Raw genomic sequence first — 55,859 nt, 5'->3', positions numbered from 1 at the left:
ACGTGATCGCCCTGAAGCGCGGTCCCGGCGGTGCTGTCGAAGGGCTGGTGATCGCGGTCGAAGGCAGCGTGCCCGAGCAGCATGTCTATCTCCCCCTCGATGGTCTCGCGCCCCTGCGCGAGGGCGATGACTGGACGATCGTCACGAGCCTTACCCCTACGCAGATCGCCGCCCTGCCCAAGGCCAATCCTGACCCGCCGACCGGCCAGCCCGCAGCTGCCACCGCCGGTTCGGCGCCGTCTCACCGAGCAGCCAACGCCCGGTGAGGGCAAGCGCCGGCCACGTCTGGCACCCACGACAATCCACCTAATATTAACGCCGGGCTGATAGGACGCCCCTGTCCGATCCCGGTGCGGCTGCCATGGTTGCCGCTTGTTCACGCTCCAGCGGCGAGTTAATAGGTGGCCACAAAGTACGACGAGCCGATCCATGTTGCTCGACAAGATGAGAAGGATGTTTAGGCAGCCGATGGCCGGGCATATACTGGCCGCAATCTTCCCGCCGCACATGTAATGATTTGTAGGCATCTTGCCTCGCCCACTGCTTTCTAGGATGACAGGCTCGATCGGGGGATCGCCGGGCCTTCAACCGAGAACCGATTTTTACCACTTCACGCTTGTTCTGGAGACTATGGATGTCACTGCTGAGGAACGTCTCGCTCGTTGCGCTCGCTTCCCTTTCCCTCACGATCGCCGGCTGCGAGAAAAAAGCCGAAGGTCAGGTCGTGGCCGTGGTCAATGGTGAGGAAATCACCCTGACCGAACTGAACGCCGAGATCGCCGATCTCAACGTGCCTGCCAGCGCCGACAAGGACATGGTGCGCAGCCGCGTGCTGCAGCGCATGGTCGACCGCCGGCTGCTGGTTCAGGCCGCCAAGGAAGCCGGGCTGGACCGCGACCCGGAATATCTGACGCAGGAGCGCCGGATGCGCGAGCAGCTGCTCGTCAATCTGTACGGCCGCAAGACGATGGACACGGTGAAGGTGCCGGATAACGCCGCCATCGACAAATATATCAGCGAGCGCCCCAACGCCTTCGCGCAGCGCAAGCGCTTCGCCCTCGAGCAGCTGCAGATGGACCCGCCCTCCAAGCCGGACAGCCTCAAGGAGCTGGAAACCGCCAAGACGATCGACGAAGTCGCATCCCGCCTGACCGCCATGGGCATCGCCTTCGAGCGTGGCCGTGGCTCGCTCGACACCGCCGTGATCGATCCGCAGATGCTCGCCCGCATCGAGGCGCTGCCCCCGGGCGAGCCGTTCATCGTGCCGGCCAATGGCAAGCTGGTCGTAAGCGTGATCACCGGCAGCGAAGCGACCCCGGTTCCGCAGGAGCAGGCCCGCCAGATCGCCGCGCAGGCCATGCGCAACGAGGAGCTGAACAAGATCGGCGAATCGCGCCTGAAGGAAGCCAAGGCCAAGGCCAAGATCGAGTATCAGCCGGGCTATGCACCCAAGGACGATGCCAAGGCCGCCGGCGCCCTGCCGGCAGCGGGCAACGCCGCGGCGCCGGCGGCCAAGTAACGGCCCCGCGTTTTTCGCATGATATGAGGGGAGGAGGCACCGGCCTCCTCTCCGCCCCCTCGAAGCGTCGACGCGCCAGTCGCCGGACGCGGGAATGAAGGCATGATGATCCTCGACTCTCTGGCTTGGCTCATCATTGCCATACCCGTGCTCCTGCTGGCCGTGCTGGCCGTGGAGCTGGCCCTCGGCCTGATCGCCGTTAGCCCGGCAAGACCGCGCACCGCCGCCCCCCATAGCGCCGCCATCTTGATGCCCGCCCATAATGAGGCTTCCGGCATTGCCCGCACCATCGCTCTCCTGCAGCCGGCGCTGGATGCGCACATCCGCCTCCTCGTTATTGCCGACAATTGCACGGACGACACCGCCGCCGCCGCGCGCGCGGCTGGGGCACAGGTTATCGAGCGCAATGACCCCAGCCAACGCGGCAAGGGCCATGCGCTGGCCTTCGGGCGGGACTGGATCAAGGCCGCGACCGACGCCCCGCCGCCGGCTTGTATTGTGGTGCTGGACGCGGACTGCGAAATCGACGGTGCGTCTCTGCGCGCGCTGATCGACACGACCTGCGCCAGCCAGCGCCCGGTGCAGAGCTGCTACCTGCTCCGCTCAGCCGCCGATGACGGGGCGATGACGCAGATTTCCAACTTTGCGATGCTCATCAAGAACCGCGTCCGCCAGCGCGGCGCCTCGATTATGGGATCGCCCGCCATTCTCGGCGGCACCGGCATGGCCTTCCCATGGGCATTGATCGAGTCGGCGCCGCTGGCGACGAGCCACCTGGTCGAAGACCTTGTGCTCGGCCTCCATTTCGCGCGCGCAGGCGCAGCGCCCCGCTATCTGGAGGCCGCGACGACCTGGAGCGACCCAGCGAGCCAGAGCGACACGCTTACGCAGCGGGCGCGCTGGGAGCATGGCTATATCCAGACCGCCCTGCAGCAAGGCGCACCGGTCGTGCTTGAGGGTATCGCCAAGGCCAAGCCGAGCCTCGCCTGGTTTGGCCTGAGCCTGCTCGTGCCGCCGCTGGCCCTGTTGATGAGCCTGAGCCTGATCGCGCTTGTGGTGAGCGCCGGGCTCGCGCTGCTGGGCGCCACCGCTGCCGCGCCTGCTACGCTGGCGGGGTTGCTCGCACTGGTCGCGCTGCTGTTGGCCTTCGCCTGGATGCGCGATGGGCGGGACACGGTCTCGGCCGCAACGCTGGCGCGCATCCCGCTCTACATTCTATGGAAAATCCCCGTCTATCTACGACTGGTCAAGAAGCGCGAGACCGAATGGGTGCGCACGCGCCGCAAGGGCGAGTAATGAAGCGAGGCGCCAAACCGGTCCCCTGAACCGCTCAACAGCCTCGCATTGATGATCTTTCAACTTGCATTGGCCGCCGCAAAGCGCGCTATGATGGCGCAACGCCAGCAGGTGAAGGAGAGGGCATGACGGGGACGAGCGAAGCGACGAGCGCGCGCGGCTGGGGCGGGTTCGTGCTGATCCTCATCGCGCTGATGGTCGAAGGCTTCGACCTGCAGGCCGCCAATTTCGCCGCGCCCTCCATCCTGGAGGACTTTGGCGTCAGCCGCGCCGAGATCGGCCCGCTGCTCTCCGCCAGCCTGTTCGGCGTCCTGATCGGCGCCGTGTTCATCGGTCCGCAGGGCGACAGGCTGGGTCGCCGGACGATCCTGATCAGTTGCTGCATCGGCTATGGCATCATGTCGCTGGTCGGCGCGCTGGCGACCAACCTGACGCAACTCATCGTGCTGCGCTTCCTCATCGGCATTGGCCTCGGCGCCGTGCTGCCCAATGCGCTGGCGCTGGCCGGCGAACTGGCGCCGCGCAAATATCTCGCGCGGGCGACGGCGCTGGTCGGCATCGGCATCACCTTTGGCGGGGTTCTCGCCGGGATCGCCGCCGCCAAGCTGCTTGCGCCTTATGGCTGGCAGAGCTTGTTCATCCTCGGCGGTCTCCTGCCCATCGCGATTGCAGCGCTGCTGTGGATCGGCCTGCCGGAAAGCCCGGTCCTCAACCGCGCACAGACCCATGCGCCGGGCGAGCGCGGCCTTTCGGCCATCCTTTCCCCCGCCCAGCGCGCCCGCACGATCGCGATCTGGATCATCTTCGCGCTAGTGCTGATGGTCGTCTATCTGGTGAGCGGCTGGGTGCCCCTGCTGGTCAAGGATCAGGGCTATTCGACGACCACCGCCTCATGGATCGCCACCGGCACCCATGCCGGCGGCGTGGTCGGCGGTGTGGTCGCCAGCCTGTTGCTGGTGCGCCGCAACTGGTCGGTCGTGGCGCTGTTCGCAGGGCTTGGCGCGCTTACCTTGGCGATCATCACCGTGCATGATTGGGGCATTGTCGGCCTCACCGTGTTGCTCGTGCTGGTCGGCCTGTTCAGCACCGGCACGCAGAATGGCCTCAATGGCTCGTGCGGCGCCACCTACCCCGCGACCATGCGCGCCTCCGGCCTTGGCTGGGCGCTCGGCATGGGGCGCGTTGGCTCGATCGCCGGGCCGCTGGTCGGCTCGCTTGCGGTGCTGCTCGGCCTTTCGGCGCCACGCACCTTCTTCATCCTGCCGGTCATCCCGCTGGTGATCGCTGCCGCGCTGGCGCTCTGGCTCGCCCGCCGGACCGGGCCTGCCGCCCCCGAGACCAGCGCTCAGGACAGCCCGGCTCCCCTTTCCGCCCCCATCATGGAGACTGCCCGATGACGAAGATGCGCAAGATCGCCACCGAAGAAGCCTGGTCGATCCCCGAGGTCGCTCATGCCCTGCGGGATGTGACGCGCGGGCCATCGCAAAGCCTCGACAAGCTGCTCGTCGGTGGCATCTACGATCCGCCAGAAAATGCGACCGGCTATGCCGCGATGAACTTCCTCGATGGCCTGCTCGATATCGAGGAAAAGCGCCTGCCGGAGATGGACGCGCTGGGCGTGGACATGCACCTGCTCTCGCTCACCGCGCCGGGCGTGCAGATGTTCGATGCCGACACGGCGACCGATCTGGCCGCGCTCGCCAATGACCGGCTGGCCGAGATCTGCCGCAAGCGTCCCGATCGCTTCGCCGGCCTCGCCAGCTTCGCCCCCCACAGCCCCAAGCGCGCGGCAAAGGAAATGGAGCGGGCGATCAATGATCTGAAGCTGAACGGCTTCATCCTCAACAGCCACACCCATGGCGAATATCTGGACGATCCCAAATATTGGCCCTGCCTCGAAGCCGCCGAAGCGCTCGATGCCTGCATCTACATCCACCCGCGCGCCGCCTCCGACACGCTGAAGGGGCCTTTGCAGGATTACGGCATGGACAGCGCCATGTGGGGCTATGGCGTCGAGGTCGGCACGCATGTCGTGCGGATGATGGCCAGCGGCGTGTTCGATGCCTTCCCCAAGCTCAAGATCTGCATCGGCCATATGGGCGAGGCGATTCCCTTCTGGATCTGGCGCATCAATTTCATGAACAGCCGCGCCCAGAAGATCAGCCGCGCGCCGAAGACGAAACTGAGCATCGCGGAATATTTCCAGCGTAACTTTGTGGTGACGACGAGCGGCGTCGAAGACCCGCTGGCGCTGCGCTACACCATCGACAAGCTCGGCATCGATAATGTGCTCTGGGCAATTGATTACCCCTATCAACCGCAGCAGCCGGCAGTGGATTTCATGGATGCGGCGCCGGTGACCGACGCAGAGCGCCACGCGCTGTACCACGGCAATGCCGAGCGCATCTTCCACATCGCGCCGCTCAGCGACTGACGGCGACTGACTAAACCTAGCAAAAGGGGCCGGGCGTCATCGACGTCCGGCCCCTTTTTGTGGTGACAGTCCGGTCAGAAATCGACGGACAGAGACGCCTTGTAAGTGCGCGGCGCGCCCTGCAGGAGTTGGGGGCTGAACGCATCGAAGGCGGAAGCCCAGTACCGTTCATTAGCGACATTATCGACGTTGAAGCGGAAGGTGACCGGCTGCGAGCCCAGTACCGCGACATAGCGCGCGCCAAGATCGACGCGCGTCCACTCGGGCAGGCGCAGGGTGTTGGCATTGTCTGCCATCTGTTTGCCGGTGTGGACGACGCGCCCGGTCAGCGTGAGGCCGGGGACGAACGCGGTGTCCCACTCGAGTCCGGCGTTCACGAGATAGTCCGGAATGCCCGGCACACTGTTGCCTTCATTGACGCCATTCAGCGTCTCGCGGAACTTGGCTTCATTCACCGAGGCACCGGCGATGAGGTACAGGCCCTTCGTCAGTTCGCCATCCAGTGAGACCTCGATGCCCCGATTGCGCTGCTTGCCATAGGCGCCGTAGCGCAGCAGGCCCGACCCTTCCGGATCGGGAATCGCATAAGCGCTGGGCTTATCGGTCTGGTAGAAGGCGAGTGAAGCCGCGATGCCGCCGATGTTGAGCTTGCCGCCAAACTCATATTGGGTGGACTTGAACGGCGCCAGCACCTCACCACGATTGATGACGGCCGCCTCGTTCGGCGCGGTGGCGCCGCGCTGCAGGCCCTCGATGCGATTGGCGAAGAGCGATAGGCCCTCCACCGGTTTGATGACGAGACCAGCGACCGGGGTCAGCTCGCTTTCGTCATAGGTGGAGGTGAGAGCGCCGCCGAACGCAGAATAGCTCCTGCTCTTGATCGCCTGAATGCGAACGCCGCCGGTGAGCAAAACGCGGTCATCCAAGAAGCCAAGCGTGTTGGATGCGAACACGCTCGCCAGACGACTGCGCTCGATCGGATAGGGATCATTGATATCGCCGCCGGCAAACGTCACCGCCGAGGACCGGGGAAGCACGACCGGATTGTAGATGTTGGTCATGCCGCTCGACGTATAAAACTCGTAAGCATTGCGATTGGTGAGCCAGTTCACCGAGCCGCCGATATTGGCCTGACTGCTCATAACATCATTGCCGAACTTGGCGCGCAGGCCGGCCTGAACACTCTCATTGTTATCGGTGCGGGGGATGTACGAACTCGAGTAATCCGCAGCGCCGGTGACGGCGTCCGCCAAGACGATGCTGCCGTAGATGCCATGCTCGCTGCTGTCGCGCGCGCCGGCCGAGGCATAAAACAGCACGTCGTCGGCGAGGTCATATTCCAACTTGGCGATGCCGAAAATGTCGCGCGCCGTGGTGTAGGTCCATGGCTGGGCATAGTTGGTGTCGGGCGCGGGTACGGCCGGAATGGCGCCAGCGAAACGCAGCTTGGGCCGCAGGCTGCGCACATGCATCCGCTGATAGGCCACATCCAACGACATGCGCAGCGGCCCGGAATTATAGTCGAACGCGCCGCCGACCAGATAGGTGCTGCGGAACTCGTCGTCGATAGCGACATCGCCGCGACGGGCCACGGCATTCAGCCGCACGCCGAACGCACCGTCGCCAAAGCGCTGGCCGACATCAAGGCTGCCGCCGAAATGCTCGCTGGAGGTATAATTCAGCGTCGCGCGCTTCAGGCCGTCCGCCGTTGCCCGCTTGGGGACGAGGTTGACGCTGCCGCCAAGGCCGCCGCCACCGGGCGCAGCGCCATTGAGGAAGGCGCTCGCGCCGTTCAGCACCTGTACCGACTCGTAAAGCTCCGGCGCGACGAGCTGGCGGGGGACGATGCCATAGAGGCCGTCAAAGCCGACATCGTCGCTGGCCAGCGTGAAGCCGCGAATGACAAACACTTCCTGCGCGTTGCCAAAGCCGTAGGTCGTGCGGACGGAGGGATCGTTCTCCAGCACCTGTCCCAGCGTCTGCGGCTGCTGGTTGAGGATGAGCGCCGCGTTATAGCTCTTCACGCTGAACGGCACATTCTCGGCGGACTGGTTGCCGAGCACGCCGACGCTTCCCTCGCGGCTCACCTGCGTGCGATTCTCGCGCTGCGCCGTGACGATGATCTCGCTGGCCTCCTGCGCCGCAGCAGGCATGGCCACCGCGGCGACCGAGGCGATCAGCGCAGCTTTCAACATTTGGCTGGAACGATCGAAATTCATGCGTCTTTTCCCTTTGAAACGCGCTTGCATGCGCGGCTTGTTCTCATGATCGGTGATATCGGAAAGCCCAGAGGGTGGCGGCGAGCGGCGCGGCCAGCGCGATCCAGGACAAAGCGTCGGCCCAGCCATCGCCGGTCAGCGCGCTGACCAGACCGACGATGCTGAGCAGGGCGAGGGCGAGCGGCATCGCGAAGATGCGGCCGAGCGGCGTGCGGCGGCTCATTCGGCTGGCGCCACAAGGCCGCCACTCTCGACCTCCCGCACACGGGCGGCCAGCGACGCGCGGCGCTTGCCGAGCCAGAGATAGAGACCGGAGCCCAGCACGACGATCGTGAAGAGCGTCAACGCCGCCCAGAGCAGCTTGAGCGGCAGCCCGCCATAATCGCCAAAGTGCAGCGGCTGCGAATAGAGCAAGGCCAGCGTGTACCAGGGCATCGGCCGCACGTCCGTCAGAACGCCGGTCTCGGCATCGATGAGCGCCGGGGTGAGCGCGCGCTGGGTGAGCGGCGTGTTGCCCTGGAAGAACACCGCATAATGGTGCTTGCTGCTGTACGAGCCGCCGGGAAAGGCGATGAATTGGGGATTGTTGCCGGGCAACGCCTGTCGGGCGGCGGCCATGGCCTTGTCCAGCGAACCATAGCGCGCGGGCGGCAAGGCCGGGCGACCGGCATAAGCGCCGGTCATCTCGGCCAGTTCGCTCATCTGCCACACCTTGATGATGGGCGTCGCGAGCGCGTTGATGACCCCGGTCAGGCCCACGACACTCATCCAGGCCAGCGCCACGATGCCGAGCAGATTGTGGTAATCCAGCCATTTGAGCCGGCGGCTGCGGCTGACCCGGATCGTCCCGAACTCCAGCTTGCGCATGAAGGGCGCATAGAGAACCACGCCGGAGACGATGGCGGCGAAGAACAGCACGCCCATCGCGCCGAGGAACAGCATGCCCGGCAGGCCCAGGAACATGTCGGTATGGAGCTGCAGGAGGAAGTGCATCACGCCTTCCTCGACCACTTGCCCCGCCGGCTCCCCGGTCACGCGGTTGAAGAGCTGGATGGTCATGGCACGGCCCGGCGAATCCGGTGCCGGGGCAGTGGTGACCGTGAGGATCGGCGTCTCATTGTCGAAGGCCATGAACACCGGCACCTCGCCCGGCCGCGCGGCCAACGCCTTGCCGAGCATGACGTCCAGCGGCTGCAGGTCCGGCCCGTCGCCGGACGAGCCCGCCCCCTGCATCGCCGGTGCCTCCCCGGTCATGACCTCGATTTCGTCATGGAAAATCAGCGGCAAGCCGGTCAGGCAGAGCATCAGCAGGAACGCCGTGCAAATCAGGCTCGTCCATTTATGGACGAGATACCAGATGCGGAGACTGCGCGTTCTCAACGAGACACAAACCTTGATATTGCGAGCGATTTGCATGGCCGCTTAATAGGAAGCCCTCGCAATTGCAACATGAGCCGGCGGCAATTCGGCGCATAAGCCCTGCGTCTATTGGCGCGGACGGGTTGTCCCGCGAACAGCACAGCCAACCAGCCCTTGCCCCCACGCCGTCCATGGCTATGACGGCGCGGTGACCTCTTCAATCGTGATCGGGACGGATGCGCATGGCGCGCCGGTGCCCATGGACATGGAAGAACTGCTGGCCACCCGGCTGCTCGTTCAGGGCAATAGCGGGTCCGGAAAGTCGCATCTTCTGCGCCGGATGCTGGAAGAAAGCGCCGGGCTGCTGCAGCAGGTGGTGATCGACCCGGAAGGGGATTTCGTCACGCTGGCCGAGCCGTTCGGCCACATCGTCATCAACGGCGCGGCGCATAATCCCGGCGAGATCGAGACGCTGGCGGCCAAGGTCCGGGCGCGCCGCGCCTCCGTGGTGCTGGCGCTGGACGAGCTGGAGCTTGAAGCGCAGATGCGCTGCGCCGCCCAGTTCATCGCTGCCTTGTTCGATGCGCCCCGCGAGCATTGGTATCCGGCTTTGGTGGTGGTCGACGAGGCCCAGATGTTCGCCCCGGCCGCCGCCGGCGAAGTGGCTGACGACATTCGCCGCATGTCGCTCGCGGCGATGACCAACCTGATGTGCCGGGGCCGCAAGCGCGGCCTTGCTGGCGTGATCGCCACGCAGCGCCTCGCCAAGCTGGCGAAGAATGTGGCGGCGGAAGCCTCCAACTTCCTGATGGGCCGCACCTTCCTCGATATCGACATGGCGCGCGCGGCCGATCTGCTCGGCATGGAGCGACGGCAGGCCGAGCAGATCCGCGATCTGGAGCGCGGCCGCTTCCTCGCGCTCGGCCCGGCGATCAGCCGCCGCCCCGTTTCCGTGAGGATCGGCGCGGTGAAGACGAGCGCGCGCACCTCGTCCCATTCCCTCATTCCCTTGCCCGGTGAGCCGACCAGCGATCTTGAGGATCTGCTGGCGCCGCAGCCGGGCGAGGAACAGCCCGAACTCTTCGCCGCGCTGATCGCGCCGCCCCCGGCCGTCGACAACAGCGCCCGGCTGGAGCGCGAAGACCCGCCCGAAGCCGCCAACATTGCATCATTCGATGAAAAGGCCGGCATCGAGACAGCCAGTCCTGCCGCCAGCGAGACGCCGGACCGCCCTGCCCGCGAGCCGGTGATCCGCGCGGTTTTGGCCGACATGGCTGCGGAAGAAGACTGCACCTATCGCTCGACCGCCGCGCTGTTCCAGGATTTCGCGGTGCGCTGCCGGATGCAGCGGATCGGCAATCCCAGCATCGATCTGCTCAGCTTCCGCCGGCGCTTCGCGGTCGCCGTGGCGGGTGGCGAGGAGGATGAAGACCCGCGCTGGCAGGCCGCGCTCGCGCTCTCCAGCCGCGTCCAGGACGATGTGCTCGCGCCGTTCCTGCTCATCGCCCGCGCCGCGATCAAGGGGCAGCCCTGCCCCGACGACGAGGCGCTGGCCCGCGCTTATGGGACGCGCTCGGTGGGGCGAATCCGGCGATTGCTGGATTATCTGGAAAAGGGCGACCTCATCGTCGTGCGGACCGACTTCGGTGGGCGGCGTTCGGTTGGCATTCCCGAACTCGGACTGGCCACCGCCCCGGCTGAAGGCTGACCGCCGCCAGGATGCGCTAAGCGGTGGCTGGCGGAGACTTCTGCATCGCCTCATAGGCCCGGCGCAGCAGTTGCTGCAGCGTTTTCACCTCTTCCTCAGACAAGGCATCATGAATCGGCTGCTCGACATCCTGGGCGCGGGCGATCATCTGCGCGGCAAGGCGCTGGCCTTCCGGCGTGAGCGATAGCGTGTTGCGCCGCCGGTCCCGCGTCGAGCGCATCCGGCGGGCAAGACCGCGGGCTTCCAGATCGTCGATGATCGCCACCATCGCCGAGTCGTCCATCGCGACTTCCCGCGCGATTTCGGATTGGGAGCAATCGGGATTTGCCTCGATCAGCGCCATGGTCGAGAGGGCGCCGTGGCGCAGACCGAATGACGAATAGACGTCCACGATCCGCACCGACAGCTCATTCCGTAACAGCCGAACGACTGTGCCTACTGCCTGATCGAGCGCACCCCAGTTCAGGCCGGTCTCCTCCGGCCGCTTCCCGTCTTTCATAACACTCCCCTTCGACCCGGTGCCTTATTTGGCTTGCCGGTGTGTAACTTATAGCAATGATTGTGGTGCCCGACTATTTGGATCGGCGATTACCGGGGGCTACTCAAAAAAGGCGATGCTGCGGCATTCGATGCTCTCGCGCGGCACCGCGTTGGGCAGACTGTCATCCCAGAATGCCGTATGCGGCACCCGCCAGGCACCGCTGCGGTCGCTATCGTGGAATTTGAACAGCAGGGCTTCATCCCTCACCATGTTGGAGAAATACCACCAGCGGTGAGCGGGATTGTGCCGGAAGATGTGCGCAGCCGGTTGGCGATCATCGTCCATCGGCGCGAACATGGCGTCGCCTTCGGGGATCTTGTCGACGATCCACAATATATTGGTGGTCCCTTCCTCATCCCCGACACTGCGCGCATCGCACAGGGCCAGCGGACAATCCTGTGGCGGCGGCGAATAGCTGCGCCAGAAGCTGGAGACGATGAACCGGCGGAACCCCGGCCCGTCCGGACGGGCCTTGCGATAGGCGACCTCGGCGGCGCGCTGCTGCCGGGCGGGGTCGGTATCGACATGCACCTCGCCAGCAGGCGGCTGTACGCCCTCGGCATGGCGATAGGGCGCATCCAGCTTCTTCTGCCGGCTGGCAAGATCGCCGGACGTGCGGATCATCCAGCCACCGACGACGACGAGATCGGCGCCGGTTGCCTGTTGGACATAGCGGGAGACCTCGCCCGGGTAGACGCGATTGACCTCGTCCCGGTCGGTGAAATCGGCGACGTCACTCGGCGCATCGAGCAGCACGAAGCCCTGCCGGTCGAGCGTGAAATGTGGGCGGATGACGCGTGCGTCGCGGATCGTGACGGGGAATGGCCCGTAGCGGCCGGTGTTCACCTCCACCCCGGCGGAGACGAACCGCCGATTGATCGCGGGGCCGGGCAGCAGATATTGAAGCTGCGCCTCGACGCTGCGCACCGTGGCTTCGGGATCCATGACCTCATTACTCATTATCTGCTCTCCTAAGCGACGCCCGACTCTTTTGCCGCACCATGGCAGGCTATCGCGCTCCCCCGCAAGCGCCTGCATAGGCAACTATTCTTCTGCGCCTCTTGGCGAACGCGCGCGCGCCTGTCATGGCTGGCGCGGGATGAGTTTGACTAACAATCCATCGGAGGGGGAAGCCAGCATAGCGTCGGACGACGCCGCGGCCTTGCGTCGCTCGCGACTGGCCGCCATCGTTCTGGCCGCGACGTCCTTCATGGTCGCCATTGATTTGATGGTGCTGCTCACTGCCCTGCCGCGCATGGCGCAGGACTTCGCAGTGCCGCTGACCCTGCTGAGCGCGACGATCACCATCTACATTCTCGTCACCGTGCTGGTGCTGCCGATCAGCGACTGGGTGGGCAAGCGCTTCGGCACGCGCCGTGTGTGTACGCTCGCGATTCTGGGATTCGTGCTGGCCTCGCTGGGGGCTGGCCTGTCGCCCAATCTTCCGGTCTTTCTGGCGATGCGGATGTGTCAGGCGGCCTTTGGCACCCTGATCGTGCCGGTCGGCAGCATCGCCCTGCTCAGCATCACGCCCAAGCGCTATCTTGTGACGGCGATGACGATCAGTTCCACCCCGGCCCTGATCGCGCCGGTGATCGGCCCGCCCATCGGCGGCCTCATCACCACCTTTCTGGACTGGCGCTGGGTGTTCTTCCTGAACGTGCCCACAGGCCTCCTCGCCTTTGTCCTCACCCTGCGCTTCATCCCCAATATCCATGCTGTGGAGCGAAGGCCCTTTGACGGGCGCGGCTTTGCGCTGGTCGGCGGGTTCCTGGCCTGTATCATTGCCGGGTTCGAGCGGCTGGGCGCCAAGGGCGGGGGCTGGCAGCAAGGGCTGCCGCTGATCGCGCTCGGGATTTTCCTGGGCTGGCTGTGCTGGCGACACATCCGCCGCGTGCCCCACCCAGTCGTTCCGCTCGATGCGCTGCGCCACCGCAGTTTCTTCGTTTCCACGATCGGCGCGGGAATGCCGGCGCGCACGGCCTTCATGGCGACAGCGTTCATCATCCCCCTGATGATGCAGGTCGGCCTCGGCCTCACCGCTTTTCAAGCCGGGCTGCTGCTGCTCGCTCAGAATGCCGGCGACCTGGCGCTCAAGGCGATCGCCACGCCCTCGGTGAGGTGGCTCGGTATCCGGATGGCGCTGACCAGCGGCGTGGTGACCATGGCGCTCTCCTTTGCCGCCTGCGCGCTCCTGACCCCAACCATGCCTTTCTGGCTGCTGGTGGCGATCATGGTCTTCGTCGGCATGGCCCGCTCGGTGCACATGACCGCGATCATGGCGCTGCGCTTTGCCGACGTGCCGCAAAGCGAAGTCGGCGGCGCAACGGTGCTTGGCAATATCGCCAACCAGATTTCGCAGGCGCTGGCGATCTCCGCCGCGGCCGCCCTGCTCAACCTGCTCTCGCTCGGTGTCGCGGAACCGACCCTCGCCGATTTCCAGATCGCCATGCTCGTCTTCGCCGGCCTCGCGCTGGCCGCTGCGCCTTTCTATGCGCGCCTTGCGAAGGATACCGGCGCCGCCGTGACCGGCCGCGAGACACGCGGCCTGCGCGCGATTCGCAGCGAGGAGGTTTAGATGAGTGCTACGGCCTGCGCGCGCCCCCGCTGCTTTTCCGTCTGCGTCAAAGCGTGGCTCTATCTCAGTCAAAGCCTCGCTTCGGGCAAAAGGATAGTGAGCTTCCTAGCCAACGGACGGACGGGGCGCTCTATGAGAGCCTTGCGCCGCATCGTCTGGCTGCCGGTCATTGCGTCCCAATGGCGAAAGCCGCCCGACCTTTCCGCCTGTTAGAGGCGGGCAGGCGGCTCACGCGGGGACGAAGAAACGACCGGCAAAGCGAAGAGGAGGGGAGATTCACCAATGAACAAAGTTCGTCATAACCGCGCACGCACCGTGTCGCGCATGGCGCTGAGCGCCGGGACCATGTTGTCCGGCGCGCTGATGCTCGCAATGCCCGCAACCGCCCAGACCGCCGCGCCGCAGGGCGCCGCCGAGGGCAATGTCGATGACATCATCGTCACCGCGCAGATGCGTGCGCAGAATGTGCAGGACATTCCACTCGCAATCACGGCGATCAGCGGCGACCAGCTCGAAGCGCGCAGCCAGACGCGCCTGACCGACATTACCGCGCAGGCACCGAACGTCATCCTGCAGCAGAACCCCTCGGGCTCGGGCAACTCGATGCGCGCCTATATCCGTGGCGTCGGCCAGGGCGATGCCAGCCCCTCGGTGGAGCCGGGCGTCGGCATCTATGTCGACGATATCTATTTCGGCACCGTCACGGCCTCGGCCTTCGACTTGACCGACCTCGAGCGCGTCGAAGTGCTGCGCGGCCCCCAGGGCACGCTGGCCGGCATGAACTCGCTGGGCGGCGCGGTGAAGCTCTACTCGCGCAAGCCCGAAGGCCGAGGCGGATATGTCGAACTGACCGCCGGCTCGCTCAACCGCCGCGACATCAAGGCGAGCGCCGACTTCACCGTGGTGCCCGATGCCGTGTTCGCCCGCATCACCGGCGTGTCACGCAACCGCGATGGCCATGTCACGCGCTACGATTATGCCTGCCTCAACCCCAATGATCCTTATGTGCAGCCGGGCACCAGCGTGGTGCAGCCGGGCGGCGCGGCGATCCCCAGCCTGGCGTCGGGCGGCAATTGCAAGCTCGGCACGCTGGGCGGCCAGAGCATGTACGCCGTGCGCGGATCCTTGCGCATTGCGCCGGTCGGCAGCCCGCTGGAAATCAACCTGTCGGGCGACTACACCCACGACACCTCCACGACGCAGGCCTCCGTGCTCATCGCCAGCGCCGAGCTGACCGGGCGGCAGAATAACAGCATTCCCTACCAGGGCGCGCCGTTCGACAACCGCTTCGTGACCTACGGCCAGTATCGTCGCGCCGGCGCAGTGCTGAACGATCCCTATGCGACCTACGCCAACTTCTACGATCCGGGTGTGACCTATCGCGCGGCGACGACGGCGTCTGCGGGTGGCCCCGGCACGGCCGGCGCACCCAATGGCCCGACCTATGCCGAGCCCCTGAGCGGCGTGAAAGGCTGGGGCGTGTCCGCCGAGATCAACTACACGCTGGGCGACAATCTCGCGCTCAAGTCGATCACCGGCTACCGCAAATATGATTCGCGTAGCTCGGACGACAATGACAACTCGCCGATCGCTTTCATCGGCGGCGTATACAGCGACTTCTCGCACAAGCAGTTCAGCCAGGAACTGCGCCTCTCGGGCAAGGTGCTGGACGATGCGATCTCCTTCACCATCGGCGGTTTCTATTATGATGCGGACACGCGCTATAACGCCCGCATCCACACGCCGTTCTCGGGCTTCGGCGAATATGCCGTTTCCCCCTGCGGTGGCGCGCTCCCGGCGTGCGTGATCGCCAAGCCGACCTTCTCGTTCATCAATGACGATACCGCCAGCCTGCGCACCTATGCCGGCTTCGGTAACGTTGCTTGGAACATCACGCCCGCGCTGACCCTGGAAGCCGGCATCCGCGTGAGCCATGAGAAGAAGGACTATCTCTACAACCGCCTCAACCCCAATGGGGTCGGCGACTACCTGCCGCTCAGCAACGCCACCAATCCGCTCACTGGCCAGGTGGGTACCTACAAGGAAACGCTGACCGACTATCGTGCGGCGCTCTCCTACAAGATCACGCCCGACATCATGGCCTATGCCCAGTTCGCGACCGGCTTCAAGGGTGGCGGCGTGGCACCCCGTCCGTACAGCTTCCAGCAGATCCGCCCGTTCGGCGCGGAAAAGCTGAAGTCGTATGAAATCGGTATCAAGGCGGACCTGTTCGACCGGCTGCTGCGGATCAACGCCAGCGGCTTCCGCATGGATTATACCGACTATCAGGGTATTCCGCAGGTCTGCCTCGACTCCAACAACAATCCGCTCCCGGTCAACCAGGGCGGCGTACCCGGCCTGTGCGGCCAGTATCTGAATATCGGCGATGCCCGCGTGAACGGCTTCGAGCTGGAAACCACGCTGCGTCCGGTCGAGGGTTTCACCATCGACGGTTCGCTCAGCCTTACCGACTTCAAGTTCACCTCCATCAACTATCCCACGACCTCCATCGTCGTCGGCGCGAGCCGGCCCGGCGTGGGCAAGTGGAAGTGGAGCCTGGGCGCGCAGTATCAGGCCGACCTGGGTAATGTTGGCACGCTGACGCCGCGCATCGACGTCTCTTATACGGACGGCTATTGCGGCGACTTCCTCTGCACGCCGATCGCCATCGTGGACAGCTACACCCTGGCCAATGCCCGCTTGACCTATGAGACGGTGGACAAGGACTGGTCGGTCGCGCTGGAAGTGACCAACCTGTTCGACAAGCTGGTCTATCTCAACAAGTTCACGAACGCCTGGTACGCGACGGCTCAGCCCGGCCTGCCGCGCCAGTGGGCCGTGACCGTGCGCCGCAAGTTCTGATCAGGCGGTGCGCAACACAGATTGATTCGATAAAAAGAGGAGGAGAGGGGCAACCCTCTCCTCTTTGTCGCTGGGGCGACGGCAGAATGATAAGTTGGGAGAGTGGCATGACATATTGGCGGACCGGTTCGAGCGCATTCCTTCTGTCCCTGCTGGCGATGACCGTCCCGGCGGCCCTCCAGGCCCAGCCGAGTTCCGCGCCGCCGCCGGGAGTTGGCGCCGATCTCGCCGCACAGGCCGCCGTCCAGATGATGGAAGAAAGCCGGGCGCCAGACAGCACAGGCACCGGGCCATACAAGGCCATCAAGCGGCAATATGAGAATTTCCCCGGCTTCGTGGTCTATCAGCCCGCCGATCTGAGTGCACTCGGCGCTCGCAAGATGCCGGTCTATGTGTTCGGCAACGGCGCCTGCACCGAAGACGGTGCCTCATCCCGCCAGCATTTGCTGGAGGTCGCCTCCCATGGCTATCTCGTCATCGCGCCGGGCGGCATTTACAGCGGCCCGGGCGTGACCGTCACGCCGCAGAGCTGGGAGCAGCATCGCGACAAGACGCGCTACCAGCAGCTGGGGCAGGCCATCGACTGGGCCGCAGCCGAAAATGGTCGCGCGGGCAGCCCGTTCAAGGGCAAGATCGACACTGCGCATGTCGCGGCCTCCGGCTATTCCTGTGGCGGCATTCAGGCGCTCAAATATGCCGGCGACAAGCGCGTCAGCACCTTCGTCATCATGAACAGCGGCATCATGAACGGGCCGGTCCCGGGCGGCTCGGGCGAGATGTCTGCGCAGAAGAGCCTGCTCCAGAAGATCGACAAGCCGACCCTCTATGTGCTCGGCGGCAAGACGGACATCGCCTACCCCAATGGCATGGACGATTATGCGCGGCTGACCCACGTCCCCTCCGCCGTGATCAACACCGACGTGACGCATGCTGGCACCTATGCCGAGCCGAATGGCGGACGCGCGGCGCAAGCAGTGGTGGCGTGGCTCGACTGGCAATTGCGCGGCGACAAGGCGGGACGAGCGTGGTTCGTCGGGGATGATTGCAAGCTGTGCAGCGATCCTGCGTGGACGATCGAGAGCCGCAAGCTGGACACGCTGCCATGAGCCGGTTGTTGCGGGCAGCGCTGGCGCTGGCGCTGATCGCGCCCGGGGCGGCGTCGGCGCAGCAGGGTGATGCTCCTGACAGAGCGCTCGCCCAGCGCGTGCAGGTGCTGGAAGACCGCGAGGCGATCCGCCGCGTGATCATCGCTTATGGCGAATATCTCGATGCGCGCGATTATGCCGGCTATGCCGGGCTTTTCGCCAGCGACGGGACTTGGTCCGGCGGGCTGGGCAGCGCCACCGGGCCGGCGGCGATCCAGAAGCTGCTTGAGGAGAAGCTGGGCAAGCCGGAAGCGGGCTTCGTCAACAAGCGCAGCTTCCACCTCGTCACCACCGAGGTGATCGACGTGATCGGCGACACCGCTATCGCCCGCTCCCGCTACATGTTCTACACCGCCGACGGCGAGGGCCGCCCCGCGACCACGCTGGCAGGGCGCTATGTCGACCATTTCGTGCGCGAGAACGGCGCATGGAAGATCAAGACGCGGACCAGCCACGGCGTGATCCCATGGCGCGATGGCGACAATCCAGAGCGCCCGCCGCTGCCGCCGCAATTGCAGGGCGCGGTGAAGAACTGAGGGGCAGGACGACGTCGCCGGCTCGCCCTCACCCTTCGTCATTCCCGCGAACGCAGGAATCCAGTTCGGCCTCGCGTTGACGAGCAGCGTTGCAGCTGGATTCCCGCGTTCGCGGGAATGACGGGAGTGGGGTGCCGGAGCGTCGTTTCCATACCTTCCTCTGCGCCAATCACCGGTGCAATACGACGCCCCCGGGACGCCTCATTCCTCGCGATGAATGCGCAGCTCATCGCCGCGAATGGTCGCGACATGGAGCACATTGGTAGAACCCGGCGTGCCGAAGGGGACACCGGCGAGCACGATGATCTTGTCGCCCGCCCCCGCAAAGCCGTGGCGCATGGCCATGCGCTTGGCCTTGCCGATCATTTCCTCAAAGCTGCCGATATCCTTAGTACGCACGGCGTGGACACCCCACATGAGGCCCATGCGCCGTGCGGTATCCATGCGCGGGGTGAGCGCGAGGATCGGTGCGCCCGGCCGCTCGCGCGCGATACGCCGCACAGTGCTGCCCGAGGTGGTGAAGCACACGATGACCTTGGCCGAGACCGTGTTGGTGATGTGCTGGCTGGCGCCGGCCAGTGCGTCCGACGTTGTCGGGTCCGGCATGGTCTTGGTGAAGTGCAGCCGGTCCAGATAGCCCGGATCATGCTCGACGCTGTGGGCGATGCTGTCCATCATCGCCACGGCTTCCTCCGGCCAGTCGCCCGCCGCCGTCTCCGCCGAGAGCATCACTGCATCCGCGCCGTCATAGACCGCCGTGGCGACGTCCGACACCTCGGCGCGGGTCGGCGTGGGCGCCTTGATCATCGATTCCAGCATCTGCGTGGCGACGACGACCGGCTTGCCCAAGCGCCGGGCGCTTTCCACGATCTGCTTCTGCAGCGGCGGCACGGCATAAGGCGGCAGTTCGACGCCGAGATCGCCACGGGCGACCATCACCGCGTCGGACATCTCGACGATTTCCTCTAGCCGCCCGAGCGCGGCGGGCTTTTCGATCTTGGCGAGCAGATAGCCATAACCGCCCATCAGCTTGCGCGCCTCGGCAAGGTCATCGGGCCGCTGGACGAAGCTAAGCGCGATCCAGTCCACGCCGGCCTCGATGGCGAAGGAAAGATCGCGCCGGTCCTTCTCGGTCATCGCGGCCATCGGCAGCACGACGTCCGGCACGTTGACGCCCTTGCGCTCGGACAGCGAGCCGCCGACCTCGACCAGCGTATCGATGACATCGTCACGCACCGCCCGCACGCGCAGGACAAGCTTGCCGTCATCGATGAGCAGGCGCATCCCTTCCTGTGCGGCGGCGAAAATCTCCGGATGCGGCAAAGTGACGCGGCTGCTGTCGCCGGGCGCGGGGTCGCGATCCAGCCGAAAGGCGGCGCCCTTTTCCAGAAAGACCGCGCCCTGCGCGAAGGTGCCGATCCGCAGCTTCGGTCCCTGCAGGTCGGCGAGAATGGTGGTCGGGCGGCCGAATTCCTTTTCGAGTCCCCGGATGATCGCGACATTGGCGGCGTGAACGTCGTGCGTGCCGTGGCTCATGTTCAGCCGGAAGGCATCGGCGCCAGCCAGGAACAGCTTGCGGATCATCACCTCGCTGCTGCTCGAAGGGCCGAGAGTCGCCAGAATGCGGACCTTGCGGGTGCGGGGAGTGAGCTTCTTCATTTGGCCTCTTGCTTCGGTGCGTTCTCTGCCCACATGGCGAATGCCGTGGCGGCCACCGGCGTGGCCCGAGGTTGGAACCGGACATGAAGGTGCAAGCAATGACGATAGACACGCTCGATGACAAGACAGCGGCAGAAGCTTTTCGCCGGCTCGTCCACCATCTGCGTCACCGCACCGATGCGCAGAATGTCGATCTGATGGGTCTGGCGGGCTTCTGCCGCAACTGTCTGGCCGACTGGGTGGCCGAGGCCGACGGCACGCTGGACAAGGCCGTTGCACGCGAACTTATCTACGGCATGCCGCAGGATGAGTGGAAGACGCGCTACCAGACCGAGGCGACGCCGGAGCAGCTCGCGCGGATGAAAGATAGCGTCGCGAAGAACAATCACTGAGCGACGGCAAGCCTAAAAAGCCGTTTCTCATACACCGCGCGATCCCGTAAAGCGCGGACATGCTCGCGCGCCTGACCCGCACTGATACCAGCATTGTTACCGGCACCGGGCAGGCCCGTGGCCTGATCGCCGCGTGGCTGGCGCTTGTGCTGCTCGCGCGGCTGCTGGTGCCGGCCGGTTTCATGCCCGCCGTGCAAAACGGGCCCGCCGTCGTGCTCTGCACCGGCGCCGGCATGATCACCGGCTGGATCGATGCGGACGGCACCGTCCGCAAGCAGCAGGACAAGCAGAACACCGCCCCGGATGCGCCCTGCGCCTTTGCCGGGATCGGCGCCTCGCTGGACAGCATCCCCCCCGCGATCGCGCGGGTCGCCGTGACGATAGTGACGGTACCCATCCTCAGCCCGAGCACGGCCGTGAGCATCGGACGCGGTCTGGCCGCGCCGCCGCCCCCGCAGACCGGCCCGCCGCATCAGCCCTGACGCTCCCCTCGCTGTCGCCTCGCACGACATCCCCATTTCGGCACGCGCCCGCGCGCTGCCCGTCAAGGCTGATCCTTTCATGACCCGATTGCTCTACTGCTGCGCATCCATGCGCCGCCTTCCCCTCGCCCGCGCGCCAATCTCCGCCGGAGACCACCGATGAGCGCGCGCTCCAAGACCGGCGGCGGCTTCTATCAGGCTGTCTGGCGCTGGCATTTCTATGCCGGGCTGATCGTCCTCCCGGTGCTGCTGTGGATGGCGATCACCGGCGCGCTCTATCTCTACAAACCGGAGATCGAACGGCTGGTCTATGCGGACTGGTCGCATGTGACGCCAAAGGATGCGCCCCAGCCGCTGAGCGAGATGATCGCCACCGTCGAGCGGGAATCCGGCCAGCAGGTGAGCCAGATCCAGCGGCCTGCCGAGCCGACAGAGAGCTGGCGCATGACCCTGCAGGGCGCGGACGGCGCGCGCCGGCTCGCCTTTGTCGATCCCTATCGCGGCAAGCTGCTCGGCACCGCGCAGGCCGGCGGCATCATGCAGACCGTGCGCGATCTGCACAGCCTCATCATCACCGGACCGGTGGGCAATGCGCTGGTGGAGATCGTCGCGGGCTGGGCGATCCTGCTGGTGCTGACCGGGCTTTACCTGTGGTGGCCCCGGCGCGGCAGCCCGGTCGTCGGCCTGCGCGGGCAGGCGCGCGGGCGGCTGTTCTGGCGCGATCTGCACGCTTCGACCGGATTGCTCGCCGGCGGGGTGATCCTGTTTCTGGCAATCACCGGCCTGCCCTGGTCCGGCTTTGCCGGCAAGCAGTTGCAGGGCTGGGTCGCCCGCGCGGAGCTGGGCCGCCCCAAGGCGCCCGGCCCCAACCGATGGGAAGCGCCGGCGCCGCGCGCGCATCACGATCATGGCCATGACGAGGGCGCGAAACAAAGCCTGCCCTGGTCGATGCAGGAGGCAGCGCCACCCGCCGCTTCCGGCAGCGACGACATCGGCGTCGACCGGGCGGCGGAGATTGCCGGCCAGCGGGGCCTCGCCGCCCCGTGGACGCTCACCCTGCCGATGACGGACGGCGCGCCCTATCTCATCTCGCAGACCGTGCGCCGGGCGCAGGATTCGCGCGCCATCTACATCGATCCGGCAAGCGGCGCGGTGATGCAGGATGCCCGCTTTGCGCATTTTGGCATCGGCGCGCGGGCGATCGAATGGGGCATCGCGACCCATCAGGGCCAGCAATATGGCGAAATCAACCGCACGCTGATGCTGCTCGGCTGCCTCGCGCTGATGCTGCTGTGCCTCACCGCGCCCGTGCTCTGGTGGAAGCGCCGCAAGGGTGGACGGCTGGAGGCGCCGGCCCGGCCCGCCGACCCACGCAAGGCGCGCGGCGTCGCGGCGATCATGCTCGCCATCGGCCTGTGCCTGCCGTTGACCGGTCTCACGCTGGCGGCCGCGTTGGCCCTCGACATGCTGGTTGCCCGCTGGCGCAACGGAGCCGCCATTGCACGCTGACGGTGCGATGAATCGTTGGGCAGGCGGAACGAGGGCGGTTGTGCGGCGTTATCCAGCACGAGCCGGCGCGAGGCGCGTCGGTCCTTTGTGTGAATATTACGGGGATGAGTCCGATGAAGAAGATCCTGCTCGCCACGGCGCTGATGGCGCTCTCGATGCCCATGGCGCCGGCCATGGCCGATCCGCCGCACCGGCATCATAACGCGCGCGCGCACGATCGCGACAATGGCCGCGCCCTTTCCCATAACGACCGCGTGTGGCGCGGCAACGATGGCCGGTATCGCTGCAAGCGCAATGACGGCACGACCGGTCTGCTGATCGGTGCCGGCGTCGGCGCACTGGCTGGGCGCGCGGTGGACACCAAGGGCGATCGGACCGTTGGCACCTTGCTGGGCGCTGTGGGTGGCGGTCTGCTCGGCCGCTCGATCGACCGTGGCGAAGTGCGCTGCCGCTGATCTGCTGTAAATTTTGAAAACGTGGTTGAAAATAGGGGATGCCTGCTTTCCCCCGAGAGCAGGCATCTTTGCCATTTACAGCAGGCGCTGCGCTCGCTAGAGGCGCGCGCCATGTCCATGATGATCGTTCAGCCGATTATTACCAAACCGACCCGCATCAGCGGGGCGGTTCGGATGCGCGCGGCCTAAAGAGCCACGATCAGCCGGACAGGAAGCCCCGCGAAGTGCGCGGGGCCGACTTTCCAGACGAAAGCCTGACCGCCGCGTCCTTCAATCAACAGGAAGGAACGTATAGATGGTTGCCCGCTTTTCCCCCGATGCCCGCCTGAATGTCGGCGTGGTCGGCGCCACCGGCCTGGTTGGCTCGATGATGCGCCAGTTGCTCGCCGAGCGCGATTTCCCGGTCGGCACGCTGCGCCTCTTTGCCTCGGCGCGCTCCGCTGGATCGCAGGTCGAGTTCAAGGGCCAGCAGGTGACGGTGGAAGACGCCGCGACCGCCGACTTCGCCGGCCTCGATATCGTGTTCTTCTCCGCCGGTGGCTCTACCAGCAAGGCGCTGGCACCCAAGGTCGCCGCAGCGGGCGCTATCGTGGTCGACAACAGCTCGGCCTGGCGCTCCGACCCGGCGGTGCCGCTCGTCGTCTCCGAAGTGAACCCGCATGCGCTGGCAAACCTGCCCAAGGGTATCGTCGCCAACCCCAATTGCACCACCATGGCAGCGATGCCCGTGCTCAAGCCGCTGCATGAAGCCGCCGGCCTCAAGCGCCTGATCGTCGCCACCTATCAGGCCGTCTCCGGTGGCGGCATGGAAGGCATCGACGTGCTGGCGCGCCAGATCGCCGCCGTGGGCGACAAGGGCGCCGCGCTCGCCTTCAACGGCAAGGCCGACTTCGTACCCCAGCCCGAGAAGTGGGCGGTGCCGATCACCAACAACATCGTGCCGCTCAACTATGTGCTGGGTGAGGACGGCTATACCGAGGAAGAGCTGAAGCTGCGCGACGAGAGCCGCAAGATCCTCGAGATCCCCGGCCTGCCCGTCTCCGGCACCTGCGTGCGCGTGCCCGTGTTCACCGGCCACGGCCTCTCCATCAATGCCGAGTTCGAGCGGCCGATCGATGCGGAAACGGCGCTGGCGCTGCTCGGCAAGGCGCCGGGCGTGGTGGTAAGCGATGTGCCAAACGCGCTCGACGCGACGGGCGCCGACCCGGTGTTCGTCGGTCGCGTGCGCCCGGACCGCACGGTTGAGCATGGCCTCGCCATGTTCGTCGTCGGCGACAACCTTCGCAAGGGCGCCGCGCTCAATGCCGTGCAGATCGGCGAAGTGCTCGCCGGGCGCTAAAATCCATATCGTGCCTCCCCGGCCGCTGGTCGGGGAGGACATAGAGCGCTGCTCTCAGAGGCGCTTGCTCAGGAAGAAGCGCTGCTGCCCGACGGGATGATCGTCCAGCGTGCCGAACACGCTAAAGCCCAGCTTCTCGTAAAAGCCGCGCGCCTGAAAGGCATAGGTGTCGAGCCAGATGCCGACACAGCCATGGGCACGTGCCACCCGCTCTGCCTCGGCCATCAGCGCCTTGCCATGGCCGCCGCCGCGATGCTCCGGCGCGATGGCGAGAAGCTCCACGAACATCCAGTCATAGGAGCATTTGCCCCAGATGCCGCCCACCCGCTCGCCCTGCTCGTCGGTCAGCAGAATGGCGATAGGGCGGATATTCGGATTCCCCGCTTGCGCGATGTTATAGGCCAGCAAGGGTACAAACACGGCATTGCGGTCGGCCTCGGAGGGCTGTTCAGGCACGGTGATATGAAGCGGCATAGGCTGATTAGTAGGCCGAATGCTGGGCATGGCAAGGCTGACGACCGGCTCGGCGGCGCGGCCGAAATCGCATGCCGACGCGAGCATACTTGCTTTTTCCACAAACGCCCTCTATGTGCATCGCAGCATTCGGCGCCAGGATTAGTGATCCGGCGCAATCCCGCGCAGCGTGAGGCCCCGCATCTTGCACAAGGGCCGCCGGGACGGACGGATGCGAGAATCGCTCAAGCTTCCTTATTCACGCAGGGTCGCCCGTTTGGAGACCACTGCTGCGCCCGCTCGCGACAGACGCGAGGGCGACGCATGTCATATCGAAAGTCTATTCATGTCTTTTTTCAATGAGCTTGGCCTTGCCGAGCCTATCCTCCGCGCCCTTGAGACCAAGGGTTATGCGGATCCCACGCCGATCCAGCAGCAGGCCATTCCGGCGCTGATGCAGGGCCGTGACCTGCTCGGCATCGCGCAGACCGGCACCGGCAAGACCGCAGCCTTCTCGCTGCCCTCGCTGCACCGGCTGTTCAACAATCCCCAGCCCCGCAAGCCGGCCTCATGCCGGATGCTGGTGCTCTCGCCCACCCGCGAGCTGGCGGCGCAGATCGCCGAGAACATGCGCGGCTATGCCAAGTATCTCAGCCTCAACGTGCAGGTCGTCTTTGGCGGCGTGCCGGTGGGCAAGCAGGCCCGCGCGCTGGTGCCGGGCACCGACATTCTGGTCGCGACGCCGGGCCGCCTGCTCGACCTGATCGACCAGCGCGCGCTGACGCTGCGCAATGTCGAGATCTTCGTGCTCGACGAGGCCGACCAGATGATGGACCTGGGCTTCATCAAGCCGCTCACGCAGATCGCCAAGATGCTGCCGGCCGAGCGCCAGAGCCTGTTCTTCTCCGCGACCATGCCGCAGGCGATTGCGGAGCTGGGCAAGCGCTTCATCAACGATCCGGTCAAGGTCGAGGTTGCGCCGCAATCCACCACCGCCGAGCGCGTGGAGCAATATGCGACGTTCATCGACCAGAAGGAGAAGCAGGCGCTGCTGACCCTGCGCCTGCGCGACGCCATCGCATCCGGCGCGCTCGACCGGGCGCTCGTCTTCACCCGCACCAAGCACGGCGCGGACCGCGTGGCGCGGCACCTCGTCGCCGCCAAGATCAGCGCGGCGGCCATTCACGGCAACAAGAGCCAGGGCCAGCGCACCGCTGCCCTGCAGGGCTTCCGTACCGGGAGCGTGCAGGTACTGGTTGCGACCGACATTGCCGCGCGCGGCATCGACGTGTCGGGCGTGAGCCATGTCTTCAACTTCGAGCTGCCCAATGTCGCCGAGCAATATGTCCACCGCATCGGCCGCACGGCCCGTGCCGGCGCCGATGGTATTGCGATGAGCTTCGTCGCGCCTGACGAAAAGCCCTATCTGCGCGACATCGAGAAGCTCACCCGCGTCAAGCTGGCGGTGATGCCGCTGCCCGAGGACTTCGTGGTAGAAGCCCGCCGTCTGCCGCTGCCCTCCAAGGCTGCTGTTGCGGACGCCGTCGGCGATGCCGATGGGCGCCGTCAGGGACGCGGTCAGGGCCCGGGCCGTCGCCCCGACTCGCAGCAGCGCCGCGATCGCCCGGAACGCGGCCGGTCCGACGACCGTCGCGAAGCCGGCGCCGGCGCACCGCGCCATGATGGACGGGGCGAGGGACGCGGCGAGCGCCCGGCCCGCTTCGACCGCGCGCCCGGTCAGGATGGCCAGCGCCGGAATGCCGGTGAACGCGGCGAACGCCCCTTCCGTGGCGAGCGGGACGGCCAGACCGCCCGCCCGGCGCGCGCGCCTCGCGATGGGCAGGACGCCCAGCGCAGCGGCCAGCGCAATCCCGGCGGCCGCTATCATGATGGCCACGCCCCGAACCGCCCCGGCTTCGACCCGCTGGCCCAGCGCCCTGAACCTGCCGCGACAATGGATGCCGAGCGCCTGCCCAAGCGCCTGCGCCCGGTCTATGCTGCCGCATCGGGCGAACAGCGCCAGACGGACACCCGCTCCGAGGGCGACCGCGCCCGCAAGCCGGGCGGTCAGCGTCCGCGCCACTTCGGCGGCGGACGTCCGCAAGGCAATCCCGGTGGCGGTCGTCGCAGCGGCGCCGGTCGCGCTGGCTGATCCGTCAGGCCGATATCCTTGAGATCCGATGAGGGGGGAGCGCTGCTTCCCCCTCACTGCATTCCGCCTAGTGCAAGTGCCGCAATTTATCGGGATTGCGCACCACATAGATGCCAATGATGCGCCCTGCCTCGATCTCGAAGGCCGTGGTCTGCAGCTCGCCATCGGCCTCGCGCGTCACGAACCCCGGCAGGCCATTGATGAGCGCTGTGCGCACAAGCTGTGAGCCATGCTTGCGAAACAGCACCGCCAGCGCCTTGTGAAACAGCAGCACATTGCGTCGCCCGAGAACCTCGGCGACCGCTGCCGAACGCTTGCCCCCGCCATCTGCGTGCATGCTGACATCAGCAGCCAACATCGCGCCGAGCGCGGTCATGTCGCCGGTGCGCGACGCCGCGAAGAAGGCGCTCGCGATCTCCAGACCCCGCTGCTTCTCAACGTCGAAGCGGGGCCGCGCCTGCCGCACATGGTCCCGTGCCCGAGCGGCAAGCTGGCGGCAGGCCGCCGGCTCGCGATCGATGGTGGCGGCAATTTCCTCGAACGAGACGCCGAACACATCATGCAGCAGGAACGCCGCGCGCTCGAGCGGTGAGAGCCGCTCCAGCGCGAGCATCAGCGGCAGGGTCACATCCTCCTGCTCATCCTCGTCCTCGATGACCGGCTCGGGCAGCCATGGCCCGACATAATGCTCCCGCTGGACCCGCGCCGACTTGGCATGATCCAGGCAAAGCCGCGTAACGGTACGGCGGAGGAACGCCTCCGGCTCGCGCACCTCCGCGCGTTCGACCCGCATCCAGCGAATGAATGCCTCCTGCACCACATCCTCGGCATCGGCGACGGAGCCGAGCATTCGGTAGGCGACCCGCACCAGCCGGGGACGCAGCGGATCGAAGCTGATCGCTGCATCCTCCTGCTGATGAGGGGACATGGGATGCCCGGCGCGCATCAGGCAGCCAGCTTGCGGGTCGCCGGCGTTTCGATCCACAAGTCGAAGCCGACCGCGAGGCGGTTCCAGCCATTGATGATGTTGATCAGCAACGTCAGCTTCACCTGCTCTTCCTCGCTGAAGTGGGCCGCGAGCTGTGCATAGGCTTCGTCCTTTCCGCCATGCCCTTCCGACAGACGCGTAAGCGCCTCGGTCCACGCCAGCGCGGCCCGCTCCCGTGCGCTATAGCATGGCGCCTCGCGCCAGACCGAGAGCAAGTAGAGGCGCTGCTCGCTCTCGCCCTTTTCGCGTGCTTCGGCGGTGTGCATGTTGAGGCAGTTGGCGCAATGGTTGATCTGCGAGGCGCGGGCCTTCACCAGTTCCACCAGCGCAGGCTCCAGGCTGTCGTTGATGGCAAGCGAGGTCGCCATCCATTGCTTGATGAGCGCGGGCGCGGCGGTGAAGGGATCGAGGCGTGCGGTCATGATCGTGTCTCCTGTCCATCGGGTTTGCACAGGCATGACGAGTGGGCGGACGGCGATTGTGACATGGCGGGAAATTTTTTCTGCCGCCTGCGCAATGGCTACGCCGTCCGGTGCGATCGATGCCTAGACAGGAAGGGCAGCGGCTGGCTAGGACCGCGCATTCGATTCTGACACATTCCATCCGGAGACCTTGCAGACATGAGCGACAACATCGCCGCCGACCAGTTGCGCCTTCTCATCGAGCGCATCGAGCGCCTCGAAGAAGAAAAGAAGGGCATCTCGGACGACATCAAGGATGTCTATGGCGAAGCCAAGGCAACAGGCTATGACGTCAAGATCATGCGCCAGATCGTCCGCCTGCGGAAGCTGCCGCCGCATGATCGCCAGGAGATGGAGGCGATCCTCCAGACCTATCTGGCGGCCCTTGGCATGGAATAAGCCGCACGCACGGCGAGAGGAGCGGAGAGATGGCCGATAATCCCTGGGGCAATGCCCCGACCGAGATGATCGTCACGACCACCAACAATATCGATGGCCGCACGGTGCAGCGTTATTGCGGCGTGGTGACCGGCGAAGTGATCGTGGGTGCCAATCTCTTCCGCGATCTCTTCGCCAGCGTGCGCGATATCGTTGGCGGGCGGGCCGGCGCCTATGAGGAAGTGCTGAGCCGCGCCCGCGAGGAAGCCATGGCGGAAATGCGCCAGCGCGCAGCCGCAGCCGGTGGCAATGCGATCATCGGCGTGGACCTGGATTATGAAGTGCTCGGCTCGGGCGGGTCGATGCTGATGGTCTCGGCCACCGGCACGGCGGTGCTACTCGCAGACCCGGCCTGAGTTAACGCCGGACGCGCCGCCGCCACTCAGGGGGTGGACGGCGCCAGCGGCTTGAGCTTCCCGCGATTGAAATCCGGCACCGGGATCGGCGCATCGAGCATGGTCCATTGCGCGCCGACCAGCGCCAGCCAGCTTGTATAGGGATGCCAGTTGCCGTCCCGGCGCTGCTCCCACTGGCAATCGAAGGCGCCGGGCGCCTCACTGGTTTCCGCGCAGGTCACGGCGCGCAGATCACCGGCATCCACCTCCCCGCTGCCATGATCCCGCAAGGCCTGCGAGAGCGCGTCCGGACTCGGTGCGGGTGACGCGACAGGCGCCTGTGCCGCCAGCGGCGCCGCGACCGGCCAGGCGAGCGCGACCAGCCCCGTAAGGACAGTCATGGCCGCGCCGCGCATGGCGCCTGTTACTCCGCCGCCTTGGCCACGCCGACCAAAGCCGGGCGCAGCAGGCGATCCTTGATCATGTAGCCGGCCTGCATCTCCTGCACGATGGTGCCGGGCGCAGCCTCTGCCGAGGGCATCTCGATCATCGCCTGATGCTTGTTGGGATCGAGCGGCTCGCCCACCGAGGTGAACTTTTCCACGCCATGCTTGCGCAGCGCGCTCTCCATCTCTTTGCCGGTGGCATCGAGGCCCGCGATCAGGCCTTTCACCTTCTCGTCCGCGCGCAGCTCGGCCGGAATGGCCTCCAGCGCGCGACTGAGATTGTCGGCCACGGAAAGAATGTCGCGGGCGAAGGCGGTCGCGGCATAAGCGCGGGTATCGGCCAGTTCCTTCTCCAGCCGGCGACGGACATTCTGGGTATCCGCGACGGCGTAGAGCGTTTCCTGCTTGGCGTTGGCCAGATCTTCCTCCAGCGCGGCGATGCGCGCGGCGGCGATCTCCTCGCGGCTCAGCGTCTCGCCCGCGCCCTCGGCGATGTCAGCGGCCAGGGTCTCATTCTCATTGTTGGTCTGGTCAGTCATGTCTTCCGTCATTTCATCAATCTGCTGAGGGTCTGTGCGGTGAAGTCCACCATGGGGACGACGCGGGCATAGTTCAACCGGGTTGGGCCGATCACACCGACCACGCCGACCACCTGCCCACCGGGTCCGCGATATGGCGCTGCTATGACCGAAGAGCCGCTCAGGGAAAAGAGCTTGTTCTCCGAGCCGATGAAGATCTTGGTCGCGGCACCGGCGCGGGCGCTGTCCAGCAGGCGGGCGATCTCGCTCTTGCCCTCCAGCTCGTCCAGCAACTGGCGCACGCGCTCCAGATCGGCGGCGGATTGCTCGTCGAGCAGATTGGCCTGGCCGCGCACGATTAGCACGGGCCGATCCTCGGTATCGCGACTCCACGCTGCCACGCCCCGCGCGACCAAATGGCGCGAAGCCTCATCAAGCGCCGTTTCCTCCGCTTCGATCTGTCCGCTCAGCCAGGCCTGCACCTCGCTCAGCGTGCGGCCGGTGGCGTGGGCGGAGAGATAATTGGCCGCTTCCACGAGCATCGATGGCGTCGTGCCCGGCGGCAGATCGACAATGCGGTTCTCGACGGTGCCATCCTGCCCGACCAGCACGGCCAGCGCCTGCCGGTCCGAAAGCCAGGCAAAACCGAACTGCTTGAGCAGCGTCTCGCGGCGCGGAACCATCACCAGCCCGGCGCAGGCAGACAGGCCCGAGAGCAGAGCCGAGGCGGCGTTGAGTGCTTCCTCGATCGGCCCTTCCCCGGTCAGCTGCCGCTCGATGGCGCGCTTCTCGTCCTCGGAGGGCTCGGCGACCTGCATCATGGCGTCCACGAACAGACGCAGGCCGGATTCGGTCGGCATCCGCCCCGCCGAGGTGTGCGGCGCAGCGAGCAACCCCGCTTCCTCGAGATCCTGCATCACATTGCGGATCGACGCCGGCGAGAGATTGAGCCCGCTCAACCGGCTGATCGTGCGCGAGCCGACCGGCGCCCCGGTGCCGATGTAGGATTCCACGACGACGCGAAAGATATCGCGCGCGCGATCGCTCAAAAGGTTGATGGGCGGGCCGGACATGCCCTGTATGTAGGACGGCGCGCGGCGCTGGCCAAGTCGCAACAGGGGCGCTAGAGCGCGGGCAAATTTCAGCAGACAAAAGGACATGCTCATGCGCCCATCCGGCCGCGCCCCCGACGAAATGCGCACGATCGCCATGGAACCCGGCTTCACCGTTCATGCCGAGGGCAGCTGCCTCGTTTCCTTTGGCGATACGCGGGTGCTCTGCACGGCGAGCGTAGAAGAGCGGGTGCCGCCGTTTCTGCGCGGCAAGGGCGAAGGCTGGGTGACGGCGGAATATGGCATGCTCCCCCGTGCCACGCACACGCGTGGGTCACGCGAGGCAGCCAAGGGCAAGCAGTCTGGGCGCACGCAGGAGATTCAGCGGCTGATCGGCCGCTCGCTCCGGGCGGTGGTGGACCTCAAGGCCCTTGGCGAGCGGCAGATCACGCTCGATTGCGACGTGATCCAGGCCGATGGCGGCACCCGCACGGCCAGCATCTCCGGCGCCTGGGTGGCGCTGCGGATCGCAGTGGACAAGCTGCTCGCCAGCGGCGCGCTGACGACCGACCCGATTCAGGCGAAGGTCGCCGCCGTCTCCTGCGGCATCTATCAGGGCAATCCGGTGCTCGACCTCGATTATATCGAGGACAGCAATGCCCATGCCGACGCGAACTTCGTGCTGCTCTCCAACGGCAACATTGCCGAGGCTCAGGCCACGGCGGAAGGCGCAACCTATGACGAGGAAGCGCTGCTGCGCCTGCTGCGCCTCGCACGCATCGGCTGCACGCAGATCTTCGCCGCGCAGGACCGCGCCACGGGGCGGTAAGTCAGTTTGGAAAAACGAAGGGGGATATCGAATGACAATCTGGCGATCATGTTTGGGCTTGGCGCTCCTTATCACCCCGACAGTGGCAATTGCGCAGGCCCCGAACGCGCAAACGAGGGGCATCACCTATGCCTGCGATACGGCTCCGGGGCATTTCTCCGAGCTGACATTTCCCGTGCCGGAGGGCTCGGTGACAGTATCCGGGAAAATGAAGCTGCTGAACATCGCCAAAGATAGCAAGTGGGCACCGCTTGCGCGCGTTCACTTCATGGCTGCGTCGCCGCCGGGACAATCCTCGGGTGATCAGGCCGGCTTCATCTTGAAAGCATTGCTCGCCAGCAAGGTAGGGTTGAAGACCAGGGACAGGAATGCTGTCGTGCAATACCTCCAGTGGGATGAGTTCCACGGTGGACAAGAAGTCGAACATCAGCTCTTCGGCATCGCGGAAGATGCCCCGGTCTATGATTTCTCTCTAACGTTCGACGGTCAGTCCGTCGTGGGCACGATCGCTGGCGAAGAAACGAGAATAGCGTTCGCGGTGCCGGACCCCGTGGTGCGTATCGTCTGCTCCACTGGCGAATTTCTCTTTACAGACCTAAAAATCACCTCGGCCCGATGAACGCAATGACCGGCAAACTGGAACCCGGCAAGCTCGTCATCGCGAGCCACAATGAAGGCAAGGTGCGCGAGATCAGCGCGCTGCTCGGGCCTTATGGCATGGCGCCGGTGTCTGCCGGATCGCTCGGCCTGCCCGAGCCGGAGGAGACCGGCACCACCTTCGCGGAAAACGCCGCCCTCAAGGCGCTCGCCTCCGCCACTGCCTCCGGCCTGCCCGCGCTGGCCGATGACAGTGGCCTCGATGTGGCGGCGCTGGGCGGACGGCCCGGCGTCTACACCGCCGACTGGGCGGAGCGGCAGTGGTTCGAGGGCGAGCCCGGGCGCGACTGGTATATGGCGATGGGCAAGGTCGAAGGCCTGCTCTGCGCGCAAGGCCCGCAGGCGGACCGCAGCGCGGCCTTCGTCTGCACGCTCTGCCTCGCCTGGCCGGATGGCGAGACCGTTTTGTTCGAGGGTCGCGTCGCCGGCAGCCTTGTCTGGCCGCCGCGCGGCGCGCAGGGCTTTGGCTATGATCCGGTGTTCCTGCCGATCGGGGCGACGCAGACCTTTGGCGAGATGTCCATCGAGGCCAAGCAAGCGGTCAGCCACCGCGCCCGCGCATTCGAGCAACTGGTCACTGCGCTGTTCTGAAAGGACGCCCCGCGCTCAGCGCCCCGCGTAATCGACCGACGCGCGGTGCCCGTAGACATTGCCCGCCGGATCGTAGCGGCACACCAGCACGTCCAGCGTCGCCGTGGGGTGGAGCGCGCAGCCGACGCGGCGCGTGCCGGCCCAGATGATCTGTGAATAATGGCCGACATCCGCCCAATTGCCGCTGCGCGAAATGTCCGGCACCGGCGCATCCAGGTAGAGCGCGCGCTCTTCCAGCCAGCTCTCCGCCATTTCCTCATAGGCATAGGCATCGCGGGTGCCGGCCCACAGATTCTCGCCATAGTTGCCCGCGCCGCCGGTTTTGTGATGGGCCGCAATCGGATCCGGCTCCTGCGCCAGCCGGGTGGCGCTCTGCGCCGCATCGGCCGCGAGTTCATCGCTCCACGCCAGCTTCGGCACGCCCCGCGCGGCGCGTTCGCCATTGTGAGCACCCAGCATGATATCGCGAAAATGCGCCGCATCGCGCGGCATGGCAGCAGAAGGCGCATCGCCAGCCAACACGGGCGCCGGCGTCAGGGTGCAGAGCGCGAGCAGGCCCATCGCCGCCAGCATACGCCGTCGCACCACTTCTCGCCCTTTGCCCGCGTCCATGTGCGTCCGCCGTCCCCCCCTGCGGTTCCGGTGGGGAACCTAGCTGAGTATGAACGGTTGGGAAAACATTTTCTTCACCAATAAATTGCGTTAAATCATTGTTAATTAATATTTAACCATCAAACCGTGGCATATTCTCCATGGGCTGACTTTGGCGCGCAGTCCGCTATAGCGGCGGCCATGGCCTCTCCCGCGCCGCTTGCCCTCTATATCCACTGGCCGTTCTGCGTGGCCAAATGCCCCTATTGCGACTTCAACAGCCATGTTCGCGATACGGTGGATCAGGCCGCGTGGCGCGCCGCGCTGCTCGCCGATCTGGCCCATGAAGCCGCGCTGCTGCCGGGCCGGACGCTGGGCAGCATTTTCTTCGGCGGCGGCACACCCTCGCTGATGCCGCCCGAGACGGTGGCCGCGCTGATCGATGCGGCGACCGGCCACTGGGCGGTCGCGCACGACATCGAGATCACGATGGAGGCCAATCCGAACAGCGCCGAGGCCGCGCGCTTCGCGCAGGTGGCGTCCGCCGGGGTCAACCGCCTTTCGCTGGGCCTGCAGGCGCTGGACGACGATGCCTTGCGCTTTCTGGGCCGGGCGCACGGCGTGGACGAAGGCCTCAGGGCGCTGGCGGCCGCGCAGGCTTGCGTGCCGCGCGTCAGCCTCGACCTCATCTATGCGCGCCCCGGCCAGAGCGAGGCGGACTGGGAGCGCGAACTGGCCCGCGCGCTCAGCTTCGGCACCGATCATCTCTCGCTCTATCAACTGACCATCGAGCCCGGCACGCGGTTCGAAACCGACGTGCGCCGGGGCACGCTGGTGCCCGCCGATGCGGACCATGCCGCGACGCTGTTCGAGGTGACGCAGGCCATGACGTTGGCGGCCCGCCGCCCGGCCTATGAAGTCTCCAACCATGCCGCGCCGGGGCAGGAGAGCCGGCACAACCTCGCTTACTGGCGCTATGCCGATTATGCCGGCGTCGGTCCCGGTGCGCATGGTCGGCGCGGCGGCATGGCCACCGTGCGTCATCGCAAGCCCGAAAACTGGATGGCGGCGCTGGATCGCAATGGCCATGGCCTCGCCGAGGAGCGCGTGCTGCCCGGCGGCGAACAGGCGGCCGAAGCGCTGATGATGGGCCTGCGCCTCGCCGAAGGGATCGATCTGGCCGCGCTCAGCCAGCGCACCGGGTTGGACCGCCCGTCGCTAGTGGACAAGGACGCCATTGCAAAGCTGGTCGGCCATGGCCTGCTCGAGCAAACCGGCGAGCGCCTGCGCGTCACCCCGGCCGGAATGCTACTGCTGGATGCCATTCTGGCGGAAATCGTGATGGCAGGCTGAGGCGACCACGCTCCGCCCTCATTAACCATTCGACCATTTGGGTTAACTCGTGGATAATGGCCACAGTCCTTCCCACCCGAGTCAGCTCATCTGAGGGAAGGCGTCAACTTCGTGGGGGAGTAGACATGGCCTTTCCAACCATTTGCAAAATCGCATCGCACCGGTCCGGCGTGATCATCGCTGCCTGTGCGCTGGCGCTGCAAGGGAGCGCTACGCAGGCCCTGACAATCGCCAGTCTTAAGGGCCAGGGCCTCGATCACATCTATGGCAGCTACGCGCCGCGCGGCGATTGCAGCGGGGAGCCCCGCGTCACCATCGACGACAAGGGCATGACCTTCCGCGCCAATGGCCGCACGGTCACGCCGCCGCGCGTCGAATATGCAGTGAGCTTCATGGGCCCCAGCTATGAGGGCATCACGGCCGTGTTCATGCCGTTTCCGATCAGCGCCAGCGATTCCGGGCGCGTCTATATGTACGTCAATGATGACGAAAAGGCCGGGGTCATCCGGTTCGAGGACAATCTGATGCGCGGTCAGAGACCTGACCCTTTTCATGCCGCCTTTACGGCAGGCGGATTGTTCATGCTCTGCAAGGGCAGCGCGGCCGTCGGCACGCCAGCCCCGACGCCGCCCCGACCAGCGGCAACACCGGCCGCCGCCGTACAGGGCATCCCGGCGGAATGGACGAACCTCGCCAGCCTCGTGGGCAAATATCCGGGCAGCTACGCCAAAGATAATATCGATCTGCTGGATCGCGGCGCCGTCGCGACGGCGCTCAAGTCCCGGCTAGGGCCGAAGATGGACGTGCTGCGGACCAATCTCTCGGTCGTCACCCCGCTCAAGCGCGTCGGGAATTATTATTATCTCTCCGGCAACGCCCAGCACAAGGGCGGCGAGGAGCAGGCCTATATCATGATCGACCCCGCCCGGCGGGCGGTGCAGGTGGGCCTGTGGGAACGCGGCAAGCTGAGCGTTTACGCCCCCGCCACCGGTACACGGCTGCCCGTCGCGCCCGAGATCAAGACCCTGCTGGATAACAGTCCGCCCGAGACGGCGGCGGCCCTGCCCGGCACGCCGTGGGAAGTCGTGCCCGTCGCCGGGCGCGCGCCCATGGCCTATGTCAGCGCCGCAGCATCCCCCAACATCGAAGCCCTCAGCCTCTATTGCGAGGGCGGGAAGCCTTATATGGCGATGCTGCTCAACAAGCCGACCGCCGGCAACGCCTTGACGATGACCTGGAATTTCGCCGGCCATCTGGTCAACATTCCCGTCCAGCGTGGCAGCGCCAACGGCACCCACTGGATCGGCGGCATCACCGGCACACCTTTGGTGCCGCTGCTGACCCAGCAGAAAGGAACGGCGATGCTGCGGATCAACGGCAGGCTGGAGGGCGAGGCATCGCTCAGCAATGCGACGATGGCGCTGCGCGCGGCCTTGCGGGGCTGCGTGAAGATGTGATCCGACAGGGGGCGGATGGCCTCGCAGGCCATCACTCCCGCCACTTCCCCCGCCCGGCTTTTACCGACGCGCGCTTGGTCTTGCCTTCGACACGGCGCACCTGCGAGGCTTTGGTGGGCTTGGTCGGCTTGCGTTTCTTGGGCACGATGGTGGCCTGCGCGATCAGATCGCACAGCCGCTGGCGCACTTCGCGCCGGTTCTCGAACTGCGAGCGCGAGCCTTCGCTGCGCAAGATGAGCACCCCCTCCCCCGTCATCCGTGTGCCCGCCAGCGCTGCGAGGCGCACCTTAACCGCCTCCGGCAGCGACGACGAACCGGCGACATCGAAGCGGAGAATGACCGCGCTGTCGGTGGTATTGACATGCTGACCGCCAGCCCCGGACGCGCGCGTGGCGCTCTCGAGAAGCTCGTCCTCATCGATGCTGATCGATCGCGTGATCTGGATGCGCGGCATGGCCCCTCATCACCCGGCGCGGGGCACTGTCGCAAGAGCCAATCGCTGCCGGGCCTGACGATCAGTTTCCGGTGGTGGGGGCGCCGGGAGACAGCAGCGGCGCCTCACTCGGCACCGAAGGCGAGGACGCGGCGGGAGGCGGGGCCGGATTCGCAGACGCGGGCTGCGATGTGGTGCGTGCAGGCGCGGATCGGACCGGCGGCGGTGAGGCCTGCCGCTCGCTCCGCGCTGCGGGCGCAGGTGCGGCTGTCGCGGCGCGTGGCTGCGCCTGTGTTCGAATTTGGGCCGGGCGCGCGGCAGGACTGGGCGCCGGCGCAACCGCCGACACCGGCGGCGCGGCGGCGTCAGGGAGAGGAATGGCGGGCGCGGTGCTGTTCGCAGCGGCCTCGGGCGCCGCGCTCTCCACCGTAGCGGCGGGCTCGCTCGAGGGACCGAAGGCGCCCAGCCGCTCGCCGAGCATGAGCGCCCCCGCCGCAAACAAAGCCAGCGCAATCAGTCCGACCAGGCCCATTGCGGCGATCCACACCGTCCCCATCCGGCGGACGTAGCGGGCGGAGGTCGTCGCCGCATCGCTCAGCTCGCCGGAGAGAGAAACCTCGGTCCAATCCGTCATCGCTCGCCGCATCGCTCCAGCCAGTGGGACCGTGAGCGCCAGGCCAACGAGCGCCGCCAGCAGCGCCATCATCATGCCGCCGAAGAAGGTCAGAGCCACTTGCGAGAGGGCATCCGGCCCGAGGCTGTCCCGCGCGAGCAGGCTCAGGCACAGGCCGCCGGCATTCAGCAGAACCAGCATCGTCAGCGCCCAGCGATAGAGCGCGGAGGTCTCCTCCACCAAGCGCGTCATGCCGGCGCCCAGCCGCTCCACGCCACGGCGCCCTACGTCCCGGCCCAGCGCCCGCATCTCCTCCGCTTCGCTCACGCCTGTCTGCCCGATCGGCTCCATGGCTGCTTCCCCGTTTCGTTAACCGCCCGATAATCCTGAGCCTGAAGACCATGCGGCGGCCCGATCCGCAAGAGCCAAGAGGCTGGCGCGGGTGGCAGGCGGCACCTAAATGGGCAGGCATGTACGATTTTTCTCCCGCAACGGGCAGCGACAAGCCCGCTCTTTATGCCGATCTCCTCGCTGCGGCGCGCGCGCTGACCGAGGGCGAGCCAGACGCCATCGCCAATATGGCAAATGTCGCAGCGCTGATCTGGCAATATGTCCCGGACCTCAACTGGGCCGGCTTCTACCGGCTGGTGGATGAGGTGCTGGTGCTCGGCCCATTTCAAGGCAAGCCGGCCTGCATCCGCATCGCGCTGGGCAGCGGCGTGTGCGGTACGGCTGCGGCGACCCGGCAGGTCCAGCGCGTCGAGGATGTCCACGCCTTCCCCGGCCACATCGCCTGCGATGCCGCCTCTGCATCGGAACTGGTCGTGCCGGTGATCCATAAGGGCGCGCTGATCGGCGTGCTCGATCTCGACAGTCCCCGCCCCGCCCGCTTCGACGAGGCCGACGCCGCCGGGCTGGACGCGCTCTGCGCAGCAATCGCCCCCGCTCTGGCAGGCTGACGCAGGGGCCTTTCGGCTGATCCACTTTGGGACGCGCGACGGGGCGAGCGGACTCGCCAAGCCGGTAAGGCATTGATAGCCTCCCCTTATCGCTCACACCAAGGCGCATGGCCGCAAGGCGCAACATCGCGGCCACACGCCCCGAGCGAACTGGAACCGGGGGGCTTTCCAGCAGGGGTCCGGCAGCTTTCGAGCGGCCGGACCCTTAGCGTTTTGGTGCTGGGTGGCTGGGGAGGTTTGGCGTTGGAGCGATCGGCATTTTGGATCGCGTTTGAAAGGCAGCCTGTTCTGGCGTCACGACTTAGCTGACGTCAATGCTATCGCAGGACCGATGGCTTCGTCCGCAATCACCACAGGTAGATCTGGGCCATGGCGTGAACCATGCGACGAAGCCTTTGTTACTTTGAAAGGGTGAGAGATCGCAGCTTGGGCAGCGGAATTCGCACATCGCAAAGACCCATTGGCTGATCCAAAAAACTGCGCCGACGAACATTCCCGCATCACCGAACGTCCGGTTCAGCAGTGGTATCCATATGGGCGCGCTGAAGAATTCGAGCAAAACGAGAGCCGAAAAAATCCAGCATTTGGGGTAGAGTGACATAAATGCCGTCTGCCATCATCGAGCTGTTCCGACAACGCCTGGATAGCCACATAACTTCTGCGTTCGTATAGCTTGATGGGCCGAGCTTTGGTCTAGAACTAGCTGCCAGGACGCGACGACTTCGCAGGTGCTCCTCCCCTCCTCCGAAGGTGGCTAAGATTACCGCCATCTGGGCTCCGATAAGCGGGGCGCCAGAGTATTAAGACGTTCTAGCCTCGTCCCCATCGTCACCCCGGGCTTGACCCGGGGTCCAGCTTCTTTCGGGGCCCGCTCCGAACACACCGCGACTTTCTCTTGCAAAAGCTTGGTGCGAATTACGTTCTCACAAGAAGGGCTAGCGGGACCCCGGGTCAAGCCCGGGGTGACGGTGAGCGTTGGACGTCATTTCGCACGCCATCGCGAACAACTGCGCTCTTACTTGAGAACCCGCCCCTCATGGTCGCGAGTCAGGCTCTGCTCCGGGCGCACAGCGCTTTGCGTTTCTGCGGAGGCTGCCGGCAGCACCAGCCGCTCCCAGCCGGCGCGGCCGAGCTTTTCCATCGGCTGATAGCGGACCTTGTAATTCATCCGGTCGGAGCCTTCGACCCAGTAGCCGAGGTACACATAGGGCAGGCCGGCGCGCTGGGCGCGCAGGATGTGGTCGACGATGATGTAGCTGCCGAGGCCATTGCGGCCTTCCAGCTCTGGCTCGAAGAAGCTGTAGATCATCGACAGCCCATCGCCCTGCTTGTCCGTCAGGCAGGCGCCGATCAGCCGACCGGGGCGTCCGTCTTCGTCTGGCTCGCGATATTCGATGAGATAGGTCTCGACTGGCGTCTGCTCGACCATGTCGGCAAAATCGATCTCGTCCATCTCGGTCATTCCGCCGGTCGGGTGGCGGGCGGCGAGATAGCGTTGGAGCAGCGAGAATTGCTCGTCGGTGGACCAGGGCTTGCACGCCCGCACCACCAGATCGCTATTGCGGCGCACGAGGCGGCGTTGCGTGGCATTGGGCTTGAATTCGTTGGCCACGATCCGCACCGAGACGCAGGCCGTGCAATCCGCACAGCTCGGGCGATAGGCCACGTTCTGGCTGCGGCGAAAGCCGATGCGGCCCAGCGCGTCGTTGAGCTCGGACGCGTGCTCGCCGGTCAGCTCGGTAAACACCTTCCGCTCCGTACGCCCAGGCAGATAGGGGCACGGTCCGGCATTGGTCATGAAGAACCGCGGAAAGCGGAAAGCAGCGCTCACATCAACTCCCAGCGGCCCGGCAAAGGCCCGTGATTCAATGGCTCAAGAGACTATGCCTCTATCCCCCCAGTGTGAAAAGAGCATTTACCACGGATTTTTCTGTGCCCGATGGGGCAGACTTCGCGCTGCGCGACAATCACGAGCCTTGCTTCTCGCGCCGTCCTGATCGATAGTAAGGTAACGAATATTGGAGAGCCTGCCATGGTGATGCTGACCGATGCCGAACAAGCCATGCTGGACGGAGAGTCCGGCGCCGCGACCCAAAAAGCCATGGAACTGCTCATCCGCTATGCCGACGCGCTTGGCGCGGAGCGCTTCGTCGAGACAAACAACGTTGCCGGCGTGCCCGGCTCCGCCCCGCAATGGGTGAAAGATTATTACGCGGCGGATGGCGGCGATTACCGCGCCGTCTTCTCCCGCTTCGATCTCGACAGCGACGAAGTGGTGGACGTGCCGCGCATGAACGCCTTTTCCTGCCATCTGCAGGGCGGCATGGACCCCACGCTGTGGCAGGAGCAGGGCATGACGGCGGAGGCGCACGACAATTTCGTCTCCGACGAGGCGGAAGTCGCCGCCCACGGTATCCAGATCCTCAAGACCTGCACGCCCTATCTCGCCGGCAACGTGCCGGTGATGGGCGAGCACTGCGCGTGGATGGAATCGAGCGCGGTGGTGTTCGCCAACTCCGTCATCGGCGCGCGGACCAATTGCGAGGGACGCGAATCCACCAGCGCCGCGATGCTGGCCAAGCGCATTCCCGACTGGGGCTTCCACCGCGACGACTTCCGCAAGGGGCAGCATAGCGTGGACGTGCAGGTGCCGGTCGACAGCATCTTCGAATGGGGGATGCTCGGCTATTTCGTCGGCGATGCCGTGCAGGACACGATCCCCGTCATCACCGGGGACATCAGCGAGGCGAGCCTCATCCGCCACAAGCATTTCGGCGCGGCCGCGGCCTCGTCCGGCGGCGTCGAGATGTATCACATGGTCGGCATCACCCCCGAGGCGCCGAGCGTGGAGACGGCCTTCGGCGGCGCGGCGAAAGGCGAGCGCTTCGTCTATGACGCGGCGGCCCGGCGGCGCATCTACGAGACGCTGAACAGCGTCGGCTCCAGCGAGGATGTCGATTATGTCATGCTCGGCTGCCCGCATTATTCCATCGAGCAAATCGCCCAGGTCTGCGCGCTGATCGAGGGCCGCAAGGTGAGCGCCAACAGCGCTTTGTGGGTGTTCACCAGCCGGGCGGTGAAGGCGACGGCGGACGCCAATGGCTATTCCAAGATCCTGCGCGATGCGGGCGCCTACCTCATGACCGACACCTGCTCGGCGATCAGCCAGGCGGTGCCCAAGGGCACGAAGGTCGCAGCGCTCGATAGCGCCAAGCAGGTGCATTATCTGCCCGCGATGATGGGCATCGAGGGCTGGTACGGCACCACCGCCGACTGCGTGGACGCCGCCTGTACCGGCAAGTGGAAAGGAGCCCTGGCATGAGCGACGTTCTGGACAAGCCCCGCCTCATCATCCGCGGTCGCTCTGTCGTGCCCGGCGTCGCCGAGGGCGAGGCGCTGGTGACGCGCGAGACGATCTCCGGCTGGGGCGGCGTCAACCCGATGAGCGGCACGGTGATCGAGAGCCGCCATGAGCTGAAGGGCCAGAGCTTTGCAGGCAAGGTGCTGGTCTTCCCCGGCGCCAAGGGTTCCTCGGGCTGGTCGAGCATTTTCCACATGTCCAAGCTGCGCGGCGCCTCACCGGTGGCGATGGTGTTCAACATCATGACCACCAAGGCCGCGCTCGGCGCGGTGGTGATGCGCACGCCGACCGTGACCGAGTGCGACCAGGACCCGCTCGACGCCATCCGCACCGGCGACTGGGTGCGGGTGGATGGCGATGCCGGGACGATTACGGTTTGGGATCGCAGGCCGGGGTGAACGGGGGTGTGCGGATCGGCCTTCCCGTGATCCTCATCCTTCGTCATTCCCGCGAACGCGGGAATCCAGCTTCGACACTGCCCCATAGCGCAAGCGCTGACCTGGATTCCCGCGTTCGCGGGAATGACGAAGAGGAACCGGGCGTGAAGTTATCCGCGCAGGCTTCGGCTCGCTACCTTACCGCCGCGCCATGATGCTCTGCGCCACGGCCTCGGCGACCTTGATGCCGTCCATCGCCGCCGAGAGGATGCCGCCGGCATAGCCCGCGCCCTCGCCGGCGGGGAACAGCCGCGCGACGTTGAGGCTCTGATAATCCTTGCCGCGCGTGATGCGGATCGGTGAGGAGGTGCGCGTTTCCACGCCAGTCATCACCACATCGGGATGATCGTAGCGCGCGATCTGGCGGCCGAAGGCGGGGATCGCCTCATGGAAGGATTCCAGCACGAAATCCGGCAAACACGATGATAGGTCCGTCATCGTCACGCCCGGCTTGTAGGAGGGGGTGATGCTGCCCAGCTCTGTGGAGGCGCGTCCGGCCAGGAAATCCCCCACCGTCTGCCCCGGCGCGCAATAGTTGGAGCCGCCCGCGACGAAGGCCAGCGACTCCCAATGCCGCTGCAGCGCGATGCCCGCCAGCGGCCCATCGGGATAATCGCGCGCGGGATCGATGCCCACCACCAGCCCCGAATTGGCATTGAACTCGGCGCGGGAATATTGGCTCATGCCATTGGTGACGACGCGCCCTTCCTCGGATGTTGCCGCGACGACCCGGCCACCGGGGCACATGCAGAAGCTGTAGACCGTGCGCCCGTTCGCGCAGTGATGACTGAGGCTATAGGCCGCTGCCCCCAGCACCGGATGCTTGGCGTATCGCCCGTAGCGCGCCTCATCCACCCAGGCCTGCGGATGCTCGATGCGCACGCCGAGCGAGAAGGGCTTGGGCTCGATGAACACGCCGCGCTCGTGCAGCATCTCGAAAGTCGGCCGGGCGCTGTGGCCCACGGCGAGGATGACATGATCGGCCTCCAGGAAGCTCCCGTCGTGCAGATGCAGCCCGCGCAGGGCCATGTTACCATCCGGGCTGCGATCCAGCTCCAGCCCGTCCACCCGCGTCTGCCAGCGATATTCGCCGCCGAGCGCCTCGATGGTGCGGCGCATGCTCTCCACCATGGTGACGAGGCGGAAGGTGCCGATGTGCGGATGTGCCTCGGTGAGAATGTCCTCCGGCGCGCCGGCGCGGACGAACTCCTCCAGCACCTTGCGGCCGAGGAAGCGCGGGTCCTTCACCCGGCAATAGAGCTTGCCGTCCGAAAAGGTGCCCGCCCCGCCCTCGCCGAACTGGACATTGCTGTCCGGGTTCAGCTGTGAGCGGCGCCAGAGGCCCCAGGTATCCTTGGTCCGCTCCCGCACCACCTTGCCGCGATCCACAATGATCGGGCGGAAGCCCATCTGCGCGAGGATCAGCCCCGCGAACAGACCGCACGGCCCGGCGCCGATGACGACCGGGCGCAGGCCGGACCAGCCCTCCGGCGCGCGGGTGACGAAGCGATAATCCGTATCCGGGCGCGGCCGCACATCCTTGTCGCCCGCGAACCGCGCCAGGACGGCGGCTTCGTCGCGCAGGGCGACATCCACGGAATAGACGAGCAGGATCGCACTCTTGCGCCGCGCATCATTGCCGCGCCGCACGACCTCATGGCTGAGCAGATCGGTCTGCGGAATGCCCAGGCGCGCGGCAATGGCGGGCGCGAGCGCATCGTCCGGGTGATCGAGAGGCAGGGTGAGACCGGTCAGGCGGATCATCGCGCCGCCCTAGCGCGTGTGAGGCGGAAGGGGAATGGGGGTGATGGGTGCGAACCTGATTTTTCCAAGCGCCGGAATTTTATTGAAAACAAGTTAGCTAGGCCGCCTAGGCAGGCCCCAAGGCTGACCGACCAGCTGCTTTCAGGCAACGTCTAAAGGTTTCAATTGGCGAGTTTTGGGTGCTCAGCGAACCGGCGACGTTTAAGTTGTATCTGCACGCATCGGCAATTCACGCACGAACTATAATACAGCAGCGCAAGCCGCCACGACCGTTAAAACCACATAAAAGCACACAATAATTGTCCAATAGATGAGCGGCTGATCTCGCCGCGTTATAAACAAGACTGGTCCGTCTTCGTCAAAGGTTTTGATCGTGCCTGTCCGAAACATCTGAAATGCGCGCAAGCCAGCGAATAGCAACAATAGGAAAATGCCAGCTTGAAGGATCGAAATCACTCTACCAATCTTTCTAGAGGAATGCCGGTTATCAGCGATTTTATGGCCGCTACAAGAAGGACTACGGTCACGTCCAGGCAGGCAGCTACCGCGATGGCTTAAAGTGTTACGATATTCAAAATTTTTCTATCCCGTCTAGAACGGAATAGCACTATCCCTCGCTTCGTTTAGACGCTCCGTTGTCCTCGGATCGATCTCCAAAAGCTTGTCGATCTCCTCTGCGATCTGCTCTGCCGTCCGATTCTTACGCGGAAGCGCTTGATGCTTTCCGATAAAGCCGGTCGGGTCCTCGTCCATCTTGAATGAGATCACCTTGGTGCCGCGGCCGAGCGCAAAACCCACCTCCTGCTGGCACCACGTTGAGTCTTTAAATCCGCGAGTGTGAACTGCAATCAGCGCATCCATGGTTTGCAATCCGCGTTCGATTTCATCTTGCCATGCCAAGGTGGGATGAATGTCTTCGTGCGCAACGAAGCCGGCGATTTCATACGAAGCCAAGGCCTTTTTCAGCCGGGTCGCAATCAACTTGTCTTTTGAGATATGCGAAATGAACAGGCGAAATGCTTTTGTTCCCTGCCAGTTCATCGGCGGCTTGACCGCCTCAAACTTCCCCGCTGGAACAAGATCAAGCTCCTGCGCCACACGCAGCAAATCGTTCTCGGGAACATGCGATAAAACGGCCTTCGCATAGACGCGTTTGCTATTAACGCCGCCCCAAGTTTCCACACTTGCAGTCGAAATATTCAACGCTGCAAAAAAGGCGTCGATATCAGTGAAGGTATACCGGCGCTGCAGTTCAGTACCGACCTTCTCTAACAACTCCATCCGCTCAGCTGCCCGCATGGCTTGCTCTTATTCGACATTGAGACCAGCGAAAACACCAATAATGCACTAGACCGCATAGACAGAGCGGGCGTACAGCCGAGCGGCCCCTCACTCCCCCTTCAACACCCCCGCAACGATCGGCCCAACCCGTCCCACAATCCTCTCCACGCCTTGCGGGTTGGGGTGGATGCCGTCCGCCAGCATGAGGGTGCGATTGCCGATCACGCCATCGAGGAAGAAGGGGTAGAGCGGCGCGTCATATTTCTTCGCGAGATCGGTGAAGATCGGATCGAAGGCCTTGGCGTAGTCGGCACCCATATTGGGGGCGGAGACCATGCCGGTGAGCATGATGGGGATGCCGCGCTTTTGCAGCTCGGCGAGGATCGCATCGAGATTGGCGCGCGTTTCCTTTGGCTCCAGGCCGCGCAGCATATCGTTGCCGCCGAGGCCGACGATCACGAGGTCCGGCTTGCGCTCCAGCCCGTCGAGCGTGAAGGCGAGGCGCTGGCGGCCGGCTGCGGTGGTATCGCCCGAGACGCCGGCATTGACCACCTGCGCGGGCACGCCCTGCCCCCCCAGCGCGCGCTCCAGCACCGGGGCAAAGCCCTCGCGTGGCCCAAGATTATAGCCGGCGTAGAGGCTATCCCCGAACACCACGACCAGCTTGCGGTCCGCGACCGGGGCGCTGCGGGCGTCAGGGCCATTTGCCGTATTGGAGAGGGCTGCGGCGGCGTTATTGCCGGCACCAGCACCCCCCTGAGTGTCGGGAGTTTGTGGAGAACAGGCGAGCAGTGCTTGGACAAGCAGCAGTGAGACACCATAACGAGTAAACGTCTTTGCCACGCGAGGCCCTTTCCGCATGCATGCACCCATCGATGCCTCCCATATCGCGATCCGCGCCCGCAATGTCACCCTCTCGCTCGGTACGGGCGAGGCGAAGGTGGATATCCTCAAGGGCGTGGACCTGAACATAATGCGCGGGGAGAGCATTGCGATCCTCGGCGCCTCGGGATCCGGCAAGTCCTCGCTGATGGCGGTGCTCTCCGGCCTGGAGCAGGCGAGCGGCGGCAGCGTGAGCGTGGCGGGCACGGATTTCAGCACGCTGGATGAGGACGGGCTGGCGCGCGCGCGGCGCGGCCAGATCGGCATCGTGCTGCAGGCATTCCACCTGCTGCCGACGATGACGGCGGTGGAGAATGTCGCCGTGCCGCTGGAGCTGGCGGGGCTTGAGGACGCCTTTGCGCGAGCGCGCGCGGAACTGACGGCGGTGGGTCTCGGGCATCGCGTCGACCATTATCCCGCCCAGCTTTCCGGCGGGGAGCAGCAGCGCGTGGCGATTGCGCGCGCGGTGGCGCCGGGGCCGCAGATCATCTTTGCCGATGAGCCGACGGGCAATCTGGACGGGCACACCGGCGCGGCGATCATCGACCTGCTCTTCACCCGCCAGCAGGCGAGCGGGGCGACGCTCATCATCATCACCCACGACCCCGATCTGGCCCAGCGCTGCAACCGCATCGTGGAAATGCGCGACGGGCTGATCGTGGAGGGCGCGCCCGCATGACGACGCGGATGAGGGCTTTGGGCCTGCAGGCAAGCTGGTCGATTGCCCGGCGCGACCTGAATGCAGGCCTGCGAGGGCTGCGGCTGCTGTTCGTCTGCCTGTTCCTCGGTGTGGCGACGCTGGCGGCGATCGGCAGCCTGACAACCTCCATCACCAGCGAGATTAGCGCACGGGGGCAGACGATCCTGGGCGGTGATATCGAGGCGCGGATGAGCCAGCGCGAGGCAAGCGAGTCCGAGAAGCAGACGCTACGCGCGCTGGGGACGATGAGCGAGACAATCCGGTTGCGGGCGATGGCGAATGCAATGGGGGCCGGCGATACGGATGGCCCGGCTGCGGTGCTGACCGAACTCAAGGGCGTCGATGGCGCCTATCCGCTCTATGGCACGCTGCTGCTCCGCGCGGGGAGCTATGCCCCGCTGCCCGCCGACCGCATCCTGATCGGCGAGGCGCTGGCGGAGCGGCTGCAGATCAAGCCCGGCAATGCGCTGCGCTATGGCACCGCGACCTTCACCATCGCCGGCATCATCGCCGAGGAGCCGGACCGGGTGGGCGAAGGCTTCACCCTCGGCCCGGTCGCCATCGTCTCGCTCGACGGGCTGCGGCGCACGGGCCTCATCCAGCCGGGCAGCCTCTATGAGAGCAAATATCGCGTCCGCGTGGCGCCGGGCACCGATGTCGAGGCGCTGCGCAAGCGGCTGGAGGACGAGCAGGCCGAGGCGGGCTGGTCGTTCCGCGACCGGGAGAATGCGGCGCCGGGCACCAGCCGGTTCATCGAGCGGATGGGGCAGTTCCTCTCGCTCATCGGCCTCACCGCGCTGGTGATCGCGGGCATCGGGGTGAGCAATGGCGTCTCCTCCTATCTCGCGATCAAGCGCGGCGGCATCGCGACCTTCAAGGTGCTGGGGGCGACGTCGGCGGATATCGAGCGCATCTACCTGATGCAGATCGGCACCGTGGCGGCGATTGCCATTGCCTGCGGGCTGATCGTGGGCGCGCTGCTGCCGCCGGCGCTGATTGCCGTGCTGGGCGATGTGCTGCCGGTGCAGCCGGGCTTCCGCATCCATCCGCTGCCGCTCATCACCAGCGCGGCTTATGGCCTGCTGATCGCCTATATCTTCACCCTCCCGCCGCTGGACCGCGCGCGGACGCTGCCGGTCGCCGCGATCCTGCGCGCGCATGTCGAGCCGCGCAGCCGGCTGGACCGGCGCAGCGTCGCGGGCGTGGTGCTGGGCGTGCTGGCGGTACTGGCGATTGCGCTCGGCACGGCGCGCGAGCCCTTGTTCTCGGCTGCAGTGCTGGGGGCGACGGCGGCGGTGCTCGGCCTGCTGCTGCTGCTTGGCTGGGGGATCAGCGCGATCGCCCGGCGGGTGCCTCGCCCGCGTCGGCCGCTCTGGCGCCTCGCCATCGCCAATCTCTATCGCCCCGGCGCGCAGACGTCCGCGCTGGTGATCGCGCTCGGCCTTGCCCTCACGCTGTTCGTCACGCTGGCCGGCGTGCAGACCAGCCTCACTGCCGAGATCGACCGGACGGTGCCCAAGAAGGCGCCCAACCAGTTCGTGCTCGATATCCCGTCCGATCAGGAAGCGCGCTTCCGGCAGATCGTAGCGAAAGAGGCGCCGGCGGCGGAGCTGAACGTCGTGCCGGCGCTGCGCGGGCGCATCGTGGCTTATGCCGGGCAGCGCGTCGCCGACATGGAGGAACTGCCCGAGGGCGCCTGGTTCCTGCGCGGCGAGCGCGGCGTGACCTATAGCGCGACCCTGCCGGAAGGGAGCGATCTGGTCGCAGGGCAATGGTGGGCGCCCGATTATGCCGGGGCGCCGCTCATCTCGCTGGACGAGGAAGCCGCGAAGACGCTCAACCTCAAGATCGGCGACAGCATGACGGTGAGCGTGCTCGGCCGCGAGATCGAGGCCAAAATCGCCTCGCTGCGCAAGGTGAACTGGGACAGCATGGGGTTCAACTACGTCATGGTCTTCTCGCCCAGCGCCTTGGCGAGTGCACCGCACAGCCTCACCGCCACCATTACCATGGACGAGGCGCAAGGCGCGGGCGTGACGCGCGCGCTGCTCGCTGCTTTCCCCGGCGTCTCGGTCATCGCGGTGGCCGAAGTGGTCGAGCAGATCAGCGGGCTGCTCGAGCAGATGTCCGGCGCCATCGTGGCGGCGGCCTCCATCGCTATCTTCGCGGGCGTCGCCGTGCTGATCGGCGCCATCGCTGCCTCGCGGCAAGCGCGCAGCTATGACAGCGTGATCCTCAAGACGCTGGGCGCGACGCGATGGCAGATCCTCGGCACGCAGGCGATGGAATATGCGCTGCTCGCTGCCACGCTGGCGCTGGTCTCGCTGGCGCTGGGCATGGGCGCGGCCTGGTACGTGATCGTGCAGGTCTTCGAGTTCGGCTGGGCGCCGGACTGGGGCGTGGTGCTGGCGACACTGGCGGGCGGCGCGATCATCACGCTAGGCATCGGGCTGGCGGGATCGATCCCACTGATGTCGCTGCGGCCCTCGCGGGCCCTGCGGGAATTGTAAGGGTAGAAATTTGTCCACAGCTTATGTGCACTTGTAGACATAAGTCCGCTTTACAGGCGCCTAGGGTCCCTCTTATGGTTAATGCATCTCAGAAGCATGACCATTTAACGGATCATCAAACGGCCGATGAAGCATTCCTTGAGCCATTTGACAGGTCTTTTTGCGCTCTACGGCCTGCCGCGGCCATGGGCGATAGCAAAGCAGCTTTCGAGGCAATTCGCCTCGCTGGCTGAGCTGGTCCACGCTCCACCGGACGTCCTCAAATTGCGGGGCGCTTCGGAGGCGCAGATACGCGCGATCAAGGACTTTCGGAGCCTTCATCTCAGCGTGCTGGCATCCGAAGCGTTGAAGACCACGCAGCCCCTCGATGTCGAAAAGTTGAAGCGTCACCTTGCTGCGGAAATCGGGCATTGCCGGATCGAGCACTTCCATGTGGTCTATCTGAGCCAGCTCAAACACGTCATCGAGAGCCGTACTCATTGGTCCGGGGGATATGACAGCACCCCGGTCTATGTCCGCGAAATCGTCATGACCGCGATCATCCTCGGGGCGGCGCACATCATTCTTGCCCACAACCACCCCTCCGGCATCGCCGAACCCAGCAAGGCCGACCGGATCATGACGGACCAAATCTGCAAAGCGGCGCGCCCCTTGGACATTCAAGTCGCAGACCACTGGGTTTTTGCCGGTCAGGCCGTCTTCAGCTTCGCCGAACACGGCCTGTTGTAGCGGGCGGGGTTGCGGCAATGGCTCGCAGGCCTGGCACGGCTGAAGGAAGCGGCTTCAGGCCATGTCGGCTGGCAGAACCTGCTGGGGATGCAGTCAGTCCACTTTGATGCTCTGTGGCCCACAGCAATATCTCAGAAAAGGCATGGGCAGTGAACAAAGTGATCGCTATGATCGGCTTATGGAAAGCCCAGAAGACCGTGTGGACTATGACCGCCAGCCTCCAGAGGAGGGCATTCCGAAAGATCGAAGTCGTTGGCTGCTGTTAATCAAAGAAATGCGGGCCGCCCATAGTTGCGGCATTTATGAAGCCGAGTGCCGGGCTTTGCAGCAGCCTGCCTGGAAACGATGGGTCGCGCGCCAAATCAATCATGACGCCGAATGTGCAAAAATGGCGCGCAGCCATATTCGCTATAACGGCGACAAAGCTCTGATCGCGGAAGACAATGGAAAGCTGATCGTCCGCAATGGCGTGGGTTCCAAATAGGCCCCCTTTTGCTCTCACTCCGTTGAAGAGCAGCATTGATTTCCAGCCCAGTCCAACCCTCTCCTGTTCCAGGAGAGGGCTGACGGACCAGCTCAGAACAGCTGATCGAACGCCGTTTCCAGCCGCTTGAGGCTGGCGGGCACGTCCTTGAGCTTGTCGAGGCCGAAGAGGCCGATGCGGAAGCTGCGATAATCCGGGCCTTCATCCACCATCAGTGGCACGCCGCCGGCGACCTGCAGGCCGAGCGCGGCGAAGGGCTTGCCGGTCTGCATCGCGGCATCCTTCGTGAACACCACGACCACGCCCGGCGCGGCAAAGCCATCGGCGGCGACCGACCGCACGCCGCGCTCCGCCAGCATCGCCCGCACGGCATTGCCCTGCTCCCATTGCGCGGCGCGCAGCGTCTCGAAGCCGATTTGCTTGGTTTCCATCATCGCCTTGTGGAAGGTGCGCAGGGCATCGGTGGGCATGGTGGCATGATAGGCATGGCCGCCGTTCAGATAGGCTTCCATGATGCTGTTCCACTTGGCGAGATCGATCGCGAAGCTGGTCGACTGGCGGGCGCGGCAGCGCTCCAGCGCGGCGGCGTTCATCATCACCAGCCCGGCCGACGGCGGCGCGGACCAGCCCTTTTGCGGGGCGGAAATGAGGATGTCGACGCCGGTCGCGACCATGTCCACCCAGATGCAGCCCGATGCGATGCAATCGAGCACGAAGAGGCCGCCGACCTCATGCACCGCGTCCGCGACGGCGCGAATATAATCGTCCGGCAGGATCATGCCCGACGCGGTCTCGACATGCGGGGCGAAGACGACGGCGGGCCGCTCGGCACGGATGGTGGCGACGACCTCGTCGGCAGGCGCGGGCGCGAAAGGCTGGTCCGCGCCGCCATTGCCGATGCGGCGGGCCTTCATGACCGTTTCCGACGCGGGGATCGATCCCGCCTCGAAAATCTGCGTCCAGCGATAGGAGAAGAAGCCGTTACGGATGACCATCACCTTTTCGCCGGTGGCGAATTGGCGGGCGACCGCCTCCATCGCATAGGTGCCGCCGCCGGGGACGACCACCGCGCGCTCGGCGTTGTAGACTTCGCACAAGGTGGCGTGGATATCGCGCATCACGCCCTGGAAAGCCTGGCTCATATGATTGAGCGAGCGATCCGTGAAGACCACCGAATATTCGAGCAGGCCATCGGGATCGATATCGGGGCGCAGGGCGGGCATAGATGGTTCTCCTTGCTTCAGGCAGCGCATCCTGATGCTGCCCGTTCGTGCGACGGCGCTGACTCGATGCCGTGCAATCGCCGCTGGCCGCGCATAGCGGGGCATGGTGCGGGATGCCAGTTGATCCTTCGCATCACCGCTCGGTGCTTGGATGAAGCGAAAGATGCAGATCGCGCTTGACGACGTCCACAGGGATCGGCATGACGCTGTTAATGCGATTCATTGTCATTAGCAGATGATGCAACCGCAACGCCTTCACCCGCGCGAACCCCTCTTCGCGCGGCGCGGACGTTCCCGGCCTGCAGGTGCAGCGGGCCGGGAACGTCCTTCCACCGGCGATATGCGCGCTTGCCTTGCCGGCGCCAGCGCCGCCTGCCATCGCCCCTGACTGCCACGGGAGAGATTGCCTATGTATGCGTTTCTGGATTGCCCGCTTTCCTTGCTCGATCGTGGCGGCCGTCTGCTCGTCTGGGCCATGCGGCATTGGGCAAAGGCGGTCTCTTGCGGGCGCTGCCCGTGCGGCGATGTCGGCCCCGCCTTTCACAAGGCGGATCTCATGGCCGGCTTCCCGCATTTCCACATGATGATGGCGGTGCTGAACCGTCACGCGCGCGAGAAGCTGTCCTTTGCGGACGTCGATTGCCCCCGGCTCAGCGATGGCGAGGCGCTTCTGCTCAGCCTGATCCGCCTGGCGGGCGGGGCGCACGCAGATCGAACGCCCGCGACGGTCGCGCTTGTCGTGCAGCCCGAGGGCGCCCCGGCGCTACGTATGGCGCTGGATTCGCTCGGCGCGGCGCTACGGACGGTTGAACTCTGGCCCGCGCTGCCCATGTTCGATCCCGCCACTGTAAGGTTCCCCAATGAATGACATGACCCATCACGGCTTCGAGCTCGAGCCGACCGGCGCACTCAGCGTGGAATCCGTTCGCTGGGTGAAGCACTGGAACGACCATCTCTTCAGCTTCGCGATCACGCGGCCGGCGAGCTTCCGCTTCCGCTCCGGCGAGTTCGTGATGCTCGGCCTGCCGGGTGAGAATGGGCGGCCGCTGCTGCGCGCCTATTCCATCGCCAGCCCCGCTTATGCCGAGGAACTGGAATTTCTCTCGATCCGCGTCGAGGATGGCCCGCTCACCTCGCGCCTGTGCAAGATTCAGCCCGGCGACCGTCTCTATCTTGGCCGCAAGCCCACCGGCACGCTGGTGATGGACGCCCTGCGGCCCGGCAGCCGCCTGTTCCTGCTCTCCACCGGCACGGGCCTCGCGCCCTTCCTCAGCCTCGTGCGCGATCCGGATGTCTATGAGTATTTCGGCCAGGTCATGCTCGCGCACAGCGTGCGCACGGTCGCCGATCTGGCATGCCGCACCGATCTGGAAAGCCAGCTCGCCGGCGATCCGCTGGTGCAAGATCAGGCCCTGCTGCAATTCCATTATTGCCCCACGGTGACGCGCGAGCCTTTCCGCACCACGGGGCGGCTCGATGCCCTGATCGACGACGGCACGCTATTCCGCGGCCTGAGCGGCCCCGCGCGCCTGGACCCCGAAACCGACCGGGTGATGATGTGCGGATCGATGGCGATGATCCGCGACTTTTCCGCCCGCCTCGACGCGCTCGGCTTTGAGGAGGGCTCGAATGCCAAGCCGGGGGATTATGTGATCGAGCGGGCGTTCGTGGATTAGGTTTTAGGTGCAGAGGGTTAATCGCGAAGGCGCTTCACCTTCGTCATTCCCGCGAACGCGGGAATCCAGCTCGGACGTTACTTCCCGGCGCAGGCGTGGAACTGGATTTCCGCGAGCGCGGGAATAACGAAATCCTGGTCGCCCACGGCGATCAGGCGCTCCAACTGACTGCAAGCGCGCCCAGCGCCTTGAGCGCGGTTTCGTCTTGCGGCCGGACGTCTTCGGCGAAGGTCGGCGTCTCGACATAACCGATCACGATCAGCGGACTGCGTCCACCCGGCGGGACCAACACCGCCAGATCGTTTGTCTTGTTGCCAACGCCCTGGCGCATCCCGGTGCCCGTCTTGTCCATGCCCTGCCAATCGGTGGGAATGCCGGCCCTGATGCGATTGCGCCCGCTCTGGGTCTGCACCATCCACTCCCTCAGCCGGTCGCGACTGGCCGCGCTGAGCACATCGCCAAGCACGATCTTGCGCACGGTTTGCGCCATCGCCGCTGGCGTTGTGCTGTTCTGCTCGGTGCCGGGCGGGATCACATTGATCTCCGGCTCATAGCCATCCAGCCGGCTCGTGCTGTCGCCAATCTCCCGCCAGAAGCGGGTCAACGCTTCCGGGCCGCCGAGCCGGCGCATGAGGATGTTGGCGGCGGCATTGTCGCTGGTGATCTGAATCGCCTGGGCCAAGCTGAAGATCGGCAAGCGCCCTCTGGCGAGATTTTCCTCCACCACCGGCGCGTAGGCGACGAGGTCCGCCTGGCTGAAGCTCAGCTCTTCCGCCAGATCGAGGCGCCCGGCGTCGCTCTCGCGCAGGGTCATTGCCGCCAGCGACAATTTGAAGGTCGAGCAGTGACAGAAGCGTTCGTCAGTCCGCCAGCCGAAGCTGCGTCCGCTGCCGGTATCGAGCACGAGCGCGCCCAGCCTGCCGCCGATCGCGCGCTCCATCGCCTGCAGGCGGGCCACCGGTTCATTCATCCCCTCCCGCTTGTCGGCACAGCCGGCCAGCAGAACACTCGCGCCCATAGCCAGGGCAAAATCGCGACGATCGATCATCCGGCTTTGATAAGCGGGACGAACCGGTTTCGCCAACCCTTCCTGACTGCGCCGCGCGTTGCCCGGCATGCTAAGCGAGAAAACTCGCCAGGACGGCCTATTGGGTGCTGCATCACAAGGCAAAACTGTGCATTAGGTTTGGTAGATGCTGACGATATTGCTGATTTCCTTCCTCGGCGCCTGCCTGATGCCGCTGCTGGCCTACGTCATTGGGCGTGGTGCGGGCATGGTGATCGCCCTCTTCCCCTTCGGCCTGCTCGCGGCGTTCGTAAACATGGCGCAGTTCGTGGAACGGGGCTGGGTCAAGGGGGAAGCGGCGGAATGGGCACCCTGGCTCGGCCTTGATTTCACGCTGCGGCTCGATGGCTTTTCCTTCCTGCTCTGCCTACTCATTACCGGGCTGGGCGGCTTGGTGACGATTTATGCCGGCGGCTATCTCACCAACAAGTCGCCGGCCGAACGCGCCCGTTTCTTCTGTTACATCCTGCTCTTTCTCAGCGCGATGCTGGGGGCGGTGCTGGCCGAGAATCTGCTCGTCTTCCTCGTCTTCTGGGAAGCGACGAGCATTCTCTCCTTCCTCCTCATCGGCTTTGAGGGACGCAGTGCCCGCGCCCGCCGGGCGGCGCTGATGTCGCTGCAGGTGACGGCGTTCGGCGGTCTCGCCTTGCTGATGGCCGTCGCGATGATCGGCCATGTGCTCGGCACCTACTCCATGGCGCAGGCGGTGGCGCGGGTTGGCGAATTGCATGACAGCCCGTGGGGCGCGGCCATCGTCGTGTGCATCCTGATCGCGGGTTTCACCAAGTCCGCGCAATTCCCGTTCCACTTCTGGCTGCCCAACGCGATGCAGGCGCCAACGCCCGCCTCGGCCTATTTGCACTCGGCGACGATGGTGAAGCTCGGCATCTATCTGCTCGCCCGGTTCGAGCCGGTGATCGGCGCGGAAAGCTGGGGACGGGGCGCGCTGATCACCGTGGCCTGCGTCACCATGCTCGTCGCCGCGTTGCAGGCCCTGCGGGCCGAGAACTTCAAATCCGCGCTGGCTTATTCCACGGTCGCATCACTCGGCATTCTCGTGCTGCTCGTCGGGCTGGACGGACCGGCGGCGTCGGTGGCGATGATCGGCTTCCTGTTCGCGCACGCGCTCTACAAGGCGGCATTGTTCTTCTGCGCAGGATCGGTGCTGCACGCGACGGGCCTCTACAGTTTGCGCGCCATGGGCGGGCTTGCCCGGCATCTGCCGCTGACGGCGCTGGCCTGCCTCGGTGCCAGCCTTTCCATGGCCGGCATTCCGCCGTTCATCGGCTTCATCTCCAAGGAATTCCTGTTCCAAGCGCAGTTGGAGAGCAGTTGGGAAGTCATCCCGCTGGCCATCGCCGTGATGGTCAACGCCGTCATGGTCGGC

The 55,859-nt window shown here is 65.5% G+C and carries 53 protein-coding genes and 1 pseudogene (2 of these 54 running past the window's edge); 33 read left to right on the top strand and 21 right to left on the bottom strand.

Translation table 11 applies throughout. The features are described from left to right. The 5 genes from M2339_RS00715 to M2339_RS00695 form a co-directional block, all read left to right on the top strand. Positions 1-266 carry the 3' portion of a PRC-barrel domain-containing protein gene (locus M2339_RS00715; protein WP_264587828.1) on the top strand. 217 nt of this gene lie to the left of the window's left edge, so only the last 266 of its 483 coding nucleotides appear in the window; its start codon lies beyond the left edge, outside the window; it ends in the stop codon at positions 264-266. Positions 267-634: 368 nt separating this feature from the next. Next, positions 635-1,519 (top strand): EpsD family peptidyl-prolyl cis-trans isomerase, encoded by an 885-nt coding sequence (locus M2339_RS00710; RefSeq protein ID WP_264587829.1) that lies wholly within the window; start codon positions 635-637, stop codon positions 1,517-1,519. A gap of 102 nt (positions 1,520-1,621) precedes the next feature. Continuing rightward, complete coding sequence (locus tag M2339_RS00705) at positions 1,622-2,815, top strand: glycosyltransferase family 2 protein (protein ID WP_264587830.1); 1,194 nt, start codon at positions 1,622-1,624, stop codon at positions 2,813-2,815. A 125-nt stretch (positions 2,816-2,940) separates the two neighbouring features. Further along, complete coding sequence (locus tag M2339_RS00700) at positions 2,941-4,212, top strand: MFS transporter (protein WP_264585732.1); 1,272 nt, start codon at positions 2,941-2,943, stop codon at positions 4,210-4,212. Then, complete coding sequence (locus M2339_RS00695; protein ID WP_264587831.1) at positions 4,209-5,249, top strand: amidohydrolase family protein; 1,041 nt, start codon at positions 4,209-4,211, stop codon at positions 5,247-5,249. The genes M2339_RS00700 and M2339_RS00695 overlap by 4 nt, the downstream gene beginning before the upstream one ends. Positions 5,250-5,323: 74 nt before the next feature. On the opposite strand, the gene M2339_RS00690 is transcribed toward M2339_RS00695, so the two are convergent. The 3 genes from M2339_RS00690 to M2339_RS00680 are packed head-to-tail and all read right to left on the bottom strand — an operon-like array spanning position 5,324 to position 8,848. Then, a complete protein-coding gene (locus tag M2339_RS00690) occupies positions 5,324-7,468 on the bottom strand; it encodes a TonB-dependent receptor (protein WP_264587832.1) in 2,145 nt (714 codons plus the stop codon). A 43-nt stretch (positions 7,469-7,511) separates the two neighbouring features. Next, positions 7,512-7,691, bottom strand: coding sequence for a hypothetical protein (locus M2339_RS00685; protein WP_264587833.1), 180 nt, complete (start codon positions 7,689-7,691; stop codon positions 7,512-7,514). Then, positions 7,688-8,848 carry a PepSY-associated TM helix domain-containing protein gene (locus M2339_RS00680; protein WP_264587834.1) on the bottom strand — a complete coding sequence of 387 codons (1,161 nt, stop codon included), beginning with the start codon at positions 8,846-8,848 and terminating at the stop codon, positions 7,688-7,690. The genes M2339_RS00685 and M2339_RS00680 overlap by 4 nt, the downstream gene beginning before the upstream one ends. Before the next feature lie 187 nt (positions 8,849-9,035). On the opposite strand from M2339_RS00680, the gene M2339_RS00675 reads away from it, so the two are divergent. Next, positions 9,036-10,535: an ATP-binding protein gene (locus M2339_RS00675; protein WP_264587835.1), complete on the top strand. Its 1,500-nt coding sequence runs from the start codon at positions 9,036-9,038 to the stop codon at positions 10,533-10,535. A 16-nt stretch (positions 10,536-10,551) separates the two neighbouring features. Here M2339_RS00675 and M2339_RS00670 read toward each other — a convergent pair whose 3' ends face one another. Together M2339_RS00670 and M2339_RS00665 are read right to left on the bottom strand one after the other, a co-directional pair. Next, on the bottom strand, positions 10,552-11,034 hold the full coding sequence (locus M2339_RS00670; protein WP_181560599.1) for a MarR family winged helix-turn-helix transcriptional regulator: 483 nt from the start codon (positions 11,032-11,034) through the stop codon (positions 10,552-10,554). 99 nt (positions 11,035-11,133) lie between these two features. After that, positions 11,134-12,036 (bottom strand): CmcJ/NvfI family oxidoreductase, encoded by a 903-nt coding sequence (locus M2339_RS00665; protein WP_264587836.1) that lies wholly within the window; start codon positions 12,034-12,036, stop codon positions 11,134-11,136. Between the two features lie 139 nt (positions 12,037-12,175). On the opposite strand from M2339_RS00665, the gene M2339_RS00660 reads away from it, so the two are divergent. The 4 genes from M2339_RS00660 to M2339_RS00645 all read left to right on the top strand — a co-directional run bounded on the left by M2339_RS00660 (position 12,176) and on the right by M2339_RS00645 (position 18,197). Beyond that, complete coding sequence (locus M2339_RS00660) at positions 12,176-13,654, top strand: MFS transporter (protein WP_264587837.1); 1,479 nt, start codon at positions 12,176-12,178, stop codon at positions 13,652-13,654. Positions 13,655-13,936: 282 nt separating this feature from the next. After that, a complete protein-coding gene (locus tag M2339_RS00655) occupies positions 13,937-16,516 on the top strand; it encodes a TonB-dependent receptor (RefSeq protein ID WP_264585739.1) in 2,580 nt (859 codons plus the stop codon). A gap of 107 nt (positions 16,517-16,623) precedes the next feature. Next, the gene (locus tag M2339_RS00650) at positions 16,624-17,622 is read left to right on the top strand and encodes a hypothetical protein (protein WP_264587838.1); all 999 of its coding nucleotides are present in this window, start codon (positions 16,624-16,626) and stop codon (positions 17,620-17,622) included. Then, a complete protein-coding gene (locus M2339_RS00645; protein ID WP_264587839.1) occupies positions 17,619-18,197 on the top strand; it encodes a nuclear transport factor 2 family protein in 579 nt (192 codons plus the stop codon). The genes M2339_RS00650 and M2339_RS00645 overlap by 4 nt, the downstream gene beginning before the upstream one ends. Positions 18,198-18,398: 201 nt before the next feature. Here the strand turns inward: M2339_RS00645 and pyk are convergent, their stop codons facing one another. Next, the gene (gene pyk / locus M2339_RS00640; protein WP_264587840.1) at positions 18,399-19,856 is read right to left on the bottom strand and encodes a pyruvate kinase; all 1,458 of its coding nucleotides are present in this window, start codon (positions 19,854-19,856) and stop codon (positions 18,399-18,401) included. Between the two features lie 98 nt (positions 19,857-19,954). Here pyk and M2339_RS00635 point away from each other — a divergent pair, with 98 nt between their 5' ends. From M2339_RS00635 to M2339_RS00615, 5 genes are all read left to right on the top strand, one after another. Continuing rightward, positions 19,955-20,248 carry a DUF1244 domain-containing protein gene (locus M2339_RS00635; RefSeq protein WP_264587841.1) on the top strand — a complete coding sequence of 98 codons (294 nt, stop codon included), beginning with the start codon at positions 19,955-19,957 and terminating at the stop codon, positions 20,246-20,248. A gap of 59 nt (positions 20,249-20,307) precedes the next feature. Beyond that, positions 20,308-20,730: a hypothetical protein gene (locus M2339_RS00630; RefSeq protein ID WP_264587842.1), complete on the top strand. Its 423-nt coding sequence runs from the start codon at positions 20,308-20,310 to the stop codon at positions 20,728-20,730. Between the two features lie 159 nt (positions 20,731-20,889). Further along, a complete protein-coding gene (locus M2339_RS00625; protein ID WP_264587843.1) occupies positions 20,890-22,239 on the top strand; it encodes a PepSY-associated TM helix domain-containing protein in 1,350 nt (449 codons plus the stop codon). Positions 22,240-22,352: 113 nt separating this feature from the next. Next, entirely contained in the window at positions 22,353-22,694 is a 342-nt protein-coding gene (locus tag M2339_RS00620) for a glycine zipper 2TM domain-containing protein (RefSeq protein WP_264587844.1), read from the top strand. 295 nt (positions 22,695-22,989) lie between these two features. Continuing rightward, a complete protein-coding gene (locus M2339_RS00615) occupies positions 22,990-24,033 on the top strand; it encodes an aspartate-semialdehyde dehydrogenase (RefSeq protein WP_264587845.1) in 1,044 nt (347 codons plus the stop codon). 54 nt (positions 24,034-24,087) lie between these two features. On the opposite strand, the gene M2339_RS00610 is transcribed toward M2339_RS00615, so the two are convergent. Next, positions 24,088-24,594 carry a GNAT family N-acetyltransferase gene (locus tag M2339_RS00610; RefSeq protein ID WP_319801018.1) on the bottom strand — a complete coding sequence of 169 codons (507 nt, stop codon included), beginning with the start codon at positions 24,592-24,594 and terminating at the stop codon, positions 24,088-24,090. A gap of 238 nt (positions 24,595-24,832) precedes the next feature. Here M2339_RS00610 and M2339_RS00605 point away from each other — a divergent pair. Further along, positions 24,833-26,257 (top strand): annotated as a pseudogene (locus M2339_RS00605) (DEAD/DEAH box helicase); the annotation flags it as partial. 448 nt (positions 26,258-26,705) lie between these two features. Here the strand turns inward: M2339_RS00605 and M2339_RS00600 are convergent. Together M2339_RS00600 and M2339_RS00595 are read right to left on the bottom strand one after the other, a co-directional pair. Beyond that, a complete protein-coding gene (locus M2339_RS00600; RefSeq protein ID WP_264587847.1) occupies positions 26,706-27,566 on the bottom strand; it encodes a sigma-70 family RNA polymerase sigma factor in 861 nt (286 codons plus the stop codon). A 17-nt stretch (positions 27,567-27,583) separates the two neighbouring features. Beyond that, complete coding sequence (locus M2339_RS00595) at positions 27,584-28,048, bottom strand: carboxymuconolactone decarboxylase family protein (protein ID WP_264587848.1); 465 nt, start codon at positions 28,046-28,048, stop codon at positions 27,584-27,586. Between the two features lie 198 nt (positions 28,049-28,246). On the opposite strand from M2339_RS00595, the gene M2339_RS00590 reads away from it, so the two are divergent. Continuing rightward, a complete protein-coding gene (locus M2339_RS00590; RefSeq protein ID WP_181560613.1) occupies positions 28,247-28,486 on the top strand; it encodes a DUF2312 domain-containing protein in 240 nt (79 codons plus the stop codon). Between the two features lie 65 nt (positions 28,487-28,551). Next, positions 28,552-28,881 carry a heavy metal-binding domain-containing protein gene (locus M2339_RS00585; protein ID WP_181561513.1) on the top strand — a complete coding sequence of 110 codons (330 nt, stop codon included), beginning with the start codon at positions 28,552-28,554 and terminating at the stop codon, positions 28,879-28,881. A gap of 26 nt (positions 28,882-28,907) precedes the next feature. Here the strand turns inward: M2339_RS00585 and M2339_RS00580 are convergent, their stop codons facing one another. The 3 genes from M2339_RS00580 to hrcA are packed head-to-tail and all read right to left on the bottom strand — an operon-like array spanning position 28,908 to position 30,897. Beyond that, positions 28,908-29,261 carry a hypothetical protein gene (locus M2339_RS00580; protein ID WP_264587849.1) on the bottom strand — a complete coding sequence of 118 codons (354 nt, stop codon included), beginning with the start codon at positions 29,259-29,261 and terminating at the stop codon, positions 28,908-28,910. A gap of 23 nt (positions 29,262-29,284) precedes the next feature. Next, positions 29,285-29,845, bottom strand: a complete 561-nt coding sequence (gene grpE, locus M2339_RS00575; RefSeq protein ID WP_413714708.1) for a nucleotide exchange factor GrpE — start codon at positions 29,843-29,845, stop codon at positions 29,285-29,287. A gap of 8 nt (positions 29,846-29,853) precedes the next feature. Continuing rightward, complete coding sequence (hrcA, locus tag M2339_RS00570) at positions 29,854-30,897, bottom strand: heat-inducible transcriptional repressor HrcA (RefSeq protein ID WP_264572305.1); 1,044 nt, start codon at positions 30,895-30,897, stop codon at positions 29,854-29,856. A 91-nt stretch (positions 30,898-30,988) separates the two neighbouring features. Between hrcA and rph the strand changes: the two genes are divergently transcribed. The 3 genes from rph to rdgB are packed head-to-tail and all read left to right on the top strand — an operon-like array spanning position 30,989 to position 32,953. Then, entirely contained in the window at positions 30,989-31,705 is a 717-nt protein-coding gene (rph, locus tag M2339_RS00565; protein WP_264585748.1) for a ribonuclease PH, read from the top strand. A gap of 58 nt (positions 31,706-31,763) precedes the next feature. Further along, positions 31,764-32,324: a hypothetical protein gene (locus tag M2339_RS00560; RefSeq protein ID WP_264573600.1), complete on the top strand. Its 561-nt coding sequence runs from the start codon at positions 31,764-31,766 to the stop codon at positions 32,322-32,324. A 5-nt stretch (positions 32,325-32,329) separates the two neighbouring features. Continuing rightward, positions 32,330-32,953, top strand: coding sequence for an RdgB/HAM1 family non-canonical purine NTP pyrophosphatase (gene rdgB / locus M2339_RS00555; RefSeq protein WP_264587851.1), 624 nt, complete (start codon positions 32,330-32,332; stop codon positions 32,951-32,953). Positions 32,954-32,968: 15 nt separating this feature from the next. Here rdgB and M2339_RS00550 read toward each other — a convergent pair whose 3' ends face one another. Continuing rightward, positions 32,969-33,565, bottom strand: a complete 597-nt coding sequence (locus M2339_RS00550) for a CAP domain-containing protein (protein ID WP_264587852.1) — start codon at positions 33,563-33,565, stop codon at positions 32,969-32,971. Positions 33,566-33,745: 180 nt separating this feature from the next. Between M2339_RS00550 and hemW the strand changes: the two genes are divergently transcribed. Both hemW and M2339_RS00540 read left to right on the top strand, forming a co-directional pair. Then, positions 33,746-34,897, top strand: a complete 1,152-nt coding sequence (gene hemW, locus M2339_RS00545) for a radical SAM family heme chaperone HemW (RefSeq protein WP_264587853.1) — start codon at positions 33,746-33,748, stop codon at positions 34,895-34,897. 125 nt (positions 34,898-35,022) lie between these two features. Next, positions 35,023-36,354, top strand: coding sequence for a hypothetical protein (locus tag M2339_RS00540; protein WP_264587854.1), 1,332 nt, complete (start codon positions 35,023-35,025; stop codon positions 36,352-36,354). Positions 36,355-36,385: 31 nt separating this feature from the next. On the opposite strand, the gene arfB is transcribed toward M2339_RS00540, so the two are convergent. Then, positions 36,386-36,808: an alternative ribosome rescue aminoacyl-tRNA hydrolase ArfB gene (gene arfB, locus M2339_RS00535; protein ID WP_264585753.1), complete on the bottom strand. Its 423-nt coding sequence runs from the start codon at positions 36,806-36,808 to the stop codon at positions 36,386-36,388. A gap of 61 nt (positions 36,809-36,869) precedes the next feature. Next, on the bottom strand, positions 36,870-37,751 hold the full coding sequence (locus tag M2339_RS00530) for a hypothetical protein (RefSeq protein WP_264606118.1): 882 nt from the start codon (positions 37,749-37,751) through the stop codon (positions 36,870-36,872). 119 nt (positions 37,752-37,870) lie between these two features. On the opposite strand from M2339_RS00530, the gene M2339_RS00525 reads away from it, so the two are divergent. Further along, positions 37,871-38,359 (top strand): GAF domain-containing protein, encoded by a 489-nt coding sequence (locus M2339_RS00525; protein WP_264587856.1) that lies wholly within the window; start codon positions 37,871-37,873, stop codon positions 38,357-38,359. 1,015 nt (positions 38,360-39,374) lie between these two features. Here M2339_RS00525 and M2339_RS00520 read toward each other — a convergent pair. Beyond that, a complete protein-coding gene (locus tag M2339_RS00520; protein WP_319801019.1) occupies positions 39,375-40,190 on the bottom strand; it encodes an arginyltransferase in 816 nt (271 codons plus the stop codon). A 201-nt stretch (positions 40,191-40,391) separates the two neighbouring features. On the opposite strand from M2339_RS00520, the gene M2339_RS00515 reads away from it, so the two are divergent. Both M2339_RS00515 and M2339_RS00510 read left to right on the top strand, forming a co-directional pair. Continuing rightward, a complete protein-coding gene (locus M2339_RS00515; RefSeq protein ID WP_264587857.1) occupies positions 40,392-41,681 on the top strand; it encodes an aconitase X catalytic domain-containing protein in 1,290 nt (429 codons plus the stop codon). Beyond that, positions 41,678-42,118, top strand: a complete 441-nt coding sequence (locus tag M2339_RS00510) for an aconitase X swivel domain-containing protein (protein WP_264587858.1) — start codon at positions 41,678-41,680, stop codon at positions 42,116-42,118. The genes M2339_RS00515 and M2339_RS00510 overlap by 4 nt, the downstream gene beginning before the upstream one ends. Before the next feature lie 177 nt (positions 42,119-42,295). On the opposite strand, the gene M2339_RS00505 is transcribed toward M2339_RS00510, so the two are convergent. From M2339_RS00505 to M2339_RS00495, 3 genes are all read right to left on the bottom strand, one after another. Then, positions 42,296-43,921 carry an NAD(P)/FAD-dependent oxidoreductase gene (locus M2339_RS00505; RefSeq protein WP_264587859.1) on the bottom strand — a complete coding sequence of 542 codons (1,626 nt, stop codon included), beginning with the start codon at positions 43,919-43,921 and terminating at the stop codon, positions 42,296-42,298. 591 nt (positions 43,922-44,512) lie between these two features. Then, positions 44,513-45,220 carry a toll/interleukin-1 receptor domain-containing protein gene (locus M2339_RS00500; RefSeq protein ID WP_264587860.1) on the bottom strand — a complete coding sequence of 236 codons (708 nt, stop codon included), beginning with the start codon at positions 45,218-45,220 and terminating at the stop codon, positions 44,513-44,515. 90 nt (positions 45,221-45,310) lie between these two features. Then, on the bottom strand, positions 45,311-46,063 hold the full coding sequence (locus tag M2339_RS00495; RefSeq protein ID WP_264587861.1) for an arylesterase: 753 nt from the start codon (positions 46,061-46,063) through the stop codon (positions 45,311-45,313). On the opposite strand from M2339_RS00495, the gene M2339_RS00490 reads away from it, so the two are divergent. From M2339_RS00490 to M2339_RS00475, 4 genes are all read left to right on the top strand, one after another. Next, positions 46,062-46,763: an ABC transporter ATP-binding protein gene (locus tag M2339_RS00490; protein WP_264587862.1), complete on the top strand. Its 702-nt coding sequence runs from the start codon at positions 46,062-46,064 to the stop codon at positions 46,761-46,763. The genes M2339_RS00495 and M2339_RS00490 overlap by 2 nt on opposite strands. Before the next feature lie 8 nt (positions 46,764-46,771). Then, positions 46,772-49,294 (top strand): ABC transporter permease, encoded by a 2,523-nt coding sequence (locus M2339_RS00485; RefSeq protein ID WP_264606473.1) that lies wholly within the window; start codon positions 46,772-46,774, stop codon positions 49,292-49,294. A gap of 126 nt (positions 49,295-49,420) precedes the next feature. After that, positions 49,421-50,023 (top strand): JAB domain-containing protein, encoded by a 603-nt coding sequence (locus tag M2339_RS00480; RefSeq protein WP_264587863.1) that lies wholly within the window; start codon positions 49,421-49,423, stop codon positions 50,021-50,023. Positions 50,024-50,084: 61 nt separating this feature from the next. Then, entirely contained in the window at positions 50,085-50,507 is a 423-nt protein-coding gene (locus tag M2339_RS00475; RefSeq protein WP_264606117.1) for a hypothetical protein, read from the top strand. Between the two features lie 92 nt (positions 50,508-50,599). Here the strand turns inward: M2339_RS00475 and M2339_RS00470 are convergent, their stop codons facing one another. Next, a complete protein-coding gene (locus M2339_RS00470; protein ID WP_264587865.1) occupies positions 50,600-51,730 on the bottom strand; it encodes an aminotransferase class V-fold PLP-dependent enzyme in 1,131 nt (376 codons plus the stop codon). Between the two features lie 439 nt (positions 51,731-52,169). Here M2339_RS00470 and M2339_RS00465 point away from each other — a divergent pair, with 439 nt between their 5' ends. Further along, a complete protein-coding gene (locus M2339_RS00465; RefSeq protein ID WP_264606116.1) occupies positions 52,170-52,598 on the top strand; it encodes a hypothetical protein in 429 nt (142 codons plus the stop codon). After that, positions 52,591-53,406, top strand: coding sequence for a ferredoxin--NADP reductase (locus M2339_RS00460; RefSeq protein WP_181560632.1), 816 nt, complete (start codon positions 52,591-52,593; stop codon positions 53,404-53,406). Before M2339_RS00465 ends, M2339_RS00460 begins: the two co-directional genes overlap by 8 nt. Positions 53,407-53,557: 151 nt before the next feature. Here M2339_RS00460 and bla read toward each other — a convergent pair whose 3' ends face one another. Then, the gene (gene bla / locus M2339_RS00455) at positions 53,558-54,454 is read right to left on the bottom strand and encodes a class A beta-lactamase (RefSeq protein WP_264606115.1); all 897 of its coding nucleotides are present in this window, start codon (positions 54,452-54,454) and stop codon (positions 53,558-53,560) included. 145 nt (positions 54,455-54,599) lie between these two features. On the opposite strand from bla, the gene mbhE reads away from it, so the two are divergent. After that, on the top strand, positions 54,600-55,859 hold the beginning of the coding sequence (gene mbhE, locus M2339_RS00450; RefSeq protein WP_264587868.1) for a hydrogen gas-evolving membrane-bound hydrogenase subunit E. The gene runs 1,470 nt beyond the window's last position; 1,260 of the gene's 2,730 nt are visible here — the first part of the coding sequence; its start codon is at positions 54,600-54,602; the stop codon falls past the right edge of the window.

The sequence above is a fragment of the Sphingobium sp. B2D3C genome (assembly GCF_025961835.1).
Taxonomy (GTDB): Bacteria; Pseudomonadota; Alphaproteobacteria; order Sphingomonadales; family Sphingomonadaceae; genus Sphingobium.
This window is presented reverse-complemented; position numbering and strand designations above follow the sequence as displayed.

Bases quoted from the DNA above. Each gene is read 5' to 3' on its own strand.
- M2339_RS00710 (WP_264587829.1), top strand. From the start codon at position 635: ATGTCACTGCTGAGGAACGTCTCGCTCGTTGCGCTCGCTTCCCTTTCC.
- M2339_RS00705 (WP_264587830.1), top strand. From the start codon at position 1,622: ATGATGATCCTCGACTCTCTGGCTTGGCTCATCATTGCCATACCCGTG.
- M2339_RS00700 (WP_264585732.1), top strand. From the start codon at position 2,941: ATGACGGGGACGAGCGAAGCGACGAGCGCGCGCGGCTGGGGCGGGTTC.
- M2339_RS00695 (WP_264587831.1), top strand. From the start codon at position 4,209: ATGACGAAGATGCGCAAGATCGCCACCGAAGAAGCCTGGTCGATCCCC.
- M2339_RS00690 (WP_264587832.1), bottom strand. From the start codon at position 7,468: ATGAATTTCGATCGTTCCAGCCAAATGTTGAAAGCTGCGCTGATCGCC.
- M2339_RS00685 (WP_264587833.1), bottom strand. From the start codon at position 7,691: ATGAGCCGCCGCACGCCGCTCGGCCGCATCTTCGCGATGCCGCTCGCC.
- M2339_RS00670 (WP_181560599.1), bottom strand. From the start codon at position 11,034: ATGAAAGACGGGAAGCGGCCGGAGGAGACCGGCCTGAACTGGGGTGCG.
- M2339_RS00665 (WP_264587836.1), bottom strand. From the start codon at position 12,036: ATGAGTAATGAGGTCATGGATCCCGAAGCCACGGTGCGCAGCGTCGAG.
- M2339_RS00660 (WP_264587837.1), top strand. From the start codon at position 12,176: ATGAGTTTGACTAACAATCCATCGGAGGGGGAAGCCAGCATAGCGTCG.
- M2339_RS00655 (WP_264585739.1), top strand. From the start codon at position 13,937: ATGAACAAAGTTCGTCATAACCGCGCACGCACCGTGTCGCGCATGGCG.
- M2339_RS00650 (WP_264587838.1), top strand. From the start codon at position 16,624: ATGACATATTGGCGGACCGGTTCGAGCGCATTCCTTCTGTCCCTGCTG.
- M2339_RS00645 (WP_264587839.1), top strand. From the start codon at position 17,619: ATGAGCCGGTTGTTGCGGGCAGCGCTGGCGCTGGCGCTGATCGCGCCC.
- pyk (WP_264587840.1), bottom strand. From the start codon at position 19,856: ATGAAGAAGCTCACTCCCCGCACCCGCAAGGTCCGCATTCTGGCGACT.
- M2339_RS00635 (WP_264587841.1), top strand. From the start codon at position 19,955: ATGACGATAGACACGCTCGATGACAAGACAGCGGCAGAAGCTTTTCGC.
- M2339_RS00630 (WP_264587842.1), top strand. From the start codon at position 20,308: ATGCTCGCGCGCCTGACCCGCACTGATACCAGCATTGTTACCGGCACC.
- M2339_RS00625 (WP_264587843.1), top strand. From the start codon at position 20,890: ATGAGCGCGCGCTCCAAGACCGGCGGCGGCTTCTATCAGGCTGTCTGG.
- M2339_RS00620 (WP_264587844.1), top strand. From the start codon at position 22,353: ATGAAGAAGATCCTGCTCGCCACGGCGCTGATGGCGCTCTCGATGCCC.
- M2339_RS00615 (WP_264587845.1), top strand. From the start codon at position 22,990: ATGGTTGCCCGCTTTTCCCCCGATGCCCGCCTGAATGTCGGCGTGGTC.
- M2339_RS00610 (WP_319801018.1), bottom strand. From the start codon at position 24,594: ATGCTCGCGTCGGCATGCGATTTCGGCCGCGCCGCCGAGCCGGTCGTC.
- M2339_RS00600 (WP_264587847.1), bottom strand. From the start codon at position 27,566: ATGTCCCCTCATCAGCAGGAGGATGCAGCGATCAGCTTCGATCCGCTG.
- M2339_RS00595 (WP_264587848.1), bottom strand. From the start codon at position 28,048: ATGACCGCACGCCTCGATCCCTTCACCGCCGCGCCCGCGCTCATCAAG.
- M2339_RS00590 (WP_181560613.1), top strand. From the start codon at position 28,247: ATGAGCGACAACATCGCCGCCGACCAGTTGCGCCTTCTCATCGAGCGC.
- M2339_RS00585 (WP_181561513.1), top strand. From the start codon at position 28,552: ATGATCGTCACGACCACCAACAATATCGATGGCCGCACGGTGCAGCGT.
- M2339_RS00580 (WP_264587849.1), bottom strand. From the start codon at position 29,261: ATGACTGTCCTTACGGGGCTGGTCGCGCTCGCCTGGCCGGTCGCGGCG.
- grpE (WP_413714708.1), bottom strand. From the start codon at position 29,845: ATGACTGACCAGACCAACAATGAGAATGAGACCCTGGCCGCTGACATC.
- hrcA (WP_264572305.1), bottom strand. From the start codon at position 30,897: ATGTCCGGCCCGCCCATCAACCTTTTGAGCGATCGCGCGCGCGATATC.
- rph (WP_264585748.1), top strand. From the start codon at position 30,989: ATGCGCCCATCCGGCCGCGCCCCCGACGAAATGCGCACGATCGCCATG.
- rdgB (WP_264587851.1), top strand. From the start codon at position 32,330: ATGACCGGCAAACTGGAACCCGGCAAGCTCGTCATCGCGAGCCACAAT.
- M2339_RS00550 (WP_264587852.1), bottom strand. From the start codon at position 33,565: ATGGACGCGGGCAAAGGGCGAGAAGTGGTGCGACGGCGTATGCTGGCG.
- hemW (WP_264587853.1), top strand. From the start codon at position 33,746: ATGGCCTCTCCCGCGCCGCTTGCCCTCTATATCCACTGGCCGTTCTGC.
- M2339_RS00540 (WP_264587854.1), top strand. From the start codon at position 35,023: ATGGCCTTTCCAACCATTTGCAAAATCGCATCGCACCGGTCCGGCGTG.
- arfB (WP_264585753.1), bottom strand. From the start codon at position 36,808: ATGCCGCGCATCCAGATCACGCGATCGATCAGCATCGATGAGGACGAG.
- M2339_RS00530 (WP_264606118.1), bottom strand. From the start codon at position 37,751: ATGGAGCCGATCGGGCAGACAGGCGTGAGCGAAGCGGAGGAGATGCGG.
- M2339_RS00525 (WP_264587856.1), top strand. From the start codon at position 37,871: ATGTACGATTTTTCTCCCGCAACGGGCAGCGACAAGCCCGCTCTTTAT.
- M2339_RS00515 (WP_264587857.1), top strand. From the start codon at position 40,392: ATGGTGATGCTGACCGATGCCGAACAAGCCATGCTGGACGGAGAGTCC.
- M2339_RS00510 (WP_264587858.1), top strand. From the start codon at position 41,678: ATGAGCGACGTTCTGGACAAGCCCCGCCTCATCATCCGCGGTCGCTCT.
- M2339_RS00505 (WP_264587859.1), bottom strand. From the start codon at position 43,921: ATGATCCGCCTGACCGGTCTCACCCTGCCTCTCGATCACCCGGACGAT.
- M2339_RS00500 (WP_264587860.1), bottom strand. From the start codon at position 45,220: ATGCGGGCAGCTGAGCGGATGGAGTTGTTAGAGAAGGTCGGTACTGAA.
- M2339_RS00490 (WP_264587862.1), top strand. From the start codon at position 46,062: ATGCATGCACCCATCGATGCCTCCCATATCGCGATCCGCGCCCGCAAT.
- M2339_RS00495 (WP_264587861.1), bottom strand. From the start codon at position 46,063: ATGCGGAAAGGGCCTCGCGTGGCAAAGACGTTTACTCGTTATGGTGTC.
- M2339_RS00485 (WP_264606473.1), top strand. From the start codon at position 46,772: ATGAGGGCTTTGGGCCTGCAGGCAAGCTGGTCGATTGCCCGGCGCGAC.
- M2339_RS00480 (WP_264587863.1), top strand. From the start codon at position 49,421: ATGAAGCATTCCTTGAGCCATTTGACAGGTCTTTTTGCGCTCTACGGC.
- M2339_RS00475 (WP_264606117.1), top strand. From the start codon at position 50,085: ATGTCGGCTGGCAGAACCTGCTGGGGATGCAGTCAGTCCACTTTGATG.
- M2339_RS00470 (WP_264587865.1), bottom strand. From the start codon at position 51,730: ATGCCCGCCCTGCGCCCCGATATCGATCCCGATGGCCTGCTCGAATAT.
- M2339_RS00460 (WP_181560632.1), top strand. From the start codon at position 52,591: ATGAATGACATGACCCATCACGGCTTCGAGCTCGAGCCGACCGGCGCA.
- bla (WP_264606115.1), bottom strand. From the start codon at position 54,454: ATGATCGATCGTCGCGATTTTGCCCTGGCTATGGGCGCGAGTGTTCTG.